General features: G+C 73.0%; 53 protein-coding genes, 2 tRNA genes and 1 other RNA gene (1 of these 56 running past the window's edge). 27 read left to right on the top strand and 29 right to left on the bottom strand.

Annotation, left to right across the window (positions count from 1 at the left end):
* Positions 1-1,150, bottom strand: partial view of a helix-turn-helix transcriptional regulator gene (locus tag ACH4E7_RS04905; protein ID WP_396247559.1) — the 5' end (the start) only. Its footprint begins 1,580 nt before the window's first position; the window shows 1,150 of its 2,730 coding nt (coding positions 1-1,150); its start codon is at positions 1,148-1,150; its stop codon lies off the left edge, out of view.
* Between the two features lie 158 nt (positions 1,151-1,308).
* Here ACH4E7_RS04905 and ACH4E7_RS04900 point away from each other — a divergent pair, with 158 nt between their 5' ends.
* From ACH4E7_RS04900 to ACH4E7_RS04885, 4 genes are all read left to right on the top strand, one after another.
* Positions 1,309-1,686, top strand: a complete 378-nt coding sequence (locus ACH4E7_RS04900; RefSeq protein ID WP_396247558.1) for a nuclear transport factor 2 family protein — start codon at positions 1,309-1,311, stop codon at positions 1,684-1,686.
* An 89-nt stretch (positions 1,687-1,775) separates the two neighbouring features.
* Entirely contained in the window at positions 1,776-3,314 is a 1,539-nt protein-coding gene (locus tag ACH4E7_RS04895; RefSeq protein ID WP_396247557.1) for an MFS transporter, read from the top strand.
* Positions 3,315-3,396: 82 nt separating this feature from the next.
* Positions 3,397-5,253 (top strand): S9 family peptidase, encoded by a 1,857-nt coding sequence (locus tag ACH4E7_RS04890; protein WP_396247556.1) that lies wholly within the window; start codon positions 3,397-3,399, stop codon positions 5,251-5,253.
* A complete protein-coding gene (locus ACH4E7_RS04885; protein ID WP_396247555.1) occupies positions 5,250-5,867 on the top strand; it encodes a hypothetical protein in 618 nt (205 codons plus the stop codon). Before ACH4E7_RS04890 ends, ACH4E7_RS04885 begins: the two co-directional genes overlap by 4 nt.
* A 23-nt stretch (positions 5,868-5,890) precedes the next feature.
* Here the strand turns inward: ACH4E7_RS04885 and ACH4E7_RS04880 are convergent, their stop codons facing one another.
* From ACH4E7_RS04880 to ffs, 10 genes are all read right to left on the bottom strand, one after another.
* Positions 5,891-6,676: an SURF1 family protein gene (locus ACH4E7_RS04880; RefSeq protein WP_396247554.1), complete on the bottom strand. Its 786-nt coding sequence runs from the start codon at positions 6,674-6,676 to the stop codon at positions 5,891-5,893.
* 93 nt (positions 6,677-6,769) lie between these two features.
* Positions 6,770-7,930: a hypothetical protein gene (locus ACH4E7_RS04875; RefSeq protein ID WP_396247553.1), complete on the bottom strand. Its 1,161-nt coding sequence runs from the start codon at positions 7,928-7,930 to the stop codon at positions 6,770-6,772.
* Positions 7,923-8,468, bottom strand: coding sequence for a SigE family RNA polymerase sigma factor (locus ACH4E7_RS04870; RefSeq protein WP_355668736.1), 546 nt, complete (start codon positions 8,466-8,468; stop codon positions 7,923-7,925). The genes ACH4E7_RS04875 and ACH4E7_RS04870 overlap by 8 nt, the downstream gene beginning before the upstream one ends.
* 283 nt (positions 8,469-8,751) lie before the next feature.
* Positions 8,752-9,813 (bottom strand): aspartate-semialdehyde dehydrogenase, encoded by a 1,062-nt coding sequence (locus tag ACH4E7_RS04865; protein WP_396247552.1) that lies wholly within the window; start codon positions 9,811-9,813, stop codon positions 8,752-8,754.
* 28 nt (positions 9,814-9,841) lie between these two features.
* Positions 9,842-11,122 carry an aspartate kinase gene (locus ACH4E7_RS04860; protein ID WP_355668738.1) on the bottom strand — a complete coding sequence of 427 codons (1,281 nt, stop codon included), beginning with the start codon at positions 11,120-11,122 and terminating at the stop codon, positions 9,842-9,844.
* Positions 11,123-11,487: 365 nt separating this feature from the next.
* Positions 11,488-12,195, bottom strand: coding sequence for a DUF5063 domain-containing protein (locus ACH4E7_RS04855; RefSeq protein ID WP_396247551.1), 708 nt, complete (start codon positions 12,193-12,195; stop codon positions 11,488-11,490).
* Entirely contained in the window at positions 12,188-12,787 is a 600-nt protein-coding gene (gene recR / locus ACH4E7_RS04850) for a recombination mediator RecR (RefSeq protein ID WP_224284008.1), read from the bottom strand. Before recR ends, ACH4E7_RS04855 begins: the two co-directional genes overlap by 8 nt.
* Before the next feature lie 203 nt (positions 12,788-12,990).
* A complete protein-coding gene (locus ACH4E7_RS04845; RefSeq protein WP_396247550.1) occupies positions 12,991-13,329 on the bottom strand; it encodes a YbaB/EbfC family nucleoid-associated protein in 339 nt (112 codons plus the stop codon).
* Positions 13,330-13,438: 109 nt separating this feature from the next.
* Entirely contained in the window at positions 13,439-15,601 is a 2,163-nt protein-coding gene (locus tag ACH4E7_RS04840; protein WP_396247549.1) for a DNA polymerase III subunit gamma and tau, read from the bottom strand.
* A 103-nt stretch (positions 15,602-15,704) separates the two neighbouring features.
* Positions 15,705-15,795, bottom strand: an RNA gene (ffs, locus tag ACH4E7_RS04835) — signal recognition particle sRNA small type.
* A 111-nt stretch (positions 15,796-15,906) separates the two neighbouring features.
* Between ffs and ACH4E7_RS04830 the strand changes: the two genes are divergently transcribed.
* Positions 15,907-15,991 (top strand) — tRNA-Ser (locus tag ACH4E7_RS04830).
* Between the two features lie 344 nt (positions 15,992-16,335).
* Positions 16,336-17,439, top strand: a complete 1,104-nt coding sequence (locus ACH4E7_RS04825; protein WP_396247548.1) for a PP2C family protein-serine/threonine phosphatase — start codon at positions 16,336-16,338, stop codon at positions 17,437-17,439.
* A 76-nt stretch (positions 17,440-17,515) separates the two neighbouring features.
* Here ACH4E7_RS04825 and ACH4E7_RS04820 read toward each other — a convergent pair whose 3' ends face one another.
* From ACH4E7_RS04820 to ACH4E7_RS04810, 3 genes are all read right to left on the bottom strand, one after another.
* Complete coding sequence (locus ACH4E7_RS04820) at positions 17,516-18,679, bottom strand: PP2C family protein-serine/threonine phosphatase (protein WP_396247547.1); 1,164 nt, start codon at positions 18,677-18,679, stop codon at positions 17,516-17,518.
* Positions 18,680-18,811: 132 nt separating this feature from the next.
* Complete coding sequence (locus tag ACH4E7_RS04815; RefSeq protein ID WP_396247546.1) at positions 18,812-19,138, bottom strand: UbiD family decarboxylase domain-containing protein; 327 nt, start codon at positions 19,136-19,138, stop codon at positions 18,812-18,814.
* Complete coding sequence (locus ACH4E7_RS04810) at positions 19,135-20,850, bottom strand: BTAD domain-containing putative transcriptional regulator (RefSeq protein ID WP_396247545.1); 1,716 nt, start codon at positions 20,848-20,850, stop codon at positions 19,135-19,137. The genes ACH4E7_RS04815 and ACH4E7_RS04810 overlap by 4 nt, the downstream gene beginning before the upstream one ends.
* Positions 20,851-21,294: 444 nt before the next feature.
* On the opposite strand from ACH4E7_RS04810, the gene ACH4E7_RS04805 reads away from it, so the two are divergent.
* A complete protein-coding gene (locus ACH4E7_RS04805) occupies positions 21,295-22,947 on the top strand; it encodes an arylsulfotransferase family protein (protein WP_396247544.1) in 1,653 nt (550 codons plus the stop codon).
* A 180-nt stretch (positions 22,948-23,127) separates the two neighbouring features.
* Here the strand turns inward: ACH4E7_RS04805 and ACH4E7_RS04800 are convergent, their stop codons facing one another.
* A complete protein-coding gene (locus tag ACH4E7_RS04800) occupies positions 23,128-24,354 on the bottom strand; it encodes a Mu transposase domain-containing protein (RefSeq protein ID WP_396247543.1) in 1,227 nt (408 codons plus the stop codon).
* Between the two features lie 534 nt (positions 24,355-24,888).
* Here ACH4E7_RS04800 and ACH4E7_RS04795 point away from each other — a divergent pair.
* The 4 genes from ACH4E7_RS04795 to ACH4E7_RS04780 all read left to right on the top strand — a co-directional run bounded on the left by ACH4E7_RS04795 (position 24,889) and on the right by ACH4E7_RS04780 (position 28,278).
* On the top strand, positions 24,889-25,035 hold the full coding sequence (locus ACH4E7_RS04795; protein WP_396247542.1) for a hypothetical protein: 147 nt from the start codon (positions 24,889-24,891) through the stop codon (positions 25,033-25,035).
* 60 nt (positions 25,036-25,095) lie between these two features.
* Positions 25,096-25,773: a hypothetical protein gene (locus tag ACH4E7_RS04790; RefSeq protein ID WP_396247541.1), complete on the top strand. Its 678-nt coding sequence runs from the start codon at positions 25,096-25,098 to the stop codon at positions 25,771-25,773.
* Positions 25,774-26,152: 379 nt separating this feature from the next.
* Positions 26,153-27,661, top strand: a complete 1,509-nt coding sequence (locus ACH4E7_RS04785) for an MFS transporter (RefSeq protein ID WP_396247540.1) — start codon at positions 26,153-26,155, stop codon at positions 27,659-27,661.
* Positions 27,658-28,278, top strand: coding sequence for a helix-turn-helix domain-containing protein (locus ACH4E7_RS04780; protein WP_396247539.1), 621 nt, complete (start codon positions 27,658-27,660; stop codon positions 28,276-28,278). Before ACH4E7_RS04785 ends, ACH4E7_RS04780 begins: the two co-directional genes overlap by 4 nt.
* A 242-nt stretch (positions 28,279-28,520) precedes the next feature.
* Here the strand turns inward: ACH4E7_RS04780 and ACH4E7_RS04775 are convergent, their stop codons facing one another.
* Positions 28,521-29,240: a TetR/AcrR family transcriptional regulator gene (locus tag ACH4E7_RS04775; RefSeq protein WP_396247538.1), complete on the bottom strand. Its 720-nt coding sequence runs from the start codon at positions 29,238-29,240 to the stop codon at positions 28,521-28,523.
* A 109-nt stretch (positions 29,241-29,349) separates the two neighbouring features.
* On the opposite strand from ACH4E7_RS04775, the gene ACH4E7_RS04770 reads away from it, so the two are divergent.
* Positions 29,350-30,435 (top strand): alpha/beta fold hydrolase, encoded by a 1,086-nt coding sequence (locus tag ACH4E7_RS04770; protein WP_396247537.1) that lies wholly within the window; start codon positions 29,350-29,352, stop codon positions 30,433-30,435.
* 67 nt (positions 30,436-30,502) lie between these two features.
* Here the strand turns inward: ACH4E7_RS04770 and ACH4E7_RS04765 are convergent, their stop codons facing one another.
* Positions 30,503-31,444 (bottom strand): molybdopterin-dependent oxidoreductase, encoded by a 942-nt coding sequence (locus tag ACH4E7_RS04765; protein WP_396247536.1) that lies wholly within the window; start codon positions 31,442-31,444, stop codon positions 30,503-30,505.
* 82 nt (positions 31,445-31,526) lie between these two features.
* On the bottom strand, positions 31,527-32,054 hold the full coding sequence (locus ACH4E7_RS04760; protein ID WP_396247535.1) for a GrpB family protein: 528 nt from the start codon (positions 32,052-32,054) through the stop codon (positions 31,527-31,529).
* A gap of 95 nt (positions 32,055-32,149) precedes the next feature.
* Here ACH4E7_RS04760 and ACH4E7_RS04755 point away from each other — a divergent pair, with 95 nt between their 5' ends.
* Positions 32,150-32,557, top strand: coding sequence for a VOC family protein (locus tag ACH4E7_RS04755; RefSeq protein WP_396247534.1), 408 nt, complete (start codon positions 32,150-32,152; stop codon positions 32,555-32,557).
* 75 nt (positions 32,558-32,632) lie between these two features.
* On the opposite strand, the gene ACH4E7_RS04750 is transcribed toward ACH4E7_RS04755, so the two are convergent.
* Together ACH4E7_RS04750 and ACH4E7_RS04745 are read right to left on the bottom strand one after the other, a co-directional pair.
* Positions 32,633-33,337, bottom strand: a complete 705-nt coding sequence (locus tag ACH4E7_RS04750; protein WP_396247533.1) for a helix-turn-helix domain-containing protein — start codon at positions 33,335-33,337, stop codon at positions 32,633-32,635.
* A gap of 103 nt (positions 33,338-33,440) precedes the next feature.
* Positions 33,441-34,988, bottom strand: coding sequence for an MFS transporter (locus ACH4E7_RS04745; protein ID WP_396247532.1), 1,548 nt, complete (start codon positions 34,986-34,988; stop codon positions 33,441-33,443).
* 228 nt (positions 34,989-35,216) lie between these two features.
* Here ACH4E7_RS04745 and ACH4E7_RS04740 point away from each other — a divergent pair, with 228 nt between their 5' ends.
* On the top strand, positions 35,217-36,002 hold the full coding sequence (locus ACH4E7_RS04740; RefSeq protein WP_396247531.1) for a TetR/AcrR family transcriptional regulator C-terminal domain-containing protein: 786 nt from the start codon (positions 35,217-35,219) through the stop codon (positions 36,000-36,002).
* Positions 36,003-36,079: 77 nt separating this feature from the next.
* On the opposite strand, the gene ACH4E7_RS04735 is transcribed toward ACH4E7_RS04740, so the two are convergent.
* Complete coding sequence (locus ACH4E7_RS04735) at positions 36,080-36,853, bottom strand: isocitrate lyase/phosphoenolpyruvate mutase family protein (protein WP_396247530.1); 774 nt, start codon at positions 36,851-36,853, stop codon at positions 36,080-36,082.
* Entirely contained in the window at positions 36,850-38,103 is a 1,254-nt protein-coding gene (locus ACH4E7_RS04730; protein WP_396247529.1) for a hypothetical protein, read from the bottom strand. The genes ACH4E7_RS04735 and ACH4E7_RS04730 overlap by 4 nt, the downstream gene beginning before the upstream one ends.
* Before the next feature lie 116 nt (positions 38,104-38,219).
* On the opposite strand from ACH4E7_RS04730, the gene ACH4E7_RS04725 reads away from it, so the two are divergent.
* Positions 38,220-38,966 carry an ArsR/SmtB family transcription factor gene (locus ACH4E7_RS04725; protein WP_396247528.1) on the top strand — a complete coding sequence of 249 codons (747 nt, stop codon included), beginning with the start codon at positions 38,220-38,222 and terminating at the stop codon, positions 38,964-38,966.
* A 26-nt stretch (positions 38,967-38,992) separates the two neighbouring features.
* Here the strand turns inward: ACH4E7_RS04725 and ACH4E7_RS04720 are convergent, their stop codons facing one another.
* The 4 genes from ACH4E7_RS04720 to ACH4E7_RS04705 form a co-directional block, all read right to left on the bottom strand.
* On the bottom strand, positions 38,993-39,478 hold the full coding sequence (locus ACH4E7_RS04720) for a DinB family protein (protein WP_396247527.1): 486 nt from the start codon (positions 39,476-39,478) through the stop codon (positions 38,993-38,995).
* On the bottom strand, positions 39,478-40,275 hold the full coding sequence (locus ACH4E7_RS04715) for a VOC family protein (RefSeq protein WP_396247526.1): 798 nt from the start codon (positions 40,273-40,275) through the stop codon (positions 39,478-39,480). Before ACH4E7_RS04715 ends, ACH4E7_RS04720 begins: the two co-directional genes overlap by 1 nt.
* A gap of 140 nt (positions 40,276-40,415) precedes the next feature.
* Positions 40,416-42,914 (bottom strand): germacradienol/geosmin synthase, encoded by a 2,499-nt coding sequence (locus ACH4E7_RS04710; RefSeq protein ID WP_396247525.1) that lies wholly within the window; start codon positions 42,912-42,914, stop codon positions 40,416-40,418.
* A 361-nt stretch (positions 42,915-43,275) separates the two neighbouring features.
* On the bottom strand, positions 43,276-43,623 hold the full coding sequence (locus ACH4E7_RS04705) for a DoxX family protein (protein ID WP_396247524.1): 348 nt from the start codon (positions 43,621-43,623) through the stop codon (positions 43,276-43,278).
* Positions 43,624-43,885: 262 nt separating this feature from the next.
* On the opposite strand from ACH4E7_RS04705, the gene ACH4E7_RS04700 reads away from it, so the two are divergent.
* Positions 43,886-44,527 carry an HhH-GPD-type base excision DNA repair protein gene (locus ACH4E7_RS04700; protein ID WP_396247523.1) on the top strand — a complete coding sequence of 214 codons (642 nt, stop codon included), beginning with the start codon at positions 43,886-43,888 and terminating at the stop codon, positions 44,525-44,527.
* 68 nt (positions 44,528-44,595) lie between these two features.
* Positions 44,596-44,892 (top strand): DUF2087 domain-containing protein, encoded by a 297-nt coding sequence (locus tag ACH4E7_RS04695; RefSeq protein WP_396247522.1) that lies wholly within the window; start codon positions 44,596-44,598, stop codon positions 44,890-44,892.
* Between the two features lie 86 nt (positions 44,893-44,978).
* Here ACH4E7_RS04695 and ACH4E7_RS04690 read toward each other — a convergent pair whose 3' ends face one another.
* Positions 44,979-46,463, bottom strand: coding sequence for an MFS transporter (locus tag ACH4E7_RS04690; RefSeq protein WP_396247577.1), 1,485 nt, complete (start codon positions 46,461-46,463; stop codon positions 44,979-44,981).
* Between the two features lie 245 nt (positions 46,464-46,708).
* Between ACH4E7_RS04690 and ACH4E7_RS04685 the strand changes: the two genes are divergently transcribed.
* Positions 46,709-47,674, top strand: a complete 966-nt coding sequence (locus ACH4E7_RS04685) for a helix-turn-helix transcriptional regulator (protein ID WP_396247521.1) — start codon at positions 46,709-46,711, stop codon at positions 47,672-47,674.
* 31 nt (positions 47,675-47,705) lie between these two features.
* On the opposite strand, the gene ACH4E7_RS04680 is transcribed toward ACH4E7_RS04685, so the two are convergent.
* Positions 47,706-48,224: a YbhB/YbcL family Raf kinase inhibitor-like protein gene (locus tag ACH4E7_RS04680; protein ID WP_396247520.1), complete on the bottom strand. Its 519-nt coding sequence runs from the start codon at positions 48,222-48,224 to the stop codon at positions 47,706-47,708.
* Between the two features lie 103 nt (positions 48,225-48,327).
* Between ACH4E7_RS04680 and ACH4E7_RS04675 the strand changes: the two genes are divergently transcribed.
* The 4 genes from ACH4E7_RS04675 to ACH4E7_RS04660 all read left to right on the top strand — a co-directional run bounded on the left by ACH4E7_RS04675 (position 48,328) and on the right by ACH4E7_RS04660 (position 51,983).
* The gene (locus ACH4E7_RS04675; protein WP_396247519.1) at positions 48,328-49,041 is read left to right on the top strand and encodes a rhomboid family intramembrane serine protease; all 714 of its coding nucleotides are present in this window, start codon (positions 48,328-48,330) and stop codon (positions 49,039-49,041) included.
* A gap of 95 nt (positions 49,042-49,136) precedes the next feature.
* Positions 49,137-50,303, top strand: a complete 1,167-nt coding sequence (locus tag ACH4E7_RS04670; RefSeq protein ID WP_396247518.1) for a hypothetical protein — start codon at positions 49,137-49,139, stop codon at positions 50,301-50,303.
* Between the two features lie 402 nt (positions 50,304-50,705).
* Positions 50,706-51,002 carry a type II toxin-antitoxin system VapB family antitoxin gene (locus ACH4E7_RS04665; protein ID WP_014136828.1) on the top strand — a complete coding sequence of 99 codons (297 nt, stop codon included), beginning with the start codon at positions 50,706-50,708 and terminating at the stop codon, positions 51,000-51,002.
* 279 nt (positions 51,003-51,281) lie between these two features.
* Positions 51,282-51,983 (top strand): LytR C-terminal domain-containing protein, encoded by a 702-nt coding sequence (locus ACH4E7_RS04660; protein WP_396247576.1) that lies wholly within the window; start codon positions 51,282-51,284, stop codon positions 51,981-51,983.
* Between the two features lie 96 nt (positions 51,984-52,079).
* Here ACH4E7_RS04660 and upp read toward each other — a convergent pair whose 3' ends face one another.
* Positions 52,080-52,715, bottom strand: a complete 636-nt coding sequence (gene upp, locus ACH4E7_RS04655; RefSeq protein ID WP_350506235.1) for a uracil phosphoribosyltransferase — start codon at positions 52,713-52,715, stop codon at positions 52,080-52,082.
* Between the two features lie 162 nt (positions 52,716-52,877).
* Between upp and ACH4E7_RS04650 the strand changes: the two genes are divergently transcribed.
* From ACH4E7_RS04650 to ACH4E7_RS04630, 5 genes are all read left to right on the top strand, one after another.
* On the top strand, positions 52,878-53,114 hold the full coding sequence (locus tag ACH4E7_RS04650; RefSeq protein ID WP_396247517.1) for a hypothetical protein: 237 nt from the start codon (positions 52,878-52,880) through the stop codon (positions 53,112-53,114).
* A 348-nt stretch (positions 53,115-53,462) separates the two neighbouring features.
* Positions 53,463-54,020 carry a tRNA adenosine deaminase-associated protein gene (locus tag ACH4E7_RS04645; RefSeq protein ID WP_396247516.1) on the top strand — a complete coding sequence of 186 codons (558 nt, stop codon included), beginning with the start codon at positions 53,463-53,465 and terminating at the stop codon, positions 54,018-54,020.
* A 26-nt stretch (positions 54,021-54,046) separates the two neighbouring features.
* Positions 54,047-54,574, top strand: a complete 528-nt coding sequence (gene tadA / locus ACH4E7_RS04640; protein ID WP_355668779.1) for a tRNA adenosine(34) deaminase TadA — start codon at positions 54,047-54,049, stop codon at positions 54,572-54,574.
* Between the two features lie 69 nt (positions 54,575-54,643).
* Positions 54,644-54,730 (top strand) — tRNA-Ser (locus ACH4E7_RS04635).
* Positions 54,731-55,183: 453 nt separating this feature from the next.
* Positions 55,184-55,348 carry a hypothetical protein gene (locus ACH4E7_RS04630; RefSeq protein ID WP_387613602.1) on the top strand — a complete coding sequence of 55 codons (165 nt, stop codon included), beginning with the start codon at positions 55,184-55,186 and terminating at the stop codon, positions 55,346-55,348.
* Positions 55,349-55,393 lie beyond the last annotated feature (45 nt).

Raw genomic sequence — 55,393 nt, 5'->3', positions numbered from 1 at the left:
CGGCGGCGCCGCCGTGGCCGCCGCGCCGTTCGGCGCGGACGGCGGTGCGTTCCAGCGCCTCGGCGAGGGCGGCGTCGGGGGCGGTGGCGGCGAGGGCGAGGTGCCAGGTGCGGCGGTCCCCCTCGGGCAGCGCCTCGGCGATGCTCCGGTGGACGGTCAGCCGCTGGTGGTGCGGGGCGCGTTGCAGGATCGCGGAGCGCAGCAGCGGGTGGCGGAAGGCGATCCGGCGGTCGGCGGTGACCGTCACCAGGCCGGATTCCTCGGCGGGGGTGAGCTGTTCGGCGCCGACGCCGAGCGCGGCCGCGGCGGGCAGGACGACGTCGAGTTCGCCGCTCTCCTCGGCGGCGGCGACCAGCAGCAGGGTCTGGGTGGCCGGGGGCAGGCCGGTGACCTGGCCGTGGAAGGCGATCAGCAGCCGGCTGGTGAGCGGCAGGCCGCCCCCGGTGTGCGCCTGCGGGCCTGCGGCGACCGGGAGTTCGGTGAGGGCGAGCGGGTTCCCGGCGGCCTCGGCGAGCAGTCGGTCGCGGACGGTGGCGGGCAGGTCGGGGCCGGCCCGGTCGGCCAGCAGCCGGGTGGCGTCGGACTCGGCGAGGCCGCTCACCCGTAGTTCGGGGAGGCCGAGTCGCCGGTCCGCGGAGGCGCCGCCCTCGGTGCGGGCGGCGAGCAGCAGGGCGACCCCTTCGGCCTGGAGTCGCCGGGCGGCCAGCAGCAGCGCGTCCAGGGAGGCGCGATCCAGCCACTGCACGTCGTCGAGCACGCACAACAGCGGCTGTTCGGAGGCGAGTTCGGCGAGCAGCCCGAGAGTGGCGAGGCCGACCAGCAGTCGGTCAGCGGCAGCCGTCGACGTATCGCCGAGCCCGAACGCCGCTTCCAGGGCGCGCCGTTGCGGCCCCGGGAGGGCGTCCAGCCGGTCCAGGCCGGGGGCGAGCAGCAAGCTCAGCCCGGCGAAGGGCAGTTCGGCCTCGTACTCGACGCCCGCCGCCCGGATCACCCGGAACCCGGCCCCGGCCCGCGCGACGGCGTCGTCCAGCAGCGCCGTCTTGCCGATCCCGGCCTCGCCCCGCAGCAGCAGGGCCCCGCTGCGTCCGTCCCGTACCGCTGTCAACAGGCCGTCCACGGCGGCCTGTTCGTGTTCCCTCCCGTACAGCATGTCCCCGACCCTACCGAGCCGGCCGCCGGTACCCCACCACGAAGGCTACGTACGGCCATGCCTATACGTGACCGATTCGGCCGCGCCGTTCCGTCCATACCTTGGTTGAGCAGCGGGAACGACCCGCCGAACCACTCACCGGAACACGGGAGACAGCCATGACCGAGATCACCGCCGCCACCCTGCAGCAGCTCGCCGAGCGCTACCTCGCGGTCTGGAACGAGACCGACCCGGCGGCCCGCCGCAAGCTGATCGACGAGGTGTGGGCCGAGGACGGCCGCTACACCGACCCGCTGGCCGCCGTCGCCGGCCGGGACGCGATCGACGCGCTGATCGGCGCGGCCCAGGCGCAGTTCCCGGGGCTGGAGTTCACCCTCGGCCCGGTGGACGCGCACCACGACATCGCCCGGTTCACCTGGAACCTCGGCCCGGCCGGCGCCGAGCCGGTGGTGATCGGCTTCGACGTGCTGGCGGCCACCCCGGACGGCCGGATCGGCACCGTGTACGGCTTCCTGGACCGTGTCCCGGGCGCCTGAGCCGCAGGCACGACACCCCCGAGGGGCGCTGCCGAGCCACCCCGGCGGCGCCCCTCCCCGAAAGCCAACCCCCTTGAGGAGAGCCCGAGATGAGCACCGCCCTGGACACCCGGCGGTCGGCCGAAGCCGCGGCCGCCGCTGCGACGAAGGCAGCCGCGGCCCCCAAGGGCCTGCTGCCGGTCATCCTGACCGCCACCTTCATGACCGCCCTGGACGTCTTCGTCGTCAACGTCGCCGTCCCCTCCCTCCAGGGCGACCTGGGCGCCGGCCCCGCCGCCGTCCAGTGGGTGATGGCCGGGTTCAGCCTGGCCCTGGCGGCCGGGCTGGTCACCGCCGGCCGGCTCGGCGACCGCTACGGCCGCCGCCGGGTGTTCGCGCTCGGCCTGGCCCTGTTCACCCTCGCCTCCGCAGCCTGCGGCCTCGCCCCCACCGCCGCCGCGCTGGTCGGCTCCCGGGTCGCCCAGGGGCTGGCGGCGGCGCTGATGGGACCGCAGGTGCTGGCGATCCTGCGGACGGCCTTCAGCGGCGCGGCGCAGGCGCGGGCCTTCGCCCGGTACGGGCTGACCATGGGCGTCGGCGCGGTGTTCGGCCAGCTGATCGGCGGGCTGCTGATCCGCGCGGACCTCCTCGGCCTCGGCTGGCGCAGCTGCTTCCTGATCAACCTGCCGATCGGTCTGGCCGCCCTCGCCCTGGTCCGCCGCTGCCTGCCGGAGTCGCGCGCCCCGCGACGGCCCGGGCTGGACCCGGTCGGTGTCCTGCTGGTCACCCTGGGGCTGACCGGCCTGGTGCTGCCGCTGATCCAGGGGCCCGGGCAGGGCTGGCCGCTGTGGACCGGCCTCTGCCTCGCCGCCTCGCTCGCCCTGCTCGCCGCCTTCGCCGTCCACCAGCACCGCACCACCTCGACCTCCACCGAAAGCACCTCCGCCGAAAGCAACTCCGCCGGAAGCAACTCCGCCGGAAGCAACTCCGCCGGAAGCAACTCCGCCGCAGGCAACACAGCCCCGCTGGTCGACACCCGGCTGTTCCGCAGCCGCGCCTTCAGCGCCGGCCTGCTCGCCCAGCTCGCCTTCTGGCTCGGCCAGGCCTCCTTCTTCCTGGTGCTCGCCCTGCACCTGCAGCTCGGCCGCGGCCTGGACGCGCTCGGCGCCGGGCTGGTGTTCACCGCGATCGGCCTCGGCTACCTGCTCACCTCCAACACCACCCACCGGGTCACCGCCCGCCTCGGCGAGCCCCGCACGATCACCGTCGGCGGCCTGCTGATGGCCGCCGGGCTGGGCCTGCTCGCCCTGGCCGCCTACGGCGCGGCGGACGGCGGCGTCTGGTGGCTGGCGCCCGGGCTGTTCGTCGACGGCCTCGGCATGGGCCTGGTGATCGCCCCGGTCACCACCGTCGCCCTGGCGGCCGTCGAGCCTGGGCTGGCCGGTTCGGCGGCCGGGGTGGTGTCGACCGTGCAGCAGGTCGGCGGCGCCGTCGGGGTCGCGCTGATCGGCCTGGTCTACTACGGCGCGGGCGACGCGACCGCCGCCTTCGGCCGCAGCGTGACGGCGCTCGCGGTGCTGGAGCTGGTGCTCGTCGGACTGGTCCGGCTGCTGCCGCGGGCGTCCGGGCGGGAGGCCGGGCGTTCGTGAACACCGCAGGAACGGAACGGGCGGGTGGGTCGAACCCACCCGCCCGTTCCGTTCCCTCCCCCGGATCGGGTTGGATGGTCGGATGAGCGAGGAGAAGAGCGCCGCACCGGCGTGGGAGCAGCGGTTCAGGGCGGCCCGGGTGTCGCTGCCGGACTGGGCCGACGACGCCCCCGACCGGGCCCTGTACGTGTCCAACTCGACCGGCACCTACGAGGTCTACGCCTGGGACCGCGCCACCGGAACCCACCGCCAGGTCACCGACCGCCCGAACGGCACCACCGACGCCGAGCTGTCCCCGGACGGCGCCTGGGTCTGGTGGTTCGACGACCACGACGGCGACGAGTTCGGCGTCTGGCGCCGCCAGCCCTTCGCGGGCGGCCCGGACGAGGAGGCCGTGCCCGGCCTCGCCCCCTCCTACTCGGCCGGCCTGGCCCTCGGCCGCGACGGCACGGTGGTCGTCGGCCGCTCCACCGACGAGGACGGCACCACCCTGCACCTGCGCCGCCCCGGCGCGGCCGAGCCGGTCGAGATCTACCGGCACGAGGAGTACGGCGGCGTCGGCGACCTCAGCCACGACGGCACGCTGCTGGCCATCGACCACACCGAGCACGGCGACGCGATGCACTCCGCGATCCGCGTGGTGCGGCTCGGCGGGGACGGCGTCGAGACCGTCGCCGAGCTGGACGAGGTGACCGGCCGGGACGAGCCGCGCGGTATCGCCTGCCTGGGCTTCGCCCCGGTCGAGGGCGACACCCGTCTGCTGGTCGCCCACCAGCGCACCGGCCGCTGGGAGCCGATGATCTGGGACGTCGCCACCGGCGCCGAGACGGCCCTCCCGCTGCGCGACGAGCAGGGCCGCGAGCTGCCCGGCGACGTCTCCGCGCAGTGGCGGCCGGACGCCGGGTCGCTGCTGGTCGAGCACGAGTACGAGGCGCGCAGCGAGCTGTTCTCGTACTCGCTCACGGACGGCCGGCTGACCCGCCTGGACACCGCGCGCGGCACGGTCGGCGGCGCCACCGCCCGTCCGGACGGCACCGTGGAGTACCTGTGGTCCTCCGCCGCCGAGCCCTCGGCCGTCCGCTCCACCGCCGGTACGGTCGTGCTGCGGGCGCCCGGCCCGGTGCCGCCCGGTTCCGTCCCGGTCGAGGACGTCTGGGTGGACGGCCCCGGCGGGCGGGTGCACGCCCTGGTGCAGCGCCCGGCCGGCAGCACCCCGGCCGACGGCCCGCTGCCGACCGTCTTCGAGATCCACGGCGGCCCGACCCACCACGACAGCGACTCCTTCGCGGCCGGCCCGGCCGCCTGGCTGGACCACGGCTTCGCGGTGGTCCGGGTCAACTACCGCGGCTCGACCGGCTACGGCCAGGCCTGGACCGACGCGCTGCACGAGCGGGTCGGCCTGATCGAGCTGGAGGACATCGCGGCGGTCCGGGAGTGGGCGGTCTCCAGCGGCCTGGCCGACCCGCGGCGCCTGGTGCTCACCGGTGGCAGCTGGGGCGGCTACCTGACCCTGCTCGGCCTCGGCGTCCAGCCCGACAGCTGGTCGCTCGGCGTCGCCGCCGTGCCGGTCGCGGACTACCACACCGCGTACGCCGACGAGATGGAGGCGCTCAAGTCGCTGGACCGCACGCTCTTCGGCGGCACCCCTGAGGAGGTCCCGGAGCGCTTCACCGCCTCCTCGCCGCTGACCTACGTCGAGCGGGTGCGGGTGCCGGTCTACATCAGCGCCGGGGTGAACGACCCGCGCTGCCCGATCCGGCAGATCGACAACTACGTCGAGCGGCTGGAGCAGCTCGACAAGCCACACGAGGTGTACCGGTACGACGCCGGGCACGGCTCGCTGGTGGTGGAGGAGCGGATCAAGCAGCTGCGGCTGGAGATCGACTTCGTCCGCCGGTACCTGGGTGTTCCCGGCGGGGCCCCGGGAGGGGCGGCGTGAGGCGTCCGCTGACGCTCGCGGGGGCGGCGGTGGCCGGGGCGCTGGTGCTCACCGGCTGCTCGGGCTCGCACGGCGACGAGGCGGCCTGCCCGCCCCCGGCCGGTCCGGTGCTGCCCAGCCCCAAGGCCGCCGTGCCGACCGGGCCCGCGCTGCCGTCGCCGACGGCCTCGACGCCCCCGGCGGGCGCCGTACCCGGCGGGCCGGTCGCGACGGCGACGAAGGCGGGCGCGGCGGGGTCGGCCGGCTCACTCGTCGTCCGGGCGGCGTACCAGCCGGACGGGGACACCGTCCAGCTCGCCAAGGGGTCGAAGGGGTCGAGCGGGTCCAAGGGCTCGTCCGGCTCGAAGGGCTCGGGGTCCAAGGGCTCGTCCGGCTCGAAGGGGCGCACCGTGCACCACCACATCGACCACTACGACTCCGACGGGAACGGCAGCCGGAGCCACTGCCACAATGGGACGCCGGAGGAGGACGACGACACGTCGACGCCGTTCGGCGACGCCAGCCCGGCCGTCCCCGCCCGGACGCCGACGCCGACGCAGGCTCCCACCCCGACCCTGACGGCGGTCGCGACCCCGACCAAGCCGGTGCCGGCGCCCGGCAAGCCCACGCGGTAGGACCGGGGAGACAGGCCCCGAGGTCAGTCCAGGACCGGGTCCAGCCCGAGGGCCCGGTCCTGCGCCGCCTCCGCCTCGCGGCGCAGCAGGCGGAACCACATGAAGACCACGAAGCCCGCGAAGACGAACCACTCCAGGGTGTAGCCCAGGTTCTGGAAGGCGCGCAGGGTGAGCCCGTCGCCGCCCTGCGGCTGCACGGTCGGTACGGCGGTCAGCCCGGCGGGCACCTGGTCGGCGGCCACCCAGCCGTCGTACCAGCCGTCGTACTCCAGCACGTTCAGCAGCGCGGCCCGGTTGATCATGCCGAGCTGTCCGGCGGGCAGACCGCCGGCCACCGCGCCGTTGCTGCCCACGGCCTCGTTGGCCTGCAGCCGCCCGCTCACCGTCACCTGCCCGGTCGGCGGCGCCTCGGCCACCGCCCCGGACGGGGACCCGGGCAGCCAGCCCCGCACCACGGCGACGGCGTGTCCGTCGGCGGTGCGCAGCGGGGTGAGCACGTAGTAGCCCTGCTTGCCGTCCACCACACGGTTGGGGACGAGGAGTTGGTGCTCGGTGTCATAGCTGCCGGTCACCGTGACGGGCTTGCCGACGGTCTCGGTGGTCACCTGCGGGCCGGCCGGGGTGAGCAGGGCGTCGATCGGCTTGGCGTCACCCGAAGCGGTGAGGGCCTGCTTGGTCTCCCGGTGCGTGGTGACGCGGTCCTCGAAGCGGCCGAGCTGCCAGGAGCCCAGCCAGACGCACACCGCCACGGCCGCCACGGCCAACGCGGTGCCGCCGAGCCAGCGCGGAGTCAGGAGGAACCGGTGCACACCCCCCACGGTAACCATTCCTCACACCGTCCCGGACCACAGGGTCCGCCGGGGACGGGAGTCGCGGGAGGCGGGAGCCCCGTCGGGCGCCCCTCAGCCCGTCGTCGGCGTCCCCGACGGCTGGGCCGCCGCCCCGCCGGTGGCCTGCACCCCGCCCCGGTAGAGCGTCCCCCCGCAGGCGACCGGCAGCACGGCCGTCGCGGCCGTCGGGCTGCCCGGGGCCGGGGTGTGGGCGATGGTGGCGGTGGCCGGGGCGGTGGTGGGGTTGCCGGTCGGGGTGGCCGTCGGGCTGGGCGCCGAGGTGGGACCGGAGGTGGGCGTGGAGCTCGGTTGCGGGTTGGAGCTCGGGGCCGCGGAGTTGCCGGAGGCGGGGGCGGCCGAGGCGGCGGGGGCCTGGGTGGTCAGGGACACCTGGTTGGCCCCGGTGGGCGCGCTGGTCGCGGTGCCGCCGGAGCCGCAGCCCTGGTCGGGGATCCAGGCGAACGGCACCCGGTACCCGGCCTGCGGCGCCAGCACCGGCGGCTCGGTGTCCACGGCCGGCAGGCTGCCCGCCGGGTCGCCGGGGGCGTGGTCGGCCGTACGGACGCGGCTGCGGTCGGTGCCGCTGACCTCGGTGACGGCCACCGCGCCGGGACCGCCGAGGCGGCAGCTGTGCCCGGAGACGTTGTAGACCGTGAAGGAGCCGAGGATCCGCCCCTGCCCGTCGGCCGAGCCGACCTGCGCGGTGCCCTGCCCGAGGTCCGACCGGGTGCACAGCGGGATGATCCCGCCGTCCCCGGTGCCGGAGGCCCCGGTGGGGGTGGCGGTGCCGCCCACCCGGGTGGCGTCCGCGCCGGGGCTGGGCGAGGCGGCGGCGGTGCCCGAGGACGGCGCGGTGTCCCCGGTGCCGCTCGGGCCGGTGCGCGAGGCCGCGCCGGTGCCGCCGGCCCCGCCGGTCGTCCTGCCGCTGGGGGCCGCGGGGGCGGGGCTCTGGGCCTCGGTCGAGCCGGGTCCGCCGGAGAGCCCGAAGTGGTCCCCTTCGTGCAGGACGGGCAGCGCGATCGCGACGGCCAGCGCCAGCGCCGCCGCGCCGGTCCAGGCCCCGCGCCGGGCGGCCCGGCGCCGGGGGACGGCCTGACGGATGCGGGGCAGGGCGCCGGACTCGGGCTGGATCCCGGCCACCGCGTGGTGCATCAGCTCGCGTAGCGCCCGTTCATCGGAGGAGAGCCCCGTGAGGTCGTCGTCCCCGGGCCGCTGCCAGGCGCCGTCAGCCATGTCCGGCCTCCATCTGGGTCCGGAGGGCGGCTAGTCCGCGTGATCCGTAGGCCTTGACCGATCCGAGCGAGATGCCCAGGGTCTCGGCGACCTGCGCCTCCGTCATGTCCACGAAGTAACGCAGCACCAGAACCTCCCGCTGACGGCGTTGCAGACCACGCAGCGCGGCCTTCAACTGGTCGCGCTCCAGGGCATCGTAGGCACCTTCTTCTGCACTGGCCATGTCAGGCATGGGCTTCGGCAGGAGTCGCAGGCCGAGGATCCGGCGGCGCAGCGTGGAGCGCGACAGGTTCACCACCGTCTGCCGCAGATAGGCCAGGGTCTTCTCGGGTTCGCGCACCCGCCGCCGGGCGGCGTGCACCCGGATGAAGGCCTCCTGCACGACGTCCTCGCAGGTGGAGAGGTCGTCCAGGAGCAGCGCGGCAAGCCGCAGCAGCGAGCGGTAGTGCGCCTGGTAGGTCTCGGTGAGCAGGTCCTCGCTGGTACCCGCGTCGGTACCCGCGCCGGAGTCCGCCGCACCGGGTGCGGCCGCCGTCATCTGGTCGTCTTCCGGCCTACTCGAAGACCACGGGGCGCGCGACGGGAAGACCACCGCGGCTCTCGCCGGGATGCCCGTCCTTGCCCCCACCATCACGTTCGCCACGCCCGTTGGACACTCGATCCCCTGTCATGGTTGCCCAGCCCGGGGACCATTCTTCCGTATCGGCGGAAGAGGCCTCCAGGGGATTCCCCCGGGATTCCGGACGGATTGTGTCGAGGAGCGGACACAGGTCCGGACATCCTCGGGCACAAGGGACCCTCAGATCCCGGACTTCACGGGCCTATTCCTCCCCCGCCGTCAGCTCACGGGCCACCAGCTCGGCGATCTGCAACAGGTTCAGCGCGGCCCCCTTGCGCAGGTTGTCGCCGCAGAGGAAGAGGTCGAGGGCGTCCGGCTCGTCCAGCGCCCGGCGCACCCGCCCGACCCAGACCGGGTCGGTGCCGACCACGTCGTTGGGCGTCGGGAACTCCCCGGCCGCCGGGTCGTCGTAGAGCACCACGCCGGGCGTCTCGCGCAGGATGTCCTGCGCGTGCTCCTGGCTGACCTCGCGTTCGAAGCGGGCGTGCACGGCCAGCGCGTGGGTGCGGACCACCGGGACGCGGACGCAGGTCGCGGAGACCTTCAGGGCGGACAGGCCGAGGATCTTGCGGGCCTCGTCGCGCAGCCCGAGTTCCTGGGCGGACCAGCCGCCCTCGCGCAGGCCGCCGGTCCAGGGCACGGCGTTGAGGGCGAGCGGGGCCGCGAACGGCCCGTCGTCGGCGATCACCGCCCGCAGGTCGCCGGTCTGCCGGCCGACCTCGGTACCGGCCACCAGCGCGGTCTGCTCGCGCAGCGCCGCGACGCCCTCGCGGCCCTCGCCGCTGGCGGCCTGGTAGGTGGCGACGACCAGCTGCTCCAGCCCGTACTCGGCGTGCAGCGCGCCGACCGCCGCGACCATCGTGAGCGTGGTGCCGGCCGGGCTGGCCACGATGCCGCGCGGACGGATCCGCAGCGCCGCCGCGTTGACCTCGGGAACGACCAGCGGCACGTCCCCGGCGGTCCGGAAGGCGGCCGAGTCGTCCACCACCACGACGCCCTTGGCCGCCGCGATCGGAGCCCACTGGGCGGCCACCTGGTCGGGGACGGCGAACACGGCGATGTCGATCCCGGCGAAGGCCTCCTCCGTCAGCGGGACGACCCCGACCGCCTCCCCGCGCACGACCGGCTCGCGGCCGGCCGAACGCGGGGAGGCGACGAGTCGGATCTCGCCCCAGATGTCCTGACGGAGCGAGAGGAGCCCGAGCAGCACCTCGCCGACCGCGCCGGTGGCGCCGACGACGGCGAGGTTCGGACGCCGGGTCATCGCCCGGAGCCCCCACCCGGCTTCCGGGTCATCGCCCGGTGCCGCCGTAGACGACGGCCTCGTCCGTCTCGCTGTCCAGGCCGAAGGCGCTGTGCACGGCGCGGACCGCCTCCGGCACGTCCTCGGCGCGGGTGACCACCGAGATGCGGATCTCCGAGGTGGAGATCAGCTCGATGTTGACGCCCGCGGCGGAGAGCGCCTCGAAGAAGGTGGCGGTGACACCCGGGTTGGAGCGCATGCCGGCGCCGACCAGCGAGATCTTGCCGATCGCGTCGTCGTAGCGCAGCGACTCGTAGCCGATGCCCTCCTTGACCCGGCCCAGCGCGTCGATGGCCTTCTGGCCCTCGGTCTTGGGCAGGGTGAAGGAGATGTCGGTCAGGCCGGTCGACGCGGCGGAGACGTTCTGCACCACCATGTCGATGTTGACCTCGGCGTCGGCGATGGCGCGGAAGATGCGCGCCGCCTCGCCCGGCTTGTCGGGCACGCCGACCACCGTGACCTTGGCTTCGGAGGTGTCGTGGGCGACTCCGGAGATGATGGCCTGCTCCATCTCGCCCCCTTCGGGCTTGTTCGGGTTGTCGTTGCTGACGATCGTCCCGGGAAGACCCGAGAAGGACGAGCGTACGTGAATCGGGATGTTGTAGCGGCGGGCGTACTCCACACAGCGGTCGAGCAGCACCTTGGAACCGGACGAGGCCAGCTCCAGCATGTCCTCGTACGCGATCCAGTCGATCTTGCGGGCCTTCTTCACCACGCGCGGGTCGGCGGTGAACACGCCGTCCACGTCGGTGTAGATCTCGCAGACCTCGGCCTTGAGCGCCGCCGCGAGGGCGACGGCGGTGGTGTCCGAGCCGCCGCGGCCCAGCGTGGTGATGTCCTTGCTGCTCTGGGACACGCCCTGAAAGCCGGCCACGATCGCGATGTTGCCCTCGTCCAGGGCGGTGCGGATGCGACCCGGCGTCACGTCGATGATGCGCGCCTTGTTGTGGACGGAGTCGGTGATGACACCGGCCTGACTGCCCGTGAACGACTGGGCCTCGTGACCCAGGGATTTGATCGCCATGGCCAGCAGCGCCATGGAGATGCGCTCTCCAGCGGTCAGCAGCATGTCGAACTCACGGCCGGCAGGAAGCGGTGACACCTGCTCCGCGAGTTCGATGAGCTCGTCCGTCGTGTCGCCCATCGCGGACACCACGACGACGACCTCATGGCCGGCCTTCTTGGCGTCAACGATTCGACGGGCCACGCGCTTGATGCCTGCGGCATCCGCAACGGATGAGCCGCCGTACTTCTGCACGACAAGGCCCACGTGCGCTCCTCGACTTGTGTCGTTTTCCGGGGGCGACTGGCCCCCGTACCCCCCGGGGAGAGGGGGGTGCGGTCGGCGTCAGTCTACCGAGCAGGGGTCCCGCAACTGCTGCTTTCCATATGATGAGACGGCTGTTTCAGCACGTGAGCGGCATGACGGGCGGTACCACCGGCAGGTCTGCGGGGCGTTCGGCACGGTTCCGAAGAATCGTCGGACGAATGGACGGTGCCACGGCCGGATTTCTTTTCCGGGCGGATTACTGAGGCCTTCGTCACAATATTCGCGGCCCGCTGCCGGATCCGCAGCCCGACCGCCTTCGGATGCGACGCCCTACTGCCGTCGGATCCGCCGCCCGACTGCCGCCGTCAGCGCCCGAGACCGAGCTCGGCCGCCATCAGGTCGCCGGCCTGCTGCTCCAGCTGCTCGTCCGTGAGCCCGTCGTCGTCGGTGTCCGCGCCGTCCGGCACCGCCCCGATCGGGCTGTCCAAGCGGACGTGGGCGATCAGCGACTGCAGCGCCCGCAGCACCGCGGTGCAGGTCGTGCCCCAGTTGGAGAGGTACGAGAACTGCCACCACCACAGCGCCTCGCTGACCCGGCCCTCGCGGTAGTGGGTCAGGCCGTGCTGGAGCTCGCTGACCACGCCGGCCAGGTCGTCCGAGATCCGGAAGGCGTTCGGCTTCTCCGGCGGGCCGTACGGGTCGAAGACCTCGTGGTAGACGTCGATCGGCGCGAGCAGCGCGGCGAGGCGCTCGCGCAGCTGCTCGCCGTCCGGCTCCGGCCCGGCGTCGGGCTCGAAGCGGTCCTCAGGGACGACGTCCTCGATGGCGCCCAGCCGACCGCCGGCCAGCAGCAGCTGGGAGACCTCCAGGAGCAGCAGCGAGACCGCGCTGCCCGGTTCGTCGCCCTTGGCGACCTCGGTGACGGCGAGCACGAAGCTCTCCACCGAGTCGGCGATCTGCACGGCGAAGTCGTCCGGCTCCGAGCCGTGACCGTGGGTGTGCGGCGCGTGGGTCGTGGGCCCCTCGTGAAGCTGGGGGCCGGTGGGCTGCTGGTTGATCGTCCGGTCAGACATCGAGCAGTCGTCTCCCTTCGAAGGCGCGGCCGAGGGTGACCTCGTCCGCGTACTCCAGGTCCCCGCCGACGGGCAGTCCGCTCGCCAGGCGGGTCACCTTCAGGCCCATCGGCTTGCAGAGCCGGGCCAGATAGGTGGCGGTCGCCTCCCCCTCCAGGTTGGGGTCGGTGGCCAGGATCAGCTCGGTGACCGTGCCGTCCGCGAGGCGCGAGAGCAGCTCGCGGATGCGCAGGTCGTCCGGGCCGACGCCCTCGATGGGGCTGATCGCGCCGCCCAGCACGTGGTAGCGGCCGCGGAACTCACGGGTGCGCTCGATGGCGACGACGTCCTTGGACTCCTCGACCACGCAGATGACGCCGAGGTCGCGGCGCGGGTCCAGGCAGACCCGGCACTGCTCGGCCTCCGCGACGTTGCCGCAGACCACGCAGAAGCGGACCTTGTCCTTGACCTCCAGCAGCGCGTGCGCGAGGCGGCGCACGTCGGTCGGGTCGGCCTGCAGCACGTGGAAGGCGATCCGCTGGGCGCTCTTGGGCCCGACGCCGGGCAGCCTGCCCAGTTCGTCGATCAGGTCCTGAACCACGCCCTCGTACACGTCGCGCCTTCCCTCGGATGGTCGGTGGTGCTCCGGTGCCATCATCCAACGAATCGGGCGCCGGACACACCGCCCGACGCCCGACTCCCGCAGAAATCACACGGGTCTGTCGTATGAACTTCAGACCGTCTACTTACAAACCGGGCGCTGATCGACGCCCCGGCCTGGGCCCTGACCTGCCCCTGACCCGGCCCTGACTCGCGTCAGAACGGCAGGCCCGGGATCCCGCCGCCCAGGCCCTGGGTGAGCGGGCCCATCCGGTCGGCCTGCATCTTCTGCGCGGCCTGGCTGGCGTCCCGCACGGCCGCCAGGATCAGGTCGGCCAGGGTCTCGGTGTCCTCCGGGTCCACGGCGGCCGGCGCGATGGTCAGCGCCACCAGCTCGCCGGAACCGGTCACCGTGGCCTCGACCAGGCCGCCGCCCGCCGTACCGTTCACCTTCGCCTCGGCCAGCTCCTGCTGGGCCTTGGCGAGCTCTTCCTGCATCTTCTGCGCCTGCTTGAGCAGCTGCTGCATGTTGGGCTGACCACCACCGGGGAACACGGCTCACTCCTTGCTGTCATGCGGTTCGTCGTCCGTCGCCGCCGAGCCTACGTCTTCGCTCGATCGCCGGGAGTCGGTCGCCGGATCGGCGGAGCTCAGTCGGTGGGGCTCAGTTGCCCCGGTGGTGGATCTCCTCCAGCACCGTGGCACCCAGCTCGCGGATGATCAGCTCCTGACCGGAGAACGCCTCCTCGTTGAGGTCGGGGTCGTCCTCTTCCGGGATGTCGTCCTCCGGGGCCACCGACTGCACCGGACGGGCCTGGAGCACCACTGCGGGCGGCGGGGCCTGCACCGGCGCCGGGGCCGGGGTCTGGACCCGGGGCTGCGGCTGGACCGGGGCGGGGGCCTGCTGGACCGGGGCCGGGGCGGGGGCGGCCATCGGCGGCGCGGCGGCCGCCGGACGGGCCGGGGCTCCCCAGCCGCCGCCGGTCGGGGCCGCGCTCGGGGCCCCGCCGGCACCGCCGGACGGGTCCACGATGCACTCGATCCGCCAGTCCACTCCCAGCGCGTCGCCCAGCGCCTGGCGCAGCACGTCGTCGCTGTTGCTGCCGACGAAGCTGTCCCGGGCGCCGGCGTTGATGAACGACACCTGGAGCGTGCTGCCGTCGAACCCGGCCACCTGGCCGTTCTGGCTGAGCAGGATCCAGGTGAAGCGGCGGCGGTTCTTCACCGCCTCCAGGATCTGCGGCCACAGCTGCCGGACCTGCGCGGCGCCCTGCTGCGCGGCCGCGGACGGCTGGCCGCCGGGGGCGGCCGCCGCGGGCGTGGGCGTGGGCACGGGGGCCGGGGCCGGTGCCGCGACGGGCGCGGGGGCGGCCTGCGGCTGCGGCGCGGGAGCCACGGCGGGGGCCGGGGCGCCTCCGGCGGGCGGGAAGCTGCGCGGGATCGGCCAGGCGCCCGGCGCGGGCCCGGCGGGGGCCGGGGGCGGCGGGGCCTGCACGGGGGCGGCCTGGACGGGCGGTGCCTGGACGGGCGGTGCCGCCATCGGGGCGGCTTCGGCCACCGGGACCGGTGCCGTCACGGGCGCGGGCGCCTCCATCGACGGGACACCCACCACAGCGGCCATCGGCGCGGCCATGGGGGCCATGCCCGCGGCCGCGGCGAGCCCACCGGCCGCCGCCCGCCGCTCCAGCTTGTCCAGGCGGGCCTGCAGCGACAGCTCGTCGCTGTACGCGCCCGGCAGCATCACCCGGGCGCAGATCAGCTCCAGCTGCAGCCGGGGCGCCGCGTTGCCGCGCATCTCGGTCAGCCCGGTGTTGACGATGTCCGCCGCCCGGCTCAGCTCGGCCGCGCCGAACGCGTCCGCCTGCGCCTGCATCACCGCGACCCGGTCGGCCGGGGCGTCGATCAGCCCCTTCTCCCCCGCGTCCGGCACCGTGGCGAGGATCACCAGGTCGCGCAACCGCTCCAGCAGGTCGGTGACGAAGCGGCGCGGGTCGTGCCCGCCCTCGACCACCCGGTCGATCACCTGGAACACCGTCGCCCCGTCGTGCGCGGCGAAGGCGTCCACCACCTCGTCCAGCAGCGCGGAGTCGGTGTACCCGAGCAGCGCGGTGGCCATCTGGTACGTGACGCCCTCGTCCCCGGCGCCGGCCAGCAGCTGGTCCATGACCGACATCGAGTCACGCACCGAGCCCGCGCCGGCCCGCACTACCAGCGGGAACACCTGGTCCTCGACCTGGATGCCCTCGCGGCCGCAGACGTCCGTCAGGTAGTCGCGCAGCGTGCCGGGCGGGACCAGCCGGAACGGGTAGTGGTGGGTACGGGACCGGATCGTCCCGATCACCTTCTCCGGCTCGGTGGTCGCGAAGATGAACTTGAGGTGCTCCGGCGGCTCCTCGACCACCTTGAGCAGCGCGTTGAACCCGGCCGAGGTCACCATGTGCGCCTCGTCCAGGATGAAGATCTTGTACCGGCTGTGCACCGGCGCGAAGAAGGCCCGCTCGCGCAGCTCGCGCGCGTCGTCCACACCACCGTGCGAGGCCGCGTCGATCTCGATCACGTCGATCGAGCCGGGCCCGCCGGTCGCGAGGTCCCGACAGGACTGGCACTCCCCGCAGGGCGTCGGCGTCGGCCCCTGCGCACAGTTCAGACAGCGGGCCAGGATGCGCGCGCTCGTCGTCTTGCCACAGCCGCGCGGCCCGCTGAACAGGTACGCGTGGTTGACCCTGTTGTTGCGCAGGGCCTGCTGGAGCGGAGCGGTCACGTGCTCCTGCCCGATGACCTCCGCGAAGGTCTCGGGGCGGTAGCGGCGGTACAGGGCTAGGGACACACCACCGACGATATCGGGACGGACCGACAAACGCGCCGCCCCTTCGCTCCCGGCCCCTCACTCCGTACGACCTCGCACGGTCCCGCGCGGCCCCCGGGAACGCAAAGACCCCCCGCGCACCCGCCAGAGCCCTCCTACCCTTGCTGCCTTCCGGCCCTGGGGGGGTTCAGAGAGATAACGCCACACGAGGGGCTGACACCCACACTACCGGATCCCGGGCCCGACGATCCACAGGCCACCCCCGCCCCTCCGCCTGCGGGATAGCTGGTCGCGACCACCCCAAAACATGTACTAAGCTCTCCCTCGGAGGATTCGCCTAGAGGCCTAGGGCGCACGCTTGGAAAGCGTGTTGGGGGCAACCCCTCACGAGTTCGAATCTCGTATCCTCCGCCTTTGCCTGATAAGGCAGTTGAAGGCCCCGTCCGGGTTTCCGGGCGGGGCCTTCGTCGTGTCGTGGCCTCAGTTCCGGTCTCAGTTCCGGTCTCAGTTCCGGTCTCGGTCGCGTTTCCGGGCCTCGCCGCTGATCGGCGCCGGTGACCCGCGGTAGCCCCGGCCTGCCCGCCACCGTGGCCGCTGCCGGGCGTGAGGCGCCGACGACGGAGGCGTGCACCAGCCGGGCCGCAAGCCCCGCAGGCGGCCACGAGCGTGTCCGAAAGATCGGGTAAGTCCGTGATGTGACAGGCTGGCCGGGGCCTGCGCTCCGGGCCTCGATCGGCCGGGACGGGAGGTGCACCGTGAAAGTCCTGCGACCCACGCTGGCGAAGGTGCCGTGGATGCTCGCGGCACTGGTCCTCGTGGCCGGCCTCCTGCTGGACCATTTCGCGCCCCAGCCGTACACGGGGCTCCCGCTGCTGGCAGCCGCACCGCTCATCGCGGGCGCCACACTCTCCTTCCGCTCCGCGCTCGCCGTCGTGTGCGTCACGTCCGTGGTCTCGGTGCTGGTGGACATCCAACGCGGGCGTCCGGCGACACCACTGATCGTCGACCTCGCCGTGGTCAGCGTGATCGGCGTACTGGCTCTCGCGGTCAACCGGCTGATCGTGCGGCAAGGGCGCGATCTGGCGCTGGCCAGGGATGTCGCGGAGAGGGTCCAGCGGGCGGTGCTCCCGGAGCCACCGAGGGACGTCGGGCCGCTGACCGTGGCCGCCGGGTACACGGCGGCGCAGGCCGAGGCACGGATCGGCGGTGACTTCTTCGCCGTGCAGGAGACGCCGTTCGGGGTGCGGGTGATCATCGGCGACGTACGGGGCAAAGGCATCACGGCTGTCGCCGCCGTGGCGATCGCGATCGGAGCCTTCCGCCAGGAGGCCGAGTACGCTCCCACCCTGGTCACGCTGGGACAGCGGATGGACGAGGCGGTGGCCAGAGACACCGCCCGGAGCGGCCCGGTGCCCGCCATGGAGGGCTTCATCACCGCCGTACTGGTCGAGGTCTCCGCCGACGGCGAGACGCTGAGCCTGGTGAACCACGGGCATCCGCCCCCGTACCTGATTCACGACGGACAGCTCGCGCGGCTCGACCCGACCGTCCCACAGCTGCCCCTCGGCCTGGGACCGGTCGATCTCGCTCCCGCCGGCTCCGTGCCCGCCGATGTCGTGCGGCTGCCCCCGGGAGCCTCACTGCTGCTGGTGACCGACGGCGTCACCGAGGCGCGGGACAAGCGGGGGACCTTCTACGATCCGCTCGCCTCGGAGCGCATGCACAGCCGGTTCAGTGACCCCGATGCGGTGGTGGACACCCTCACCGAAGACGTCGGCCACTGGACCGGGGGCAAACGCGACGACGACATGGCCATCCTGGTGGTCACCCGGCGCCACCGCCCTTCCCACGTCGCCTGATCAGGAAGCGGACCTCCCACGGCGCCGCCGCGCCGCCGGTGTCGCTGCAGTGCGCCACATCGTCATCGGGGCGTGCTCAATGACGGGAGTCGCCCGTGTGGACGGCCTTTCCCAGACGGTGGCCGGGGTGCGGGGTGGGCGGGCGGTGGATGGCGACGAGCGCGGCGTCGTCGTCGAGTCGCCCGCCGACGTGGGCGAGGAGGTCGCGGCGGACGTGGTGCAGGAGCACGTCGGGAGAGCTGTCCGTCCAGCGCGCGGTCCGCTCCGCGAGAGGGTAGAAGTCGCCGTCGTGATCGCGGGCCTCGATGACGCCGTCGGTGTAGAGGAGCAGGGTGTCGCCGGCCTGGAAGGCGACCACATCGGGGGAGTGGTCCGCCGCCGTCGTCTCGGCCACGCCCAGTGGAGGCGAGGGATGCAGGCTCAGGGGGGACACGGAGTGGTCCGGCGTGAGAAGCAGGGGCGGGGGGTGTCCACAGCTGATCATCTGGGTGGCGGAGCTGCCGTCGGGGATCTCCAGCAGCAGAACGGTGGCGAAGTGCTCCCCCACGTCGCCGTCCGGTGTCGCGAACTCGGCCTGGTAGCGGCTGATGCTGTGCTCCAGGGCCGCGGCCAGCGCCGGAAGGTTCGTGTGCTGGTGCGCGGCCTCGCGGAAGGCTCCGAGGAGGATCGCGGCCTCGCCGACCGCGGGCAGGCCCTTGCCCCTGACGTCGCCGATCATCACTCGGACCCCGTCCTCGGTGCGGGTGGCCGCGTACAGGTCGCCCCCGATCCGGGCCTCTTCCTCGGCGGCCAGGTAGAGGCAGGAGATCTGCAGCGGGCCGATCTGCTCGGGCAGCGGCCACAACAGGACGTGCTGCGCGGCCTCGGACACGGACCGCACCTTGGCCAGCTGGCGTTCGCGCCGCTCGCGCACCAGACAGAAGCAGACGACCAGGACCGACAGCACGGCGAGGGTGACGATCTGCACCAGGTGGTTCGTCGTGGTCAGTCCCCCGTGGAAGACCCCGATGATCACCTGCGCTGCCAGGGCCAGCACGGCCATGGCCCCGGTCAACCGGGGACCGGCGAACGACGCGGTGATCGCGGGCGCGATGACCAGAGCCGGCCCCAGGTGGACGTCCGCGGGAGCATGAAGATCCACCACGGTGATCACCACGATGAGCACGAGCGGGATCACCAGCAGCGCGTGGCGCGACCGCCACGGCTGCCCCAGACCGGCGAAGCGCCGTCCCAGACCCACCCTTTTACTGTGCACCTCTCCCGCGTCGCCGACGACCGCGGAGCGAGGGCGGCCGTTCCGAAACGGCCGCTCCGGCGGACCGCGAAGACCCACCGCGATAGTGCGGCGATAGCGGTGCGTTGGTGCGGCTGCCTAGCCTCGTCCCCGCACCGGAGGAGGGTGGATGGACGGACATCGGCTGGTCGTGGGCATCAGTGGCGCCACCGGGATCGCGTACGGCATGTCCTCGCCCCGCTCGGTCCACTGCGCGCGGATCATCCCCAGGTGCTGGGGCGGCGGGATCAGGCAGGCCAGGCGGTTGTGGTCGACCAGCATCATGCGGTTGATCGACCAGTTGGTCCACGACCCGTCCGGTGTCTTCGCGATGTTCATCCCGAAGGACTGGATGTAGCGGCCGCCGTCGCCGTCGTAAATCAGCGGGGTGGGGAACTTCAGCAGGTCGATCGCGTCGCCCGTCATGACGTTCTGCTTGCAGGGCGCGGCGGCCCGCTGAACCACCACCGGCGGGATCGGCTCGCGCTGCCGCGCGTCGGCCAGCGCCGTGACGATCTCGACCCCCTTGGCGTCCGCTGGGAGGCCGAGGGCGCTCCGCGATGGCCTCGATCGCCTGTCCCTGCCCGGACGTCCGCCGAGCCCCGAGTCTGCGCACGAGCAGTCGATGCGAAGCGTCCGCGCTGAGCGGTGCCAGCACCAGCGCCTCGGCGCCTTCCAGCGCCACCAGGCCGCCCAGCGACCTGCGACTGGTCACCAGTGCGCGGCAGTCCTTGCCGGACGGCAGCAGCGGCCGGACCTGGGTCGCGTCGCGCACGTTGTCGAAGACCACCAGCAGCCGCTTGTTCGCGACCAGGCCCCGATAGAGCGCCGCCCGGCCCTCGGGCGTGACGGGAAGACGGGTCGCGGGGACGCCCAGGAAGTCGAGCAACGCGTCGACGGCGCCGTCGGCCGCGACGGGTCTGCCCTCGGCGGTGAAGCCGTTCAGGTCCAGGTACATCTGCCCGTCGGGAAACCGTTCGGCGATGCTGTGCGCCCAGGCCAGGGCAAGGGTCGTCTTGCCGACGCCGGCGGGCCCGACCACGGTGGCGACGCGCACGCCGGCCCCCGTCCAGTGCGCAGGTCGCGATCGGGCCGTCCCCGGTACGGGAGACGGGCGGGGCGGCTGCCGCTTCCGGCAGCGGGGCCGGTGTGGCCAGCAGCCGGGTGAGCTCCCGCAGCTCCTGCTCACGACCGACGACCAGCTGCGGCGGGCGCGGCAGCTGCGACAGCGGGAACCCGGCGGACGGTCCGCCCGGCAGGTCGCCCTGCGGCCCATCCGTCAGGCCGTCCCGCGCAGGTGCGACGAGCCCCGTCGCGGCCTTCGCCCGCGCCACGGACCGGACGCCGGAGTGGGCCAGGGCGCGCGCCTGGTCCCATACCGCCATCAGTTCGGACAGCGGTGCGTCCCGCAGTGCCAGTCCGTGCAGTTCCTGCAGGCACGGCGAGGGGTCGGCGCCGATGCCGTCCCGCAGCGCCCGCCGGGCCCTGCCGTAGCAGCTCAGTGCCTCGGCCCGGCGCCCGGTGCCGTACAGGGCCACCATGGCGCGTTCGTACATCGGCTCCAGCAGCGGGTGCACGACGGTGAGGTCCATCAGTCGCGGCAACGCCCGGTCGAAGTGGGCACCGCTGAGCAGCGCGTCCAGCCGGACCTCCTCCAGGCGCAGCTGGAGGGTGTCGAACGAGGGCGCCCAGTCGGCCCGGAGCCGCTCGCACGGCACGTCCTCCAGGGGTTCACCGCGCCACAGGGCGAGGGCCGCGTCCGCGTGCCGCTCACCGGACCGCCAGTCCCCATCGCAGACCGCCTTCCGGGCCCGGGTCTCCAGCGTCGCGGCCCGCAGGTGGTCGAGTTCGGCGTCGTCGCGGACCTCCAGCCGGTAGCCGCCGGCCGTGGTCTGCAGACGGTCGGCGACCTCCCGCAGGTTCCGGCGCAGCCGGGCCACGTAGTTGAGGATCGCCGGCTTGGCGTTCACCGGCTTGCGGTCCTGCCAGACGGCCTCCATCAGGGCGCCGGTCGAGACGGTGAGGTTGGCGTGCAGCGCCAGGCAGGCCAGGAGGGTGCGCTGCTTGGGCGCGGCGACGACGAGGCGATCTCCGGCGTCCGTCTCGACCTCAAGCGGCCCCAGCACGCCCAATCGCATTCCAAGCCCCTCCCCCGTCGGCCCTCACCACAGTAACTCTCCCTCGGAGCACCGGGTGTGATCTTGTGTCGGTTCCCGGCGGGAGCGGTCACCGTGCACCTCAGGGACCGGATCGGTGGGCACACGGCTGGGCGACGACGCGACCTCTTCGAGGTGGCCGGAGCCCGGCGGCCCCGGAGCCGCGCCTGTGCGGCAGGCAGCCGACCTCGGGGCATCATCCAGCCGACCGAGCGGGACCGCTCGGCCACCGGCCGGTCGCATGGCCTGTTCGGGTGCCATCTGTGGGCCATACCGGTCACCGGGGGCGAAGGCCTCCGAGGCGAAGGCCGCAGGCCCGTACAACCTCGTGTGGGGCGCCGGCTTCCCACCGCTTCCGGGCAGGACGGCCGAGGCCGTGGCCATCGCTCCGATTCCGCGCCGGCGAGCAGCAGAAGGAGGAGGGACGTGCCTGCGACCACGGGTGCCTGGCACCGCTGGATGGCGGCCGCGACGGTGATGGTGACGGCTGGGGCACTCGGTTCGCTCGGGGCGGGCACGTCCGCGGCGTCCGACCCGATGGGATGGGACCGTGCCCAGTGCGCGACCCGGCCCGCCCCGCCGGCGGCGAACGTACCGCCACCGATCACCTCCGGCAGCGATGTGTGGAGTTTCGTGTCCGCGCCGAAGCTGCATCCCATGCGGGTCGCCGTGACCACGCGCCGACCGGGCACGGCCCCGGGGGACGTCTTCGTCGCCCCGTACAACCTCACCCAGCCGGTCGGCCAGACCGGGGCGCTGATGCTCGAGGACTCCGGCGATCCGGTCTGGTTCCGCCCGCTTCCCGTCGCGAACCTCGAGAACGGCGACTTCCGGGTGCAGAGGTACCACAACCCCCGGACCGGCGCCACACAGCCGGTGCTGACGTTCTGGCAGGGAACCATCGCGATTCCCCCGTACTACACCGACCTGCCCGGCGGCGCCCCCGAACCCGGCGGCTGCTACTACATCTACGACGACCACTACCGCCTGCTCAGCACGGTCTTCGCGCGGCACGGCTTCTACCCGGACTTCCACGAGTTCCTCCTGACGCGCCGGGGGACCGCGCTGTTCATCGCGTCCAAGCCGGTCCCGATGGACCTCACCCCGTACGGGGGGCCGAAGAACGGCGCCATCGAGGACAGCGAGGTCCAGGAGGTCGATCTCGCGACCGGGAGACTCGTCTTCTCGTGGAACATCCTGGACCACGTGAACCCGGCGGAATCCGAGGTGTCGGCCTCCTCGGCGTCCTCGTCCGGCGGGGTGTGGGACGCCTATCACGTGAACTCGATCGACGAGGGCCCCGACGGCCAGCTGCTGATCTCGGCCCGGAACCTCTGGGCGGTCTACGACGTCGCGCGGCAGACAGGCGACATCCGCTGGCAACTCGGCGGCAAGAGAAGCGACTTCAGCTTCGACCCGAACGCGGACTTCTACTGGCAGCACCACGCCCGGTTCCGGCCGGGGAACCGGATCAGCATGTTCGACGACGGCTGCTGCAACCAGCCGGACGGCACCCCCGAACAGCAGTCACACGGCCTGATCCTCGACCTCGACCTCCCCAACCACCGCGCGACCGCGGCGCGGACCTACTACCACGCACCGGGGTTGTACGCGGCGTCCCAGGGGGACACCCAGGCGCTCACCAACGGCAACGAGTTCGTCGGGTGGGGGCAGGAGTCGTACTACTCGGAGTACAGGGGCGCCGGGAACACCGAGGGTGACGGCTCGAAGAACCTGCTCTACGACGCCATGATGCCGGGCTCCGACATCTCGTACCGGGCGTTCCGCCACGAGTGGGTCGGCAAGCCGTGGTACCCGCCCAGTGCGGCGGCGCGCGACGGCAGCGGCGGGCGGAGCACCGTCTACGCCTCCTGGAACGGTTCAACGGAGACCAGAGCGTGGCAGGTGCTCGCCGGACCGGACGCCCGTTCCCTGTCGGTGGTCGTCGACCACGCCGACCGGACCGGCTTCGAGACGGCCGTCACGACGGACGCCCCGGGACCGTACTTCCAGGTGAGGGCGCTGAACGCGAAGGGGGAGGTCATCGGGACGTCCCACGCCGTGACGCGCTCCGGTTGAGGCGGGGGTGTGATCGGCACCGGGGCGGACTCCACGGGAAGGACCGCACCCCGGGCCGTCTCCGGTGACGTCGCCCGCGACCGTCGAACAGCAGCCCCGGGCCGGTTCGAATCCCGGATCCTCCGCCTCCGCCCGCCGGGGCGAACGAAGGCCCGGACCGCTCAGGCGGTCCGGGCGCGGTCAACGGGCGGCCACGGACTCCGGGCCGGCGTCCGCCGCCCCCGCGCGTCCGCCGTCGACCCCGCGCAGCGCCTGCGCCTCGGCCAAGGCCTGCGGCGAGAGCGGCTTGCGCCCCCGGCCGTCCCGGCAGGCCGGGACCTGGGGGTGCCCCAGACGTGCCGGGCGTTCCAGGATGTTCGTTTCTGCACCGTCGGCGATGGTCCGGGCCGACCCGGGCGGCGCGAACCGGTGGCGGGCGATGACCGCGCCCGTGGGGGTCGCGATGGACAGGTACGGCTCGTCCAGCCGGTGGTGGACCGTCACCAACGCGCCGGCGAGGTCGGGCTGGACCGCGTAGAAGCTGTCCCGGTACGGCACCAGCCCCTGCGGGCCGACGACCCTGCGCGTGGACAACCGCGCGGGGAACGGGGTGATCGGCAGGGCCGGCAGCCGATGGTCGTCCTGGGTGTCCCGGCACAGTGCGAGCTGATCGAGCTCGTCCTGGGCACCGGCCAGCCAGATGTCACGCGCGACGCCGTGCCACCAGTCGCGCAGCACCGCGTCCCGGGCCTCGTCCGGCGGGTCGACGTGGTCGGCCGGACCGAGCTGGACCGCCGCGCCGTAGTAGCGGGCCACCTGGGCGAAGACCGGCTTCGGCTGGCCGGTCGCGACGGTGCACGCGACCGGCGTCCGGCCGAGCCGCCAGCATCCGGGGGTGCCACCCAACCGGCGCAGTAGCCGGTCGATCGCCTCCACCAGGTGCGGAAGGTCGTCGCCGTCGCTCAGCACGCCGCGCCAGCGACCGGAGGTGCTGAGGGTGCCGATCAGCAGCTGCGCGTGGGTACCGCACCCCCACCCCGCCGGCGGGGCGGGCAACCGGAGCCAGTCGAACCGGATCTCCTGGCCGCCTCGTGGCGCGTCCGCCGGCCCGCCCGGGTACGCACCGGGCGGGCAGTGCGCACAGGGCGGACGCAACAGCTGCCGACGCAGCGCCCGGGTGAAGGTGGAGTAGGCGCCGGGGTAGCCGAGTTCGACCACCTCCGCGAACAGCCGGGTCGCCAGGAGGTGCGGGTCATCGGCCAGCCGCTGCCGGCAGTAGGGCAGGAAGAGCAGGAACACGTCCGGCGTCGCACTGCGCACGCCCGCGACCCGGCCGCCGCCGAGATAGGACCGTACCGTTTTGCGGTCGTGCCCCAGGTGCCGGGCGATCGCCGAGATCGACCAGCCTTGGAGATGCAGCTCCCGCATCTCCAGATATTCCTTTCTGGCGAGCATTCCAGTCCCCCTGCCGAAACCGACTAGAAAATCATGCCGGGTGCATGTGGATGGCGGATCCTTCCAACGAGCCAAAGACCTTACATGAGTATCCGGAAGATGCGAAGCGGGCAGGATGTCTACACCAATGATTCGTTGAGTATTCCGGGGAGGATGCGGCATCCGCGCGCACCACCTCGCCGCGCCACCCGGGGATGATCACCAAGCAGGTGCAGCCAATTATGAACATATGACCACCATTTCGATAGTGGGGAATTTTCTTGAGCACCCTGCGAAATCTTCAATCCGTCAGGCCGGGTGGACCGACCGGGGAATTCCATGTAGCATGCCCGAAATGAGCTATTAAAGGTCGCCCGGATTGCGGACATTCGATGGGCCATCCCGGTCGTTGATCGGGGTATGAGCGTAATTCGTCAATGGCAAAATTTGCCCCCGGCCGACCGGGACCCCGTGTGCAGTGTCGGCACCTGGCTATTTGTGCCCGATCGTCGAAATGCTGCGGGGGACGTGCAGTGCGGCTACCTGTCGCGCAACGGGGAGCGCATCGTCCTGGCGCACTGCTCCCGGCTGCTGGCCGACTTTCTGCGTACGATCCGCCACCTCCAGGAGAGCCACGCCCAGCGCGCCGGCTCCTCGGCCCCGGCCGAATGCTGACCCGCGCGACTCGGCGGCGGGCGGGCAAGACAGCGGACGGCACAACGTTGGGAGTTGGCGATGTACGACCCGATGGGCGAGTCCTCCGCCTGGTTCGGGACCGGGGCCAGTGTCCTCGGCGCCCCGACCGCCGAGGAATGGGCCAGTTGGGACAGCGGGCAGCCCGGTCCGCTCCACCCCTACGCGTCACTGGACGACCTCAGCCTGCTCGACACCGTGCCGCACCAGGCGACGAGAGAGCCCGCTCCGGCCGTCCGGCACCGCCGCGAACAGCGGGTGACATCGTGGCCGTTGGTCTTCCGCAGGCTGTTCGGGGTGCTGACGGCCATGACGGTCACCGCCGTCTGCGTGCTGGACTGGCTGCTCTGCTACAACCCGCTGCGCGACCTCGCCGGGTCCCGGGTGCCGCACGGACTGGACCACCTGTGGCCGGTGATCATCTACGGGCCGTGGCTGGTGGGCAGCCTCTCGATACTGCGCAGCACGCTGGAATCACGCAGGCTGGTGCACGCGTGGGTCGTGGTGGTCGCGTTCTCCGGCATCGCGACGGGGCTGTGCTCCTTCGAGGTGTACCGGACGTCTCTCGATCCGCTCGACATCGTCGTCGCGGGACTGCCGCCGATCACCTCGGCCGTCTGTCTGCACCAGCTGGTGCGGCAGATCGCAGCGACCTCCCGTCCCCGCCGCCCATCGCCACGGCACACCACCCACCGGGTGTCGCGGCGGCGGAGGCGCTGAGCCCGGCCGAAGGCCCGTCCCCGGCGGCCCGCTCAGCCGTCGTCGCACGCCCATGACACCGACCAGCGGATACGGGAAACGCTGATGGGTCCCTGGTCGTGTTCACCGTGGTCACGCTCGGGGCGTCTCCGCGCTCTCGAGGGCCCCGACCGGGTTCCGGTCGGGGCCCTCGTCGTTCCCGCCCCAGCCCCCGGCCCAGCCCCGCGCTCGGCTCCTGGCCCAGGCCCGGGCTCGGTTCCCGGCGCGACTGCGGCGACCCCCTGTCGATCCGGGCTTCTGTCCGGCGGGTCGCGTATGTCATCATGCGATGACATCGTCTGATGACATCGCATGATGACAGTCGTCGGACACCCGATCTCCGACAAGGGAGGGCGCGTCCATGGAGACCCCTACGGGCCTGTCGACGCGACGTGAGCGGGCCCTGGTGCCCGTGCTGGTGTTCCTCAGTGCCGTGGTGGCGGTGATCAGCAGCCTCGGTGCGCCGATGATCCCGACCATCGCGGCCGTCGATCACGTGTCGCTCGCCGAGGCGCAGTGGTCGCTGACCATCACCATGCTGGTCGGGGCGGTCGCCACCCCGGTGCTCGGCCGCCTGGGCGACGGCCCGGCCCGGCGTACGGTCACCCTCACCGCCGCCGCCATGGTGGTGCTCGGCAGTGTCCTGGCCGCGCTGCCGCTCGGCTTCGGCTGGCTGATCGCGGGGCGGGCGCTGCAGGGCGTCGGGGTCGGGCTGACCCCGCTGGCCATCGCCACCGCCCGGGACGCCCTGCCCGCCGCGGCCTCCCGCTCGGCGGTCGCGCTCCTCTCCATCACCACCGTCGCCGGCGTCGGCCTCGGCTACCCGATCACCGGCCTGATCGCCCAGTCCTTCGGCATCCACGCCGGCTTCTGGTTCGGCGCCGTGATCAGCGCCCTGGCCCTGGTGCTGGCCGCCCTGGTGCTGCCCCCGACGACGGGCCGCGAGCGGCGCCCGCTGGACGCGCTCGGCGCGGTCCTGCTCGGGCTGGCGCTGGTCGGACTGCTGCTGGTGCTCAGCGAGGGCGAGACCTGGGGCTGGGGCAGCGCCCGGCTGTGGACGGTGGCGGGCGTGTCCCTGCTGCTGCTGGTCGGCTGGATCCGGCACGAACTGCGCACCGCCCACCCGCTGGTGGAGCTGCGCAGCCTGGCCAACCCCGTGGTGCTGACCGCGGACGTGGCCGGACTGGTCGCGGGCGTCGGGATGTACCTGCTGATGTCGCTGGTGATCCGCTACGCCCAGACCCCGGTCAGCACCGGCTACGGCCTGGGCGCCTCGGTCGTCGTCGCCGGCCTGGTGCTGCTGCCGTTCTCGGCGGTCAGCCTGCTGTCCAGCAAGGTGGTCCCGGGCCTCACCCGGCGCACCTCGCCCGCCCTGGTGCTGCCGCTGGGCTGCGCGGTCTCGCTGGCCTCGATGCTGTTCTTCCTGTTCGCCCGCGCCCACCTGTGGGAGCTCCTGGTGGTGATGGGGATCGCCGGACTCGGCGTCGGCTGCACCTTCGCCGTGATGCCGGGGCTGATCGTCAACGCGGTGCCCGCCGACGAGGTGGGCAGCGCGGTCAGCTTCAACCAACTCCTGCGCACCGTCGGCTACTCCACCGGCAGCGCGCTGTGCGGTGCCGTGCTCCAGGCGCGCACCGCGCCGGGACAGCTGCTGCCCGCGGACAGCGGCTACCGCGACGCCGCGCTGATCGGCTGTGCGGTGTGGGTGGTGATCGGGCTGACTACGATCATCCTGCCGCGGCTCAGTGCCGCGACCGCCGCCCGCAGGGGTGCGCGCGTGGACGAGGAGCTGATGGTGGAAGAGAGCATCGCCGACGGTGTGGCCGGCGAGTCCGAGGTGCCCGCGCTGCGGGCCGGGGCCGAGCGGTGACCGAGGCGACCCCCGGGGCCGACGGGACCACCGCCGCGGACAGCGGACGGCCGGAACCCGCGGCCCCCCGGCGCCGGGACGCCGCCCGCAGCCGGGAACTCCTGATCCGGGCGGCGCTGGAACTCTTCGCCGACCGCGGCTTCGAGCGCACCACCATCCGGGAGATCGGCGACCGGGCCGGTGTGGACCCGGCGCTGATCGCCCGCTACTTCGGCGGCAAGACCCAGCTCTACCTGGCCACCGTACGCATGGAGTTGGGCGACTCGGCACCCGCCGACCTGCTGGACGAGGACCGCCTGCGCACCCTGGTGGAGCGGCTCACCCGCCGCGGCCCCGGCCCCTCCTTCCAGGCCGCGGTCCTGCCCGGCGACAACACCGAGGTCCAGCAGGCCGCCCGCACCTACCTCCACGAGCGCCTGGTGCAGCCCCTGCACGACCGCTTCGCCGCCGAGGACGTGGACCGCCCCCAGCTGCGCGCCGAACTCGCGGCGGCCGCCTTCGCCGGAATCATCCTGGCCCGCTCCAGCGGCGCCTTCGGCGAACTCGCCAAGGCCGAGCCGGGGGAACTGCTTCCCCTCATCCACGACCTCCTGGCCGCCAGCCGCCCGACCGCATAACGGAATCCGGCCCTCCCGGGTCACGGCCGTCCTCGTCGTCGCGGCGCGCCTCGCCACCCGGGAGCACCGGAACGAGGCGCGCGAACTCGCCCAGAGTGACCCGGTGCTCGCCCATGACCTCCGCATCGGACGTCCCGACCTGCCGCGCCAGTACGTCGGCGCCGCCGCCCGGATCCGCGAGTACGCGCTCCTCCTGCCGAGGTGACCGGGTGCCGGCCGCGCCGGTGTTCGCCCGAACCGACTCAGGGCCGGTCGACCAGCAGCTGGACGCCGTCGAGGATCCGGGCGAGGCCGAACTCCAGCGGGTCGACCGGGTCGGGGGCGAAGGCGCCGGCGGCGATGGCGCGGGTGAGGGTGGGGAAGCGGTCGGCGTGGCGCTCCAGCAGCTCGCCGGTGAGTCGGTTCCACTCCTGGCTGTGCTGCTCGTCGAAGTCGAGGTCCTGCTGGACGAGCGTGCGCACCAGGCCCGCGACCAGCACGAACACCCGGTGCTGTTCGGCCGCGGTCAGCCCTGACGGCTCCAGGGCGGCGAGGGCCGCGTCGAGCCAGCCGAGCTGGTTGGGGCCCATGAGCTGGCGGCGCATGGCGGTGGCGGGCAGCAGCCAGGGGTGGGCGCGGTGGATGTCCGCGGACCGGCGGGCCCACCCGGTGATCCGCTCGCGCCAGCCGTCCCCGGCCGTCGACAGGTCGGGGACCTCGGCGAGAACGGACTCGACCATCAGCTCGACCAGTTCGGCCTTGCCGGGCACGTAGCGGTAGAGCGCCATCGCCGAGACGCCGAACTCCGCGGCGACCTTGTTCATCGAGACGGCGTCCAGCCCCTCGGTGTCGGCGATCACCACCGCGGCGGCGGCGATGCGCTGGGGGGTCAGGCTGGGCTTGGGCCCCCGGGTCGGCTGGCCCTGCTCGCCCCACAGCAGTGCGATGCCCGCGCGCAGGTCGCGTGCCTTCTCCCTGGCCATCCGACGCTCCCTCTCAGCAGCTGTTCCGCGATGCCCGTTGACACCGCCTCAGAACTGTATATACCTTAAACGCATATGCTGACGCGATAAACAGTTTGGGGGATACACCATGCTCGCCACCATCGCCACCGTTACCGCCGCCGCTCTCACCGCTCCCGTCGCCGGCCTGCTGGGCTACCGGCAGCTCAAGCGCGCCGCATTCGCCGAGCGGCTGCGGATCACCGGCCCGAACCGCATCGACGAGGCGGGCTTCGTCCGGATCGGCGGCATCGGCCAGTGGGTCTCCATCCGCGGCGAGGACCGCGGCAACCCGGTGATCCTGGAGATCCTGGGCGGCCCCGGCGCCTCCAATCTGGTGTTCATCCCCCGCACCCGCGCTTGGGAGAAGCACTTCACGATCGTGCGCTGGGACATGCGCGGCGCCGGCTTCACCTTCGCCGCCACCGGCCCGGAGGGGCAGGGCGAGCTGAGCTACGAGCGGCTGTACCGCGACGCCCTGGAGGTCACCGAGCACCTGCGGGCCCGGCTCGGCGTCGACAAGCTGCTACTGGTCGCCAACTCCTTCGGCACCGTCCTCGGCCTGCGGCTGGCCCGCAACCACCCCGAGCTGTACTCGGGTTACGTCGGCACCGACCAGAACGTCATCGACGGCGGCCGGGAGCGCTCGGCCTACGACGCGCTCGTGGGCCGGCTGCGTGCGGCGGGCCGGAAGAAGGAGAAGGAGCTGGCCGCCGTCCTGGCGATGGGCGCCGACCGGTCCACGTGGACCACCGAGGACGTCGGCGAGTACAACAAGCTGGTCCTCACCACCGACCCGCTCTCCTTCGACACCATGAAGACCGTGGTGGTGCGCTCGCTCTGGTTCTCACCCCTGCACACGCTGCGCGGCCTGCGGTCGTACATGAAGGCCATGGAGTTCTCCGAGCGCCTCCAGCTGGAGGCCGCGACCTTCGACGAGCGGGCCGAGGGGACGGAGTTCCGGATCCCGTTCTTCGTCTTCCAGGGCGACGGCGACGTCCTCACCCCGCCGCAGCCGGCCGAGCGCTTCTTCGACGAGGTCACCGCGCCGGTCAAGGAGTTCGCCCTGATCCGGAACGCCAGCCACTTCGCGAGCTTCCGCCACCCCGACCAGTTCCTCGACCTGATGCTCACCAAGGTCCGCCCGGCGATCACCGCCCAGCCGATCGCCTGCTGACCTCGGCGACGCCCGTCGCCCGTCACCCGTCGCCCGTCACCGGTCAACCGGTCAACCGGTCAACCGGTCAACCGGCGACGACGGTTATCTCATGGACGGCGTTCCGGTCACCGGTGAGCGGCTGGACCCGCCCGGCCGAGTCGGTGGCCCGGCAGCGGACGCGGTGCGGGCCCGGGGCGAGGTCGTACCGGAACCGGAAGCGCTGCCAGCTGGGGTCCGGACCGCGCCGGTCCAGCTCGGCGGGCTGCCAGTCGGCGTCGTCCACGGCGACCTCGACGGCCACCACCTCGGTGGAACTCCAGGCGTAGCCCGCCAGTTCACAGACTCCGACCGGGACGTGCCGCCCGTCGCGCGGGGTGAGCAGCTTGCTGCTGACGTCCTTCTCGCGGACCGGCCGGGACTCGCTCTCGCCGGGCAGGACGCGGGTGTACAGCCGGGTGGTGAAGAGGTGCTCGGGGCGCTCGGCGGCCAGCACGATCCGGGTCAGCCACTTGACCGAGTTGGTGCCGAACATCCGGGGCGCCACAGCACGCACCGGGTACCCGTGGTCGGGGCGCAGCGGTTCGCCGTTCATGGTGTGCGCGAGGACGACCTCGGCGCCCGCCTGGTCGAGCGGCAGGTCCTTGAGGTAGCCCACGCCGCTCTCCCCCGCGAAGTCTCCGCGGTCGGCGCCCTCCAGCCAGACGTGCCGGGCCTCCGGGCGCGGGCCGGCCGGCTCCAGCACGGCGGCGAGCGGGACGCCGGCCCACTCCAGGTTGGTGACGGCACGGGTCGGCACCTCGGGGCGCAGCGGGTTGCCGAAGCACTCGTGGACGGCGGTGAAGCGGGTCTGCGGCAGGCCCTGGAAGGTCCGGAAGTCCAGCCGCAGGGGCCGCTCCACCAGGCCCTCGACGGTGAGTGACCAGGTGTCGGGGTCGAGCCGCGGGTGCGGTCCGAGGTGGTTGCGGATGAAGACGTCCTCGACCGGAGTGAGGTAGAGGTCCGGTGTCTCCGGGTCCGTCCTGATCATTCGCCACACCCCCGTGCAGTGATCACTGTTCCGCGATCGACAGTACAAGGAGCGACTGACAGCGGGCCTTTCCGGTCGCCGCTCAGGCCCTGAAGGCCCGCGCCTGCGCCATGAGTTCGGCCACGGTCGCGGCCTTGTGCTCGGAGTAGGCGAGCAGCTGCCCGGCGGCCAGAGCGGCGTCCCGCTTGGCGCGGGCGTAGCGGGCGGCCGCCTCCGGGTGGCCCCGCAAGTGGTCGCGGAACAGCAGGTTGTCGGTCCACAACTGCCCGCGCAGCCCGACCACATGGACGTTGGCGGGCCGCTCCGAGCGCCGCCGCAGGTACTCCCGGCCCGGGACGCCCGCCTCGCCCAGGTGCTCGAACCCGAGCCCGCGGACGTACCCGACCACCGCGTCGACGTCCCCTGCCGCACAGCCGATCTGGACGTCGAGCAGCGGCTTGGCGTCCAGCCCGGGGACGGAGGTCGAGCCGATGTGCTCGACCTCGGCGTGCACGCCGAGGTCCCCCAGCCCGGCGGTGAGCCGCTCCACCAGGGCCCGGCCGCGGACCGCCCAGGCCGGGTCGTACGGGGCGAGGTGGACCGGTTCGTCGAGGTCAGGCGCGGTGGACATGTCCGCGAGGGTAGCGGCCACCGGCCCGGGTCGGCCGGACCGGATGTCCGATTCCTTCAAGACCGCCCGCCCGCACCCCGTCTAGCGTGGCGACCATGAACAGCGCACCCGCGCCGCAGCTCGCCTTCTTCGGCCTCGCCGTCTCCGACATGGCCGCCTCGGTCGCCTTCTACCGGCGGCTGGGGATCGTCTTCCCCGAGGGCTCCGAGCAGGAGCCGCACGTCGAGGCCGAGCTGCCCGGCGGGCTGCTCCTGGTGCTCGACGCGGAGTCCACCATCCGTTCCTTCCACCCCCACTGGCGGCCGCCGACCGGCAACGGCCGGGCCGCGCTGGCGTTCCGCTGCCAGAGCCCGGCGCACGTGGACGCGGTGTACGAGGAGCTGACCGGCGCCGGGCACCACGGGGAGCTGAAGCCCTGGGACGCCTTCTGGGGCCAGCGGTACGCGACCGTGCACGACCCGGACGGCAACGGGGTCGACCTGCTCGCACCGCTGGCCCGGTGAGTAACCCAGGGCGCTCGCAGCCCTGGGCATCCGACAACTCCCGCCGGGCACGCGACGCGTATGGTCGGAAACGCCCTAGGAGACCAGCAGCGACGTCACCGACTGCCCGGCCAACTCCCGCACCTCGCGCGCCAGATGCGCCTGATCGGCGTAGCCCGTCCGAGCCGCCGTCTCGGCGAGCGGGACGCCGGAGCGGGCCAGCCCGAGGGCACGCTGCAGGCGCAGGATCCGGGCGAGCGTCTTGGGGCCGTAGCCGAAGGCGGCCAGCGAGCGGCGATGCAGCTGCCGGACGCCGAGCCCGACCACCTCGGCCGTCGCCGCGACGCTCCGCCCCGCCGCGAGCGCGCCGGCCACCGCCCGGACCAGCGGGTCCTCCGGCTGGGCCGCGGCCGCCAGGCGCAGCGCCAGCTGCTCCAGCGCGGCGGCCGGGTCGGGCGCCGCGTCGATCCGTTCGGTCAGCCGCCGCACCTCGCCGTCGGGGCGCAGGTCGGCCAGGTCGACCCGCCGGTCCCGCAGTTCGGAGGCCGGCACCCCGAGCAGCGACGGAGCGGCCCCGGGCCGGAACCGGACACCCGCCCACGGCCCGCGCAGCCCGGGACCGGGCCGGAACGCCCGGGTGTCGGGACCGGCGACCAGCAGCCGGCCCTCCGTCCACAGCAGGTCCATGCACCCGTCCGGCAGCACCGGAGCGCCCGCGCCACCGCCCGTACGGTCGGCGCCCTTCGTCCACACCACCGCCCCGGGCAGCCGGGACGCGCGCTCCGCGTAGTCGGTGGACATGCCTCGAAGGCTACGCCCCGGGCGGACCGCCAGGCCCCGGATGGACCGACGGCCCCGGCTGCACGTCGCAGCCGGGGCCGGTGGGGGCGACGCCGGTGGGGGCTCAGCCCACCGCCTCGACGGCGGGCTCGGCGGGCTCGGTGGACCCGGTGGTGGTCTCCTGGCCGGTCTCCTGCCCAGCCGTCTGACCGCCCTCGCCGCGGTCGCGCATCAGCACCAGGGTCAGCACCGCGGCCGCCAGGACGGCGAAGCCGCCGGCCGTGAAGGTGGTCGAGGTCGCGGTGTTGAAGGCCTCGCGGGCCGCGCTCGACAGGGCCCCGTCGCCGGTGGTGGCGGAGAGGGCGAGCGCGTCGGTGATGGCGTGCCGGGCGGGGGCCGGGGCGCCGGTCGGCATCGAGTCGGTGTAGGTGCTGGACAGCACGGTGCCGAGGATGGCCACGCCGAGCGCGGCGCCGGACTGCTGGATGGTGTCGTTGAGCGCGGAGCCGACGCCCGCGTGCTCGCCGGGGATGGAGCCCATCAGGGCGTTGGCGGCGGCCGGCATGCCGAGGCCGGAGCCGATGCCCAGCACCAGCATGGCCAGGGCGACCTTGGTGAAGCCGTCGTCGACCGACAGGGTGGCCAGCAGGGCGAAGCCGCCCGCGATGATCACCATGCCGATCGAGGTCAGCACCCGCGGCTGGAGCTTCTTGCCGAGCGCCGCGCCGATCGCGTTGAAGGCGAGCGAGGCGATGGCCAGCGGGATGAAGGCCAGGCCGGTGTCGGTGGGCGAGAACTCCAGGACGAACTGCAGGTACTGGGTGAGCACCAGCATCAGGCCGCCGGTGGCGAAGGTCAGCAGGACCAGCGAGAAGCTGGCGCCGGTGAAGACCCGGTTGCGGAACAGCGTGAGCGGGACCATCGGCGAGTCGGTGCGGACCTGACGGACGCCGAAGCCGGTCAGCGCGGCGACCGCGACGGCGAGCGAGCCGAGGGTGCCGGGGGCGGTGAAGCCGTCCCGGGGCAGCACGATGATCGACCAGACCAGGGCCGTCATGCCGACCATCGAGAGCAGCATCCCGGGGAAATCGGGCCGACGCCACGGCCCCTTGGACTCCGGCATCAGCACGATCGCCGCGAGGATCGCCACCGCCGCCACCGGCACGTTGATCAGGAACACCGCGCCCCACCAGAAGTGCGCGATCAGCGCGCCGCCCAGCACCGGGCCGCCGATCAGGCCGACCATGGCCACCGCGCTCCAGGCGGCGATCGCCTTGGGCCGCTCCTCGTTGTCGAAGACGGTGATCAGGATGGACAGCGTGCTGGGCATGACCAGCGCGCCGCCGACACCCATCAGGACGCGTCCGGCGATCAGCTGGCCGGGGCTGGTGGCGACCGCCGCGACCAGTGAGGCCGCACCGAACAGCGCCAGGCCGATGATCATCACTTTTCGCCGTCCGAAGCGGTCGGAGAGGCTGCCCGAGGTCAGCAGCAGCCCGGCGAAGACCAGGATGTACGAGTCGATGATCCACTGGATGTCCTGCGCCCCGGCCTTGAGGTCCTCCGCGATCGGCGGGATGGACACCGTGAGCACCATGTTGTCGATCACCAGCACCAGGCTGCTGAGACAGAGCACGACCAGGATGAGCCAGCGACGCGGGTGACGATCCACCGCGATCCCCCTTCGGTATCGGCGCGCCGACCGCAGCCGCGCACAAGTCCTCGCATCGGCGACAGCCGCGCGGAAGTCCGCGTGGGCACGCCGTCCGCCGTCCCCAGCCGTACGGCGTGCGCCACACCGAACACTGTACGGTCGCCGTACAGTGTTCGCAACGCCGTACAGCGTGCGGCGCGGCTTATGCTGAACCGGAAGAACCCGGACCGAGAGCGAGGAGGGCCGATGGCGGCCAGGTCAGAGGACACATCGTCGGACGGTCGACCGGGCCCGGCCGGCTTCCAGTCGCCGTGGAACCGCCCGCCGCGACGGCGGGACCAGCCCGCCCTCAGCCGCGAGCAGATCGTCACCGAGGCGCTCGCACTGCTGGACTCCGACGGCATCGAGGCGCTGAGCATGCGCAAGCTCGGCGCCCGCCTCAACGCCGGCGCCACCTCGCTCTACACCCACGTCGCCAACAAGGACGAACTGCTCGCCCTGGTCGTCGACCAGGTCTTCGGCGAGCTCCCGATGCCGACGGCCGAGGGCGCCGAGGACCCCGAGGTCTGGCGCGCGGCCGTCGTCGACTGCGCCGACAGCATGCGGGCGGCCATCATGCGCCACCCGTGGATGGTCTCGGTGATCGGCGACGTCGGGATGGTCTACCTCGGCCCCAACTGGATGCGGCTCTCCGAATCCCTCCTGGCCCTGATGGAGACCGCCGGTTTCGAACTCGTCGAGGCCAACGAAGCGATGAGCGCGGTCATGGGCTACACCATCGGAACCGCCTGCGTGGAGGCCGCCTGGCTGAGCGCGCTGACCAAGAGCGGCCAGGACGAGCGGGTGTGGATGGAGCAGCTGTTGCCCGCCGTCCTGGAGGCCACCAAGAGCCATCCTCGACTGCACCGGCTGTACGCCACCCAGGTGCAGCAGGAGGTCAACGAGGGCAGCCGGGACAACAGCTTCATCCGTGGCATCGGGGTGATCCTGGACGGCATCGAGGCGACCCGGGCCGCACAGGGCAAGGGCTGAGCCCCACCACCACGGCCCGGGCGGTGCACCGCGAACGCCCGGGCCGTCGATCACCGCCGAGCAGCGCCGAGCAGCGCTCAACTCCCGCTCAGCGCCTGCACATCGGCGTACCCCGGCACCGGACCGACCGCTCCGCCCGAGGCGACGGCGGCCGCCGTGGCCACCGCCGCCGCCAGCGCCGCGCGGTACAGCAGCGAGCCCAGACTGACCCGGGCCACCCCGAGCTCGGCCAGCTCGGCGAGGCCCGGGCCGGTCGGCGTCAGCAGGATGTTGAGCGGGACGGCGACCCTCCCGACCAGCCGGGCGATCGCCTCCGGTTCGGCCAGACCGGGGACGAACACCCCGTCCGCGCCCGCCCGCTGGTAGTGCTCCAGCCGCCGGACGGCCTCCGGCTCCGGGTCCTCGTGCCCGCACCAGTAGGTGTCGGTGCGGGCGTTCACGAACAGCTCCGGCACGGCCGCCTTCACCGCCGCGACCTTCGCCGCGTGAACGGCGGCCGGCGCCAGCGTGCCGTCCGCCCGACCGTCCTCCAGGTTGATGCCGGCCACGCCGGCCTGCGCCAACTCCACGGCCAGTGCGGCGACTTCGTCCGGGTCGTCGCTGAAGCCGGACTCCACGTCGACGCTGAGCAGGAAGCCGTCCCGCCCGAGCCGGCGGGCCAGCCGGACGGTCTCCGCCCGGGTGGCGGCGGCGCCGTCGGGCAGCCCGGCGGCGGCCGCCACGCCCAGGCTGGTGGTGCCGATCGCCGGGTAGCCCTCGGCGGCGAGGGCGACGGCCGAGGCGTGGTCCCAGGCGTTCGGGAGCAGCAGCGGGCGGCCGGGGCGGTGGTGCAGTGCGGCGAACGGGGTCATCGGGCCACCTCCGGGGCCAACTTCCCGACCGAGTCGGCGTAGTAGCCGGACCCACCCAGGTGACAGACGATCTGACGGAAGCTCCAGCCCCGACCCGGCGAGTCGTCCAGGCACCCCTCCGGCAGTGCGGCGACCCGCTGGGCCCAGATCCGCCCGAGCCGGGTGAGCCGGCTGCGGGCCTCGTCCAGGTCGACGGCGGTGAACGGCGCGAGGTCGGCCGGGGTGGTGACGTTGGAGGCGTGCCAGTGATCGGGCTCGGTCGGCTGGCCGGCCAATCGGGCCTCCAACTCGGCCAGGTGATCGAGGAGATGATCGGCCACCCGGCGAACCGCCTTGTGCGGGGTGTAGGTTCGGCCGTCGGCGTTGACGATGGGGCGGCCGTCCCAGGCCGTCCACGTGGCGGCGAGATCGAGCCCATGATCCACCATCTCCGGTACCAATGCGGCGAGTTCGTCCCTGCCGATGTCCCGCGAGGACGGTACGGAGGCGTCCGCCGGGTCCGAGGCGCCGTACAGGATGCCCCCGGCGAGGACCAGCGCGTGCGAGCGGCCCGGGCAGAGCCGGGGCTCGGCGCCGAAGGCCAGCGGCTCGCGGCCCGGCTGCCGGGCGGCTGCGACGTCCAGCAGCACCTGCGCCCCGGCGGGTACGGCGACCCCGCCGACCTCGGTCGCCCGGGCGGCGAACCGGCGCATCACCCGTACCGGAGGGTCCTCCCGCAGGGCGCCGACCAGGCCGTCGGGATGCCGCCGGGCATGCTCGACCAGGGTGGCCGTGGCATCGCAGGCCTGCACGAGCAGGCCGATCCGGTTCGCCGCCGTCTCCTCGTCGGCGTCCCCCATCGCGGGCAGCAGCCGGGCCACCGCCGCATCGGCCTCCGGGTCGTCCGGCGCCGGCTCGAAGTACGCCCGGGACACCGCCTTCACGTCCCGCGCGACGGCCTCCGGCTCGGCCAGCCCGAGCGCCGCCGCCAGCACCCGGACCACCCGCAACCGGACGTCCGTCCCGTAGCCGCCCGCCGCCGCGACCCGCAGCCCGGCCGGGTCCAGCCGCTCCAGGTCGGCCAGCACCAGCGCCCGCCGCCGGGCGTGCGGCTCACCCGCGCTGAACCGGGCGACTGCGGCCCGCAGCCAGGCCACCGTGCCGTACCGGCCGGGCGTCGCGGGCGGCGGGACCAGCGCCGGGTCGGCCAGGGCCGCGATCACGTCCTCGTACCGGGAGAAATGGAGCCGGATCTCCGTCGGGTCACCCATGCGCCCACCTCTCCCCCAGCCTCCGGCCGGGGTACCCCCATCGCTCACTCATGCCGCCATCGTGGCCCCGACTCGTTTCGGCCCCGGCCGAACTGTGCCGGGGCGACCATGGCGGCATGCCCGACCATGGACGCATGCCGCTGGACCACCGGGGCTCCTCGCTCGCCTCCCTCGCCGCCCTGCTCGCCGACCCCACCCGCGCCGAGTTCTGCTCCGCGCTGCTCGACGGCCGCGCCTGGACCGCCGGCGAGCTGGCCCGGTCGGCGGGCGTCGCGCCGTCCACGGCCAGCGAGCACCTGTCCCGGCTGATCGCGGGCGGCCTGCTGACCGAGGAACGGCAGGGCCGGCACCGGTACGTCCGGCTGGCCGGCCCGGCCGTCGCCACTCTGATCGAGGACCTCACCGTCTTCGCCGAGGCCGGCGGCAAGCCCGACCGGGCACCCACCACCCTCCGCGAGGCCACCCGGCAGAGCGCCGAGGCCCGCGCCCGGACCTGCTACGACCACCTGGCCGGCCGCCTCGGCGTGGCCGTCGCCGACGCGCTGCTCGACCGCGGCCTGGTCAGCGACGACGCCGGACTCGCCGTCACCGAGCGCGGCCACGCCTGGCTGGCCGCGCAGGCGATCGAGCTGCCGCCGCGCGCCGGCCGCCCGGGCGCGCGCCCGGTGGTGCGCAGCTGCCTGGACTGGACGGAGCGCCGCAGCCACCTCGGCGGTGCGCTGGGCGCGGCGCTCTGCCGCACCGCCCTGGACCGCGCCTGGGTGGAGCGGATCGGCTCCGGCCGCGCCCTGCGGGTCACCCCGGGTGGCTGCCGGGCGCTGCGCGAACTCCTCGGCGTCGAGGTGTCCGTCGAGGTGTCCTGAGCCCGCTCATCGCGTCCCGGGCCCGCTCAGCCCATCGACTTCGCCCCGTCCAACGACTCCCGGATGATGTCCGCGTGCCCGGCGTGCTGCGCGGTCTCGGCGATCAGGTGCAACAGCACCCGCCGTGCCGACCAGCTCGCCCCCGGCTCGAACCAGGGCGCGGGCGGCAGCGGGTGGGCGAGGTCCAGGTCGGGCAGGCTGCGGACCAGCTCGTCCGTGCCGCGCGCGACCGCCTCGTACGCGTCGAGCAGCCCGGCGAGCGTCTCGCCCTCCGCCATCCGGAACTGGGCCTCCCAGTCCCCGTCGCCGCTGCGCATCGCCTCCGCCCCGCCCGTGATGAACCGCGCCCAGCGCGCCTCGACCGCGGCCACGTGCTTGATCAGGCCGCCCAGGCACAACTCGCTGGCCGTGGTGCGCCGGGCCGCCTGCTCGTCGGTGAGGTCGCCGACGGTGCGGCGCAGCAGGCCGCGGTGCTTGTCCAGGGTCTCGACGAGGTCCTCGCGCTCCCCCATCAGACGTCCACGGTCTTCGGCTGCTCGCCCACGGTCCGGCCGAGGTCGATCAGCCCGAAGGCCGTGCCCTGCTGGTCGCCGACCGCCGCGAACCGGCCGAACGGGCTGTCCATCGGCCCGAAGTACACCGTGCCGCCGCGCGCCGTCAGCCGCTGGATCGTGGCATCGGTGTCGTTCACGGCGAAGTAGACGCTCACGTACGAGGGCGCCTCGGGCGGCAGGAGGCCGCCCTCCGCCCCCATCCGGCCCAGCACCGGCCGGTCGCCGACCTGGAACATCCGGTAGTCGAACTCCGGGGAGTCCATCTTCCTCACGCCGTACGGGAAGACCGCCGGGAAGAAGGCGTCGGCCTTCGCGGGCTCGCGGGTGATGATCTCGGCCCAGCTGTACGCGCCGGGCTCGCCCTGTTTCTCGAAGCCCTCGTGGGTTCCGCCCTGCCAGACGCCGAACACGACCCCGCCCGGGTCCTCGGCGATCACCATCGTGCCGAAGTCGCCGATCGCCATCGGGCCGATGACCACCTTGCCGCCGTTGGCGCGGATCCGCTCGGCGGTGGCGGCGGCGTCCGGGGAGGCGAGGTACAGGCACCAGGCGGACTGCGCCTGGTGGCCGGGCATCGGCGGCACGATCGCGGCCACCGCTCTGCCGTCCGAGTACGCCTGGGTGTAGGTGCCGTACTCCGACGCGCCCTCGCCGAAGGTCCAGCCGAGGACATCGCCGTAGAAGGCCTTGGCGCCCTCCAGGTCGGTGAACGTCACGTCGGCCCAACAGGGTGTGCCCTCAGGTAGCGCAGCCATCTCTCAGCCCTCGTGTGTGGCGATGCGGGCGCGCGTCGGAAGGCGCGCGGCCCCCGACTCGTCAGCGTAGCCACGACGCGGCGCACCCGCGCGGGATGGCCCGCGCGGGTGCGCCTCGGGTGCGCCTCGGGCGTCCCGCCTCAGTTCGCCGGGACCGCCCCGGTCAGCGGCGGGCGCAGCGAGGTCGTGCCGAGGCCGGTCGGGCCGAGCGGTACCGCGCCGGTCACCGCGGCGGCGCTCGGCTCGGGGGCCTGCGCGGCGGGTAGGGGGACCGGCACCGGCGGGACGGGGGCGGCCGGGACGACCGGGGTCGCCGGTGCCTCGGGCGCCTCAGGGGCCGCCGCCCGCGCCCGGACCGCGTTCGCGAGGTCCCGCTCGGCACCGAAGTGCCGCTCCAGGTCCTCCGTGCGGTAGCGGCGGCAGTCCTGGTGCCACTTCAGGACGCCCGCGAGCCAGTTCTCCAGCTCCGTGACGTACCCGGCGAGCAGCTTCCGGGCGGCCGGGTCCAGCCCGAGGTCCTCGAACATCACCGGGAGTTCCTGCTGCGAGACGTGCTGGAACTGCTCCAGCCGCGAGTGCATCAGGTCGTCGACGATCCGGACCGCCGCCGGATAGTCGCAGTTGAAGAAGTTCTGCACCACCAGCACGATGTTGTGCAGCTCGCCCTCGTACTCGACCTCCTTCTGGTACGAGAACACGTCGTTGATCATGCACCCGTAGTCCATGGCGGAGTTCTCCAGCGCGCGCATCGAGCCGTGCCGGTACACCTCCTCCGGCACGGTCCGCCCGTGCGACAGCCGGCTGAGGCCCGTGGTGAGCTCGGAGCCGAAGGTGGTGCGGCGCATCTCCAGGTAGTCGACCGGGTCCGGGATCCGGTTCTGGATCTGGTTGCTGAGCTCCCAGATCCAGCTGGCCGTCATCACCTCGACCGATTCGCGGAACCGGCCCCGGGCCTCGACGGTCATCGCGCCGGTGGTCCGCTCCCAGATGTCGGCGAGGGCGCGCTCCAGTGCGTTGGCCGGCTCGGGCACCGGGCCGCCGTCCACCGGCATGAACAGCGACAGCCGCGCGTTGGCGGCCTTGGCACCGGCCAGGTCGCGGGCGCGTCCGAAGACCTTCGGATAGTAGTCGTCGGCCCAGGTGCCCCAGGCCAACCACGCTGAGGAGATGTCGAGTTGGTCGGCGGTGGCGTCCGGGAAGATGCCGGCCGCGCAGAGCGGGAGGTCGTAGTCGCGCATCGACTCGGCGTCCCAGATGCCGGATCCGGGGATGTCGGGGTGAGCCGACAGCAGGCCCATCCGCTCGGCCCACTCGATCACCCGCTCCCGGGCGCCGTCCAGGTGCGGGCTCAGGGAGAGACTGAACGGCAGCTTGAACTCCGGCAGTCGGGACGGGCCGACGGTCTGGAACGGCACATGCCCGTGCGAGCGCGCCCGCCGCTCGGTGGACGCGGCGTGGGGCGCCGGGGTCGCCGGGGGAGCGCCCGTCACCGCACCGCTGCGAAGGATGTCCAGCGCCGAGGTGCCGATGCCGCCGATCGCGTACCGGTCCCACCAGTTGCCGGAACCGGACAGCCCGGGCAGCCCGCCGCCGGTGCCGGGAGCCACCTCGCCGGCCGAACCCGACGCCGCGCCACCGCCGTTCCCGCCGCTTCCGTTCATGTACCGACTGGAGCGCATGTGCCACTCGTGCCCGCCGGACTGCCAGTCCTGCAGGCCCTTGACGTACACCATCACCCGGGCGCGGCCCCCGGCGTCGAGCCCGGTCTCCGCGAACAGCACCGGCAGTTCGGTGAACACGGTGTTCTCGAACTGCTGGAGCCGCGAGGTGAGCAGGTCGTTGACCGCCTCGGCGGCGGCCTGGGTGGAGCACTCCAGGAAGCGCTCCAGCACCAGGATGCCGTTGCTCAGCTCGCCCTCGTCCTCGACCTCGCGCTGGTACGAGAAGATGTCGTTGCGCAGGTGCACCCCGTCGGAGAAGGCGTCCATCAGCACCCGCAGCGCACGCGAGCCCGACACCTCCTGCGGCACCTCGGCGCCGGCCGCGTACTCGACCAGCTGGGCGGACCACGGCGCGCCGCCGACCTTGCGCCGCATCTCGATGTACTCGACCGGGTTGGCCACCCGGCCGGCGTTGATGTTGGAGAGCTCCCACAGCGATTCGTCGAGCAGGTTGCGGGTGCTCTCGGCGAACCGGACCCTCCAGTCCTCGCCCATCGCCGGCACGGTGCGCCGCCACAGGTCGGCCAGCCCCGCCTCGACCGGGTTCTCCGGCTCGGGCATCGGAGTGGTCGGGTCGGCCGGCATGAACAGCGGCAGCCGGTCGAGGTGCGCCTTGCCGGCCTCACGGTCGTTGGTGCGCTTGTACATGTCGAGGAAGTGGTCGTCGAAGAAGAAGACCCAGACGTACCAGTCGGTGACCAGCGACAGCGCCTCGACGGAGGCGTCGGGGTGGGTGTAGGCGCAGAGCAGGCCGTAGTCGTGGGCGGCCAGGTCGGCCTGGTCCCAGATGCCCGATCCCTCCAGCATGCCCATCTCCCGGGCCCAGTCGGTGGAGTGGGCCCGGGCCTCGTCCAGATGGGGGTTGAGGCGTGCCGGGTGCGGCACGTAGAAGGACGGCAGTTCGAACGGCTGGGTCACGGCGGGCGAGCCTTTCTGGACGCGTCGATTGGACCAAGAATGACCCGCCGTCAGGTCGCCGCACCGGCACAACAGGAACAGTCATATGAGATGACCCACCCGCTCGAATCCCCTCTCGAACTCCCGCCCGAACTCCAGCCCGAACGATCGGTCGCCCCCGGATCGCCCGTGCGAGGCTCGGATCGCCACCCCCACCGGTGACTTCACCCCGCACCCACGCCACCACGACCACCCGGCCGGCCGAGCGCCCACCCCTCCCACGCCCCGCCCGCACCCCCTCCCACGCCCCCGACTCCCCACGGAAGCACCACGGCAGGGGCGGATCACCGAAGTGATCCGCCCCTGCCGCAGTCGGCCCCGGTCAGGCCGCGATCCCCAGGACGAGGGAGGCGACGGCCGGTGCCATGTAGATCAGCGGGAAGGGGATGTGGGCGTAGGCACGGGCGCGGGCGACGGTGGCGACGGCGCCGAGGAAGTAGAGGACGATGCCGACGGCGGCGGCGTAGCCGAGGGCCGGGACGGCGAGGCCGACCAGGAGGCCGAGGGCGCCGGCGGCCTTGGCGACGCCGAGCCAGGTCCACCAGGCGCGCGGGACGCCGTACTCGGCGAGGGGGCCCACGACGTACTCGGCCTTGGCGAAGACGGAGTAGGCCGAGAAGCCGACCATGAGGGCGCCGAGGACGGTGACGATGATGTAGGCGACGGACATTGTGTGCTCCCCGTTTCAGTGGCTGGTCGGTCGGACACAGCACTGACCCGTCACGCGTCACGGATGTGACAGGCGCGGACAAAAATTTTTCCGCGCCCCTCCGAAGAGCCCCCAACAACCGTTCCGCCAACGAACAATACAAGCCCGGCAAGGCCGGGGCACCAAGACTTCCCCCGATGCGGGCGTGTTGACGGCGTCCGCCCACGCCGCGTCCATAAGACTGGGCGCCGACCCGACGTCAACTCCGAGAAGGGCACACCCCATGAACGTCACCGTCCGGCTCGCCCAGCAGCCCGAGGCCGACGAACTGCTCGGACGGAGTGCGCTCGCCGCGCTCGTCGGCATGCTGCTGGACCAACAGGTGCCGATGGAATGGGCGTTCACCGGCCCGCTGACCATCGCCCAGCGCCTCGGCCGGGACGACCTCGACGCCCACGAGATCGCCACCTACAACCCGGCGGAGTTCGTCGCCCTGCTCTCCGCGAAACCGGCCGTCCACCGCTACCCGGCCGCGATGGCCAAACGGGTGCAGCAGCTGTGCCAGTTCCTCGTCGCGCAGCACGACGGCAATGCCGCCGCGCTGTGGAAGGACGCCCGCACCGGCAAGGAGCTGCTCAGCCGCCTCAACGCCCTCCCCGGCTTCGGCAAGCAGAAGTCGCAGATCTTCCTGGCCCTGCTCGGCAAGCAGTACGGCGTGCGGCCGGAGGGCTGGCGCGAGGCGGCCGGCGCGTACGGCGAGGAGGGCGCGCACCGCTCGGTCGCCGACATCACCGGCCCCGAATCACTCACCCTGGTAAGGGAGTTCAAGCAGGAGATGAAGCGCGTCGCGAAGGAGGCGAAAGCCGCCGCCAAGCCCCGCACCACGTCCCGGACGACCGCCGCGGCCGCGACCGGCAGCTGCTGAGCCGGCCGCGGGACGACGGCGTCGAAAACCGATTGCCCGGCCCCGCCCCACCGGGCGACGCTTCCGGCATGACCGCATCCGCCTCCGCCTCCGCACGCCACAGCGTGTCCGCGCTCTTCACCCCCGACGGGCGCCTGACCGCCATCCCCCGCAAGGCGGCCCGCCGGGAGCGGCTGCTGGCCCATCTCGCCGAGACCCTGTTCGAGCCGGGCCGCAGCTACACCGAGGCCGAGGTCAACGACGCCCTGCGCACCGTGCACGACGACGCCCCCGCCCTGCGCCGCGACCTGGTCGAGGCAGGCCACCTGGCCCGCCCCAGGGACGGCAGCAGCTACCAGCGGGTCCCGGCACCCGGACACCCGTAGCGGGCGGCACGGCCCGCGGTGCACCGAGGGCCCCGGCCGCAGAAGCGCGACCGAGGCCCTCGTCGGGAACCGCGTCAGGACCCGGGTCAGACCAGTACGGTCTCCCGCTCCTCCGCCGCGTCCTCGGCCGCGGCGACGACCCCCGCCGCCGCCCGCTTGCGCGGCAGCGCGAACATCAGCAGGAACACCACCAGCAGCACCCCGGCGACCCACCACAGCGCGTTGGTGAACGCCCCGCCGAAGGCCGCCCCGACCGCGTCCGGCGCGACCACGTCGTCCATCGCCCCGAAGAAGGCCACCGACACCAACCCGAGCCCGAGCGCGTTGCCCACCTGCTGCACGGTGTTGATCAGACCCGAGGCCGACCCGGCGTGCCGGCGCGGCACCTCGGACAGCACCGCGTCGGTGATCGGCGCGACGATCAGCCCCATCCCGAGGCCCATCACCACCAGCGGCAGCGCCATCTGCCAGGGCGCGATCGACGTCCCGTACCGGTCCGCCTCCCAGATGTAGGTGAGCACACCCGCCGCCATCACCAGCGCGCCCGCCTGGAGCACCTTCCGCCCGAACCGCGGCACCAGCTTCTGCACCGACAGCCCGGCCGCCGTGGAGACCGCGAGCGAGAACGGGATGCCGGTCGCCCCGGCCTTGAGCGGGCTCCAGCCCAGTCCGACCTGCATGTAGAGCGTCCAGACCAGGAAGAAGATGCCGAGCGCCACGCCGAAGGCCAGCTGCACGCAGATCCCGGCCGCGAAGCTCTTCACCCGGAACAGCGACAGCTCCACCAGCGGCGAGCCGTCCCGCCGGGTCTTGGCCTTCTCGTACACCACGAACAGCACGAACACCGGCAGGCTCCCGGCCATCGACGCATAACCCCAGAGCGGCCAGCCGGCCTCCCGGCCGTGGGTCAGCGGGTAGATCAGCATCAGCAGGCCGAGGCTGGCCAGCACCACGCCGACCAGGTCCAGCTTCAGCGCGTGCTCGGCCTTGGACTCGTCGATGAAGCGGCGGCCGAGCAGCAGCCCGGCGATGCCGACCGGCAGGTTGATCAGGAAGATCGGCCGCCAGGCCAGGCCCAGCAGGTCCCACTCGGTGAGCAGCGCGCCGATCATCGGACCGGAGACCGCGCCCAGCCCGACCACTGCGCCGAACATGCCGAACACCTTGCCGCGCTCCTCCGCCGGGAAGGTCGCGTGGATGATCGACAGCACCTGCGGCACCATCAGCGCCGCCGTACCGCCCTGCAGCAGCCGCATCCCGACCAGCATCTCCGGGCCGGAGGCCAGCCCGCACAGCGCGGAGGCCAGGGTGAAGCCGCCGATCCCGATCAGGAACAGCCGCTTGCGGCCGTGGATGTCGCCCAGCCGGCCGCCGGTGATCAGGCCGATCGCGAAGGCCAGCGCATAGCCGCCGGTGACCCACTGGATGGCGCTGAACGAGGCGCCGGTGTCCTGCTGGATGCTCGGGATGGCGATGTTGACGATGGTCACGTCCACCAGGTCCATGAAGGAGGCGACCATCACGATCGCCAGCGCGATCCACCTCCGCCGGTCGGCTCCCGCCGTGGTCATTGCGTACTCCTCGCTCGTCTGCTGCACGTCCACGACAGTACGGGCCATGTAGGTCAGAATCTGTCCCAGTTCATCCGGCATGCTGGACGGCATGAGCGAGCGCAGCGAGCGAATCGATCAGAGGCGCGCGTGGGCGAATGCCCCCGCCGAGCGAAGCGAGGAGGGCGCATGAGCGAGCGCAGCGAGCGAATCGATCAGAGGCGCGCGTGGGCGAATGCCCCCGCCGAGCGAAGCGAGGAGGGCGCATGAGCGACACCCCGGCCCGACTGCTGAACCTGCTGTCCCTGCTGCAGACCCCCCGCGAGTGGCCCGGCAGCGAACTCGCCGAACGGCTCGGCGTCAGCCCCCGCACCATCCGGCGCGACATCGACCGGCTGCGCGACCTCGGCTACCCGGTGCAGGCCACCATGGGCGCGGACGGCGGCTACCGGCTGGTGGCAGGCACCGCGATGCCGCCGCTGCTGCTGGACGACGAGGAGGCGGTGGCCATCGCGGTCGGGCTCCGCGCGGCCGCCGGACACGCGGTGGTCGGCATCGAGGAGGCCTCGGTACGGGCCCTCGGCAAGCTGCTCCAGGTGTTGCCCAGCCGGCTGCGGCACCGGGTCGGCACCCTCAACACCGCCACCATGCCGCTGCTCACCGGGGACGGCCCGACCGTCGACCCGGAGGACCTCACCGTGCTCGCCCGCGCCGTCACCGCCCGGGAGCGGCTGCGCTTCGCCTACCGGGCCTACGACGGCACCGAGACCAGACGGCAGGTCGAACCCGAGCGGCTGGTCTCGGCCGGCCGCCGCTGGTACCTGGTCGGCTACGACCTGGACCGCGACGACTGGCGGCTCTTCCGGGTCGACCGGATCGCCGACCCGTTCGCCACCGGCGCCCGCTTCACCCCGCGCCCGCTCCCCGCCGAGGACGCCGCCGCGTACGTGGCGAGCAAGCTGCGCCGCCCGTCCCCCGTCGTCACCGTGGTCGCCACCGTGCACGCCCCGCTCGCGACCGTCCGGAGCCGCTTCAAGCCCAACGACTCCGAGATCGAACCGATCGACGCCACCACCTGCCGGCTGCGCTCCAACGCCGACTCCCTGGAGTGGACGGCGATGCGGCTGCTGATGCTGGACTGCGCCTTCGAGGTGCACGAGCCGCCGGAGCTGCGCAAGCACCTGCGCATCCTCGCGGAACGGGCCAACCTGGCGGCGGAAAGCGGTAGCTAGAGCGCGGCCGGACGTTCGGGCGCCAAGGCGCTCAGACCCCGTACTCGCCCGTCAGCAGCGCCCGCCCCAGCGTGTGGAAGGTCAGGTTGAAGCCCACCTGGGCCGGCGGGGTGTCGGCGGTGACGTCGAGCTTCTCCACGTCCAGCGCGTGCACCGCGAACACGTACCGGTGCGGGGCGCCGGGCGGCGGGGCGGCGCCGTCGTACTTGTTGCCCGGGAAGTCGTTGCGCCCGTGGAAGGAGGCGGCGCCCGGCAGGCTCTCGTCCGACGAACCGGCGCCGCGCGGCAGTTCAGTGGTGTCGGCGGGCAGGTTGAGGGCGAGCCAGTGCCACCAGCCGGAGCCGGTCGGGGCGTCGGGGTCGTAGCAGGTGACCGCGATGCTCTTGGTGCCCTCAGGCAGGCCCGACCAGGCCAGCTGCGGCGAGAGGTTGCCGCCGGCGTAGATGAACTCCTGGCCCAGCGTGGCGCCTTCGGTGATGTCCTGGCTGCTCAGCGGGAAGGACGGCACCTGCGGCAGGAACTCGTAAGGCAGCGGCGGACGAACACTCATGGGGTGGTCACCTCTCAACGGGCCCGTGACGGCCACGGACTGACCGTCACGAATCACTGTAATGGGGTGCACGTCCGATTCCGCCGCCCCTAAAGTCGAGGTCATGGCCTCGGAGCACCGCAACAGCACGGCAAGCACGCTCGACCCCGTCCAGATGATCGCGGACGCCCGGCGGGCGCTCTTCACCATGGTCGGAGTGCTGGCGGCGATCTGGTCGATCCAGTTGGTGAACTGGATGGACGACTACGAACTCGGCAAGCGCTTCGGGATCATCCCGCAGGATCCGGGCCGGCTGCCGAACATCGTCACCGCGCCGTTCCTGCACTGGAACTGGGCCCACCTGGAGGCCAACTCCGGCCCGCTGTTCGTCTTCGGCTTCCTGGCGGCCTACCGCGGGGTCAAGAAGTTCCTCGGCCTGACCCTGCTGGTCGCCCTGACCAGCGAGTTGACCTCCTGGGTCTTCGACAGCCCGAACCGGATCGGCGCCGGCGCCAGCGGCGTGGTGTTCGGCTACTTCGGCTACGTGGTGCTGCGCGGGATCTTCGACCGCAACCTGATCGACACCCTGATCGGCGTGGTGCTCGGTGCCTCCTACGCCTACATGGTCACCAGCGCCCTGCCCGGCGTCGCCCCGGGCATCAGCTGGTCGGCCCACCTGGGCGGCCTGGTCGGCGGTCTCGCCGGCGCCTGGATCTTCCGTAACCGCACGCCCCGCCCCACCCCCGCGCCCAAGTCCAACGCCAAGGCCGGTCCCACCACCGACCCGAGCAGCCCCAACGCCGCCCTGCTCAAGGAACTCGACGACCTCGGCCTGTAGGCCACCCGGGGAGCCCGGCGGGCCAGGTATAGACCATTCCCAACTCCTGCGACTAGCGTGAACAGCGCATCCGCCCCCAGCTCCGGAGCCGCACCGTGGAGTCGTCCGTCCTCGCCTTCGCCACCGACCTGCTCGACGAGGGCGCCGACACCTTCTTCGGCAACCTCACCGACCGCGCCGGGGTCGGCGGCGTCACCCTGGCCTCGGTCTACCACGAGGCGCGCGACGTCTTCCCGCACAACCCCCGCCGGGTGATCCGCTACCTGGAGCCGGGCGCGGCCTACTTCCGCCCCGACCCGGCCCGCTGGCGGGGCCGCCGCCTGGCGCCCGTCCCGTCCACCGCGATCAGCGACCGCGACCCCTTCGCCGAGGCCGCCGCCGAGGCCGGTCGGCGCGGCCTGAAGCTGCACGCCTGGACGGTGTTCTGCCACAACGACCGGCTCGGCTTCGCCCACCCCGACTGCGCCCCGGCCAACGCCTTCGGCGACCGCCACCTCACCGAGCTCTGCCCGGCCGCCCCGGAGGTCCGCGAGTACGCGCTGACCCTGGTCGCCGAACTGGCCCGGTACGGCGTAGACGCGATCCGCGCCGAGTCCCTGCACTTCCACGGCCTGCGCCACGGCTACCACCACGAGCGCTACCTCGAGGAGCTGGGCCCGACCGCCGAGGCCCTGCTCGGCGTCTGCTTCTGCCCGCACTGCCGCGCCGCCGCCACCCGCGCCGGTGTCCCGGCCGAACAGGCCGCCGAGGCGGTACGGACCGAGCTGCGCCGCCGGCTGGCCGACCAGGAGGCCGCCGCCGAGCCCGCCGACCTGAGCGCCCTCGCCGACGGCGCCTTCGCCGCCTACGTGGACGCCTCCGCCGCCACCGTCACCGCCCTCGCCGCCGACCTCACCGAACAGGCCCGCCGGCACGGCATGCGGCTGAGCTTCATGGACGGCGACGGCCCCGGCAAGGGCTGGCTGTCCGGCATCGACCTGCCCGCCCTCGTCGAGGTCACCGACCAGATCGAGACCCTCGGCTACGCCAGGACTCCGGAGGCCGTCCGGGAGAAACTCTCCGCCTTCGCCCTGCACGGCGTCCGCCCGCAGCGGATGGCGGTGATCCTGCGCCCGACGGCCTCGGACTGCGACGGCCCGGAGAACCTCGCCGCCAAGATCGCCATCCTGCGCGAACTCGGCGTCCCCGAGGTCGAGTTCTACAACTACGGCCTGATGCGGCTGTCCTCGCTCGACCGGATCGGCGCCGCGCTCTCCGACTGAGGGCCCTCCGGGCGGGAACCCTCCGGCCGGGGCTCACCGCCGCCGCTCGGACGTTCCGAACAGACTGCGCGAGATCTCCTGCCCGAGCCGCCGCCCGGCCGAGCGCGTGGAACTCGGCCGGGCAGCCCTGCGGCGTCCACTGCTGCCCGACCTCGGCGGCACGCGAGCCGGTGCGCTCGCCCGGCGGGGTGAGGGCGGCGAACACCGGTGCACACTCCTGGGCGGATCGGGACGCGGGACCGGAACGCTTCGGATTCAGGACCGGAAACCGATCGGAACCGAGCTGATGTTCGCGACATTTCCCACCAAACAGCCGCATTCGTCCATCCGCAGTTCACACCCGTGCGCGTGGCGGCGCCGCGGCTGCTGCGCCATCCGCCGCCCAAACGGTAGGCTTTCCGTGTGATCTTCAAGCGCATCGGCAACGGGCGGCCGTACCCGGATCACGGCCGGACGAGCACCCGCCAGTGGGCTGACGTCGCCCCACGTCCGGTGCGGCTCGACCAGCTGGTGACCACCAAGGGCCAACTCGATCTGGAAACCCTGCTGGCCGAGGACTCGACCTTCTACGGGGACCTCTTCGCCCACGTGGTGAAGTGGCGCGGAGACCTCTACCTGGAGGACGGGCTGCACCGGGCCGTACGGGCCGCGCTGCAACAGCGCCAGGTGCTGCACGCCCGCGTCCTCGAAATGGACTGACGGCGCCCCACCCCGGGACACCCACCCAGGACATCCACGCAGACTTCACGGACCGCCCCCTCGCCATCCGGCGGAGGGCGGTCCACGCGTACCCGGGTACCCCCTTTCGGGTACTGGAGTACTCCAGATGATGATCGTTTAGTACCTTCACGGCTGTACGGCACTAATCTGCTGACTACGGCCGCGACCAGGGGATCCGCCCGCACCGGGGGGCACCTCTACCCGGCCCACCCGTCATCCCGACCCCGCCCTGGCACGAGGGGGAGACAAACCGTGAGCATGTTGACTCCCCAAGGTCTCAAGGGGAAGCAGTACCGCATCACCGGCAACGCCTACCCACGGCTGGGCCGGCCCCCGAAGAAGAGCCGCAAGATCATCGCGGCGCTCGCCGGCCTGCTCGCGCTGGCCCTGATCGCCCTCGGCGGCGTGCAGCTCTACGACATCTTCAGCGGCAGGAACAAGCACACCTCCGCACAGGCCTGCGCGACCCCGTCCGGCAAGCCGCTGGCCGCCCCGGCGCCGGGTGCCACCCCAGGCACCCCGGCGACCTCCGGCGCCCCGGCCGCCTCCGGCGCGCCGGCCGCGCAGGGCGGCGACCCGCACACCATCCCGCCGGCCACGGCGGTCACGGTGAACATCTACAACGCCACCACCAAGGCCGGTCTGGCCGGGCGGACCGCCGAGGAGTTCAAGAAGCGCGGCTTCGTCATCGGCAAGGTCGGCAACGCCCCAGCCGAGCTGGACAAGAAGGTGCCCGGCACCGCCCAGGTGATCGCCGGCCCGTCCGGTGCCGGGGCCGGCACCCTGGTGGGCTCGCAGATCGCCGGGGCCACCGTCACCGCCGACGCCCGCACCGACGCCAGCGTGGACTTCGTGATCGGCGACAGCTACAACGCCCTGCTGGACGAGACCCAGGCGGCCGCCGCCCTCGCCCTGGCCATCAAGCCCTCCCCCACCCCGAGCGCCACCGGCAGCTGCTGACGCCCGACGGACACGGAAGAGCCCCCGGCAGACGCAGTGCCGGGGGCTCTCGGTCGTTCGGAATCGTGCGTCGGATCAGCCGCACGTGAAGGGGACTCAGCCCGCGGTGCCGTACAGCCGGTCGCCCGCGTCGCCGAGGCCGGGGACGATGTAGCCGTTCTCGTTCAGCCGCTCGTCCAGGGCGGCGGTGACCACGGTGACCGGCAGGTCGGCCAGCTCGCGGCGCATCACCTCGACGCCCTCCGGCGCGGCCAGCAGCACCACGGCGGTGACGTCGGTGGCGCCGCGCTCGATCAGCATCTTGATCGCGGCGACCAGGGTGCCGCCGGTGGCCAGCATCGGGTCGAGCACGTAGACCTGGCGGCCGGAGAGGTCGTCGGGCATCCGGGTGGCGTACGTGGAGGCCTCCAGGGTCTCCTCGTTGCGCACCATGCCGAGGAAGCCCACCTCGGCGGTGGGCAGCAGGCGGGTCATCCCGTCCAGCATGCCGAGGCCCGCCCGCAGGATCGGCACGACCAGCGGACGCGGGTAGCTGAGCCGGGTACCGAGGGTGACCGCCACGGGCGTGGTGATCTCCACCTCGTCGGTGCGGACGTCCCGGGTGGCCTCGTAGGCGAGGAGGGTCACCAGCTCGTCGGTCAGGCGACGGAAGGTCGGCGAGTCGGTGCGCTCGTCGCGCAGGGTGGAGAGCTTGTGGGCGACCAGGGGGTGGTCGACGACGTGGAGACGCATGTATCGAGGTTAGCCCGGTCCTGGACGCCTGTACGACACGCCGTGCCACGGCTCCCGTCGACCGGCGCCACAAGGCCGTGACACGCCGTGACGCACCGCGGATGTCCGGACGGAACCGGCCGCTGTGGTATCAACCCGCCCGTTCTGGGAATGTCCTGTCTTATGACGAGCAACCCGAAAGCCGGGGACGGCTCGGCGGACGAGCCCGTCGGCGGGGCGGCCCTTGGCGCCGGCCCGCCGTACGACCCTCCCGAGACCGAGGCGGAGCGCCGCAGGCGGCGAGCCGTCTTTCTGCGCGAGCTCGCCGAGGCCCGCGAGCTGAGGGAGCGGGTCCAGCCCCGTCGGACCAAGGAACGACGGATGCGCGAAGCGATGCGTATGCGAACATTCCGGATCTGACGCGGGTCTGACACGGGTCCGATACGGACCGGAGACGGGCCGGACGCGGGCCTGACCGGGTTCCGGGACGGGTCGGACGCCGGTCCGCGGCAGCAGCCGAGTCGGCCCGACCCGACCCCGACGGGCGTTCGGACCAAATTTCGACCGGAGCAGGCCCCTCCCGGCCCGACTCCGCCGTCCGCCACCCGGCCCTTCCGACACGACCTGCAAAGACGCGCTGCCGAACACCCCCCGCAAGGGCGGGCTTTCTGTCACGATTCCGATGGGACGGTCCGAACAAGCGGACCGCCTCTGGCGCGGGGGCGGCCAGATTTCCGCGTTGCCCGAGCGCGCCGACAGCCGAGACCGATGATCTTGGGAGTGTCCCTGGTGGCGTACTTCGCTGCAGTGCTTGCTCGCACCGAGGACGGGTGGGATGTAAGCGAGACGGAACTCGACGACGTCGAAACCCTGGCCGACCTGGCCGACCTGGCCCGTGACTCCGCGCAGGACGACGACAGCGTCCTGATCTTCATCGAACAGGAGGACGCCTGGTTCGCCATCGTCCGGGTGGACGGTGAGGAGGACCCGCGGATCTTCGTGTCGGACGGCGCCGCCGCCGCCCGCAGCTCCTACGGCTCCGTCCTCACCGACGAGCTGGTCGACCAGGCCGGCGAGAGCGAGTTCGGAGACCTGGACCACCTGCTGGACGAGGCCGAGGAGGCGCAGGACCAGGACGACGAGGACGCCGACGCCCGCGGCGGCGTCCCGGTCGGCCCGCTCGGCGACGCCCACCTGCTCACCGAGTTCGGTCTGACCTCCGAGGAGCTGCTCGCCCTCAGCGGTGAGGGCGCGGTGCCGGGCGACGCCCTGGAGGAGATCGCCGAGGCCCTGGGCTGCGGCGAGGTCCTGGAGGCGGTCCGGTAGCGGACCGATGCCCGACACTGGATGCCATGCAGCCCGCATCCACCCCGCTGACCGTCCCGCACATCCCCCCGCTGCCGGCCCCCGTCCGCCCCGACCCGGTCCGTGACCGCTGGGCGGCGCCGATGCGCCTCGCCATCGCCGAGGCCGCCCTGGCGCCGGCCACCGGAGACGTCCCGGTCGGGGCGCTCGTCCTGGGCCCGGACGGCGAGGTGATCGGCCGCGGCCACAACGAGCGCGAGGCGGTCGGCGACCCGACCGCGCACGCCGAGGTGGTGGCGATCCGGCAGGCGGCCGAGAAGACCGGGGAGTGGCGGCTGAGCGGCTGCACCCTGGTGGTCACCCTGGAACCCTGCACGATGTGCGCCGGCGCCATCGTGCTGTCCCGGATCGACCGGGTGGTCTACGGCGCCCTCGACGAGAAGGCCGGCGCGGCCGGCTCCCTCTTCGACGTGATGCGCGACCGCCGGCTCAACCACCGCCCCGAGGTGATCTGGGGCGTCCTCGCCGAGGAGTGCGGCGAGCAGCTGCGCGCCTTCTTCGACACCCACCGCTGAGGCCCCCCGGTGACGGCCTTCCCGATACGGATTTCGTGACCGCGCCACCCGTCCGGTAGAGTTCCCCTCGGTAGCGTGTCCGAGCGGCCAAAGGAGCACGCCTCGAAAGCGTGTGTGGGGGCAACTCCACCGTGGGTTCGAATCCCACCGCTACCGCTGGAAAGCCCGAGGGCCCGTCCGATCCGGACGGGCCCTCGGCGTTTCCGCGCACCCTCGAACGCGGAAAGGGCTCCGCACCTCCGGGCCGACGACCACCACTGCCCGGCCCGTACGGAGCCTGGAGGAGGAGGGGGAGCGGCTCGGGGGACTGACCGCTCCCCCGGCGGAGTCCCACAACCGGCGCCGCGTCGGGGAAAAGCCGCGGCGCCCGGTCCCACAGCGGGGAGCTCCGGATCCACGCACCGGAGATTCCTGCCAGATCCCGGTACGTCATCCATCCTGCCGCCCGGTCCTCGTCCGGGCACCCGGAGAAAGGCCCCCCTTGCGAGGACCTTCGTCCCGCCGGACGAACGCGTCGCACACTTGATAGCCCGTCCGGTGGATAAGCTGCCCTGCAGGGCCGCTCGGGGACCCGAATGGCGGCGGCCCACCGCAGGGAGGAAGGTCACGATGGCGCAGGCGAAGAAGATCGGCATGATCCTCCTGCTCATCTTCGTGCTCTACTCGATCATCACCTCGCCCGCCCGCTCCGCCGAACTGGTCCAGCTCGGCTTCGAGGGCATCTCCAATGCGGCCAAGGCGGTCGGCACCTTCATGACCGGCCTGATCAAGTAGCGGTCCGCCCGAGCCGCGACCGGCCCCGGCACACCCGCTACCGTG

The sequence above is a fragment of the Kitasatospora sp. NPDC018058 genome (genome assembly GCF_044327205.1).
Taxonomy (GTDB): Bacteria; Actinomycetota; Actinomycetes; order Streptomycetales; family Streptomycetaceae; genus Kitasatospora.
This window is presented reverse-complemented; position numbering and strand designations above follow the sequence as displayed.

Bases quoted from the DNA above. Each gene is read 5' to 3' on its own strand.
- ACH4E7_RS04900 (WP_396247558.1), top strand. From the start codon at position 1,309: ATGACCGAGATCACCGCCGCCACCCTGCAGCAGCTCGCCGAGCGCTAC.
- ACH4E7_RS04895 (WP_396247557.1), top strand. From the start codon at position 1,776: ATGAGCACCGCCCTGGACACCCGGCGGTCGGCCGAAGCCGCGGCCGCC.
- ACH4E7_RS04890 (WP_396247556.1), top strand. From the start codon at position 3,397: ATGAGCGAGGAGAAGAGCGCCGCACCGGCGTGGGAGCAGCGGTTCAGG.
- ACH4E7_RS04875 (WP_396247553.1), bottom strand. From the start codon at position 7,930: ATGGCTGACGGCGCCTGGCAGCGGCCCGGGGACGACGACCTCACGGGG.
- ACH4E7_RS04870 (WP_355668736.1), bottom strand. From the start codon at position 8,468: ATGACGGCGGCCGCACCCGGTGCGGCGGACTCCGGCGCGGGTACCGAC.
- ACH4E7_RS04865 (WP_396247552.1), bottom strand. From the start codon at position 9,813: ATGACCCGGCGTCCGAACCTCGCCGTCGTCGGCGCCACCGGCGCGGTC.
- ACH4E7_RS04855 (WP_396247551.1), bottom strand. From the start codon at position 12,195: ATGTCTGACCGGACGATCAACCAGCAGCCCACCGGCCCCCAGCTTCAC.
- ACH4E7_RS04815 (WP_396247546.1), bottom strand. From the start codon at position 19,138: ATGACGGGCGACGCGATCGACCTGCTGAAGTTCCCCACCCCGCTGATT.
- ACH4E7_RS04810 (WP_396247545.1), bottom strand. From the start codon at position 20,850: ATGCGATTGGGCGTGCTGGGGCCGCTTGAGGTCGAGACGGACGCCGGA.
- ACH4E7_RS04800 (WP_396247543.1), bottom strand. From the start codon at position 24,354: ATGCGGGAGCTGCATCTCCAAGGCTGGTCGATCTCGGCGATCGCCCGG.
- ACH4E7_RS04790 (WP_396247541.1), top strand. From the start codon at position 25,096: ATGTACGACCCGATGGGCGAGTCCTCCGCCTGGTTCGGGACCGGGGCC.
- ACH4E7_RS04785 (WP_396247540.1), top strand. From the start codon at position 26,153: ATGGAGACCCCTACGGGCCTGTCGACGCGACGTGAGCGGGCCCTGGTG.
- ACH4E7_RS04775 (WP_396247538.1), bottom strand. From the start codon at position 29,240: ATGGCCAGGGAGAAGGCACGCGACCTGCGCGCGGGCATCGCACTGCTG.
- ACH4E7_RS04770 (WP_396247537.1), top strand. From the start codon at position 29,350: ATGCTCGCCACCATCGCCACCGTTACCGCCGCCGCTCTCACCGCTCCC.
- ACH4E7_RS04765 (WP_396247536.1), bottom strand. From the start codon at position 31,444: ATGATCAGGACGGACCCGGAGACACCGGACCTCTACCTCACTCCGGTC.
- ACH4E7_RS04760 (WP_396247535.1), bottom strand. From the start codon at position 32,054: ATGTCCACCGCGCCTGACCTCGACGAACCGGTCCACCTCGCCCCGTAC.
- ACH4E7_RS04755 (WP_396247534.1), top strand. From the start codon at position 32,150: ATGAACAGCGCACCCGCGCCGCAGCTCGCCTTCTTCGGCCTCGCCGTC.
- ACH4E7_RS04750 (WP_396247533.1), bottom strand. From the start codon at position 33,337: ATGTCCACCGACTACGCGGAGCGCGCGTCCCGGCTGCCCGGGGCGGTG.
- ACH4E7_RS04740 (WP_396247531.1), top strand. From the start codon at position 35,217: ATGGCGGCCAGGTCAGAGGACACATCGTCGGACGGTCGACCGGGCCCG.
- ACH4E7_RS04735 (WP_396247530.1), bottom strand. From the start codon at position 36,853: ATGACCCCGTTCGCCGCACTGCACCACCGCCCCGGCCGCCCGCTGCTG.
- ACH4E7_RS04730 (WP_396247529.1), bottom strand. From the start codon at position 38,103: ATGGGTGACCCGACGGAGATCCGGCTCCATTTCTCCCGGTACGAGGAC.
- ACH4E7_RS04725 (WP_396247528.1), top strand. From the start codon at position 38,220: ATGCCCGACCATGGACGCATGCCGCTGGACCACCGGGGCTCCTCGCTC.
- ACH4E7_RS04720 (WP_396247527.1), bottom strand. From the start codon at position 39,478: ATGGGGGAGCGCGAGGACCTCGTCGAGACCCTGGACAAGCACCGCGGC.
- ACH4E7_RS04715 (WP_396247526.1), bottom strand. From the start codon at position 40,275: ATGGCTGCGCTACCTGAGGGCACACCCTGTTGGGCCGACGTGACGTTC.
- ACH4E7_RS04705 (WP_396247524.1), bottom strand. From the start codon at position 43,623: ATGTCCGTCGCCTACATCATCGTCACCGTCCTCGGCGCCCTCATGGTC.
- ACH4E7_RS04700 (WP_396247523.1), top strand. From the start codon at position 43,886: ATGAACGTCACCGTCCGGCTCGCCCAGCAGCCCGAGGCCGACGAACTG.
- ACH4E7_RS04695 (WP_396247522.1), top strand. From the start codon at position 44,596: ATGACCGCATCCGCCTCCGCCTCCGCACGCCACAGCGTGTCCGCGCTC.
- ACH4E7_RS04690 (WP_396247577.1), bottom strand. From the start codon at position 46,463: ATGACCACGGCGGGAGCCGACCGGCGGAGGTGGATCGCGCTGGCGATC.
- ACH4E7_RS04685 (WP_396247521.1), top strand. From the start codon at position 46,709: ATGAGCGACACCCCGGCCCGACTGCTGAACCTGCTGTCCCTGCTGCAG.
- ACH4E7_RS04680 (WP_396247520.1), bottom strand. From the start codon at position 48,224: ATGAGTGTTCGTCCGCCGCTGCCTTACGAGTTCCTGCCGCAGGTGCCG.
- ACH4E7_RS04675 (WP_396247519.1), top strand. From the start codon at position 48,328: ATGGCCTCGGAGCACCGCAACAGCACGGCAAGCACGCTCGACCCCGTC.
- ACH4E7_RS04660 (WP_396247576.1), top strand. From the start codon at position 51,282: ATGTTGACTCCCCAAGGTCTCAAGGGGAAGCAGTACCGCATCACCGGC.
- upp (WP_350506235.1), bottom strand. From the start codon at position 52,715: ATGCGTCTCCACGTCGTCGACCACCCCCTGGTCGCCCACAAGCTCTCC.
- ACH4E7_RS04650 (WP_396247517.1), top strand. From the start codon at position 52,878: ATGACGAGCAACCCGAAAGCCGGGGACGGCTCGGCGGACGAGCCCGTC.
- ACH4E7_RS04645 (WP_396247516.1), top strand. From the start codon at position 53,463: ATGATCTTGGGAGTGTCCCTGGTGGCGTACTTCGCTGCAGTGCTTGCT.
- tadA (WP_355668779.1), top strand. From the start codon at position 54,047: ATGCAGCCCGCATCCACCCCGCTGACCGTCCCGCACATCCCCCCGCTG.
- ACH4E7_RS04630 (WP_387613602.1), top strand. From the start codon at position 55,184: ATGGCGCAGGCGAAGAAGATCGGCATGATCCTCCTGCTCATCTTCGTG.